The sequence below is a fragment of the Streptomyces sp. NPDC050704 genome (genome assembly GCF_040654355.1).
Taxonomy (GTDB): domain Bacteria; phylum Actinomycetota; class Actinomycetes; order Streptomycetales; family Streptomycetaceae; genus Streptomyces.
Window position 1 is genome coordinate 1 of record NZ_JBFAHW010000074.1, and the last position, 50,002, is coordinate 50,002.

Genomic DNA, 50,002 nt, shown 5'->3' on the forward strand with positions numbered 1-50,002 from the left:
CCGGCCTCGGGCCCGTCTTCACGTCCGGCCCCGGGTCCGTCTTCACGTTCGGCCCCGGGCCCGTCTCCACGTTCGGCCTCGGGCCCGTCTCCGTGTCCGGCCCCGGGCTCGCCTTCGTGTTCGGCCACGGGCCCGTCTCCACGTCCGGCCCGTGGCCAGCCTTCGTGTCCGGCCTCGCGTCCCGCTCCGGGTTCACGATCGGGAGCGGGTCCACCTCGAACCGCCGCTCCTCCGCCACGCCCAGCGGCTGCCGGCTGGTGGCCAGGATGCGCAGTCCCGGGGCGGCGGCCAGGAAGGTCTCCGCCATCCGGGCGCACGCCCCGACCAGGTGCTCGCACGAGTCGAGGACCAGCAGCAGCTCCTTGTCGGCGAGCCATTCGGCGACCACTTCCTCGGCGGACCGGGTGGTCCGGTCGGCGAGGCACAGTTCCTCGAGCACGGCGATCCCGAGGAGCGTGGGTTCCCGGAGCGGCGCCAGCGGCACCACCCACACCCCGTGGGGGAACGCCCGTCTCATCCGATCGGCGGCCCGCAGCGCCAGGCGGGACTTGCCCACTCCGCCGACCCCGGTCAGCGTGACCAGCCGGGAGGTTTCCAACAGGCTTTCGACGCCCCGGAGTTCGGACCTCCGCCCCACGAAGCTCGTCGACTCGGCCGGCAGGTTCCCCGTCCGCTGCCCGTGTCCGGTTCCGGCCACGACGCACCTCCGGTCCTCGTGCGGTCCTCCCGCGACCGCCCCAGTCTGTTCCCGGAACCGACTGGGACGGTGCTATTGCCGCAAAGGGCCATCAGGGCCGCGAAGAGTGCGATACCGGCGCCCGCCCAACAGGCCCGGCGGACCGATTCGGCGAAGCCGCGCCGGTCGGCCGAGCCGCGCGGCCTGAACGAGGACACGTTCGCGGCCCTTCAGTCGAGCAGCCGAGTCAGTCGAGACAGAACTCGTTGCCCTCGATGTCCTGCATCGGGATGCAGGACTCGTCCACGCCATCGGCATACAGCGTTTGCACGTGCACCGCGCCGAGCGCGACCAGCCGTGCGCACTCGGCCTCGAGTGCGGCCAGGCGCTCTTCGCCCACGAGCCCGGTGCCGATCCGCACGTCAAGATGCACCCGGTTCTTGACGACCTTGCCTTCGGGGACGCGCTGGAAGAACAGTCGCGGGCCCACACCTGAGGGGTCACCGCACGCGAACGCCGCACCCTGACGCTCGGGCGGCAACGAGCGATCGTAATCGCCCCAAGTAGCAAACCCCTCCGGCGGAGGCGGTACGACATATCCCAACACCTCGCACCAGAAGCGAGCGACGCGCTCAGGATCCGCACAGTCGAAGGTGACCTGGAACTGCTTGACCGATGCCATCGGGCCACCGTAGTAGCGCGTGCTGTTCACCGAGCCCCCGGGGTGTCACCGCCGCGCGAGTCGAGGTCTCGCGGCCGCGGTGACGGCCAGGCCCGTGCCGGAGCAGAAGCGGCGTCGCGCCGGACAGCTCCGGCGCCGGTGACGCCCGTTGTGCAAGCCCGGGACCTTCAGCCCCGGGTCGTTGGCAGGAGATCCGCGGCCGTGACGCGATGGAGGTGTATCAGCACGTCGAACTGGCGCCCGAGCGAGGTTTGGTAGGGATCTTCCGGCCAGGCGTTCCCGATGGAGCGGGTCAGCCGCTTCGCCGTCAGCCAGTCTCGCGTCGGCTCGGGCACGGCCCGCAGATCGAAGTAGTAGTCCCGGCGTGAGACGCGCTCCAGCACCTCCTCATTGCTGCCCGCGCCCAGTGGCTCCACGGAGAAGCGGCGGTAGGGCTCGTCCGGATCCGTCAGATCCATCGCGTTGAACGAGCCCTGCCCGAAGGTGTACCCGATGTTCACGTAATCGGCCCCGACCGCCTGGCGTATGAACTCGCCCTGGGTCTTCGGATACTGCTCAGGGTTGTCGGACTCGTAGGAGACATGGCCGTTGTGGGCCGACAGCAGCATCCGGTGGCCGGTGTGCCGCTGCCACCACACGGTGTTCTCCGCCATGATCCGGTCGCGGTAGAGCATGGCCCGAGCGATCTTCTCCGGGTCGGAGAAGTCGTAGTACGCGTAGAGGGTGCCGGTCTGGGAGATGGCCCTGGCGTGCTGGAGGACCCACTCGTACGCCCGCCGGTCCCCGTCCGGCGCCTGCGCCTGAAGCAGCCCGTAGGCGCGCCGCACATCCGCCGCCATCCGCTCGCGCTCGGCGATGGGCTTGGCCATGTGCTCGTTGACGGTCTCCTCCACGCTCCCCGTCGGCCGGAGCTCACGGTAGAGGCGGCGGAACTCCGGCAGCAGCTCGGGGTGGTGCGCGGACACATAGTCCGTGACCTCGTCGAAGAGCTCAGGTCCCGCGTAGCCGTTGTCCTCGCCCATGAACTGCACGGGGTGGCCGGGGTGACGGACGTTGTGGGCGCGCATCCACCTCAGCAGATCGAGGTACTCGCGGGTGTTCCATATCCGGTACGAGCTCTGGAACTCCTCCCGCATGATCTTCTCCGGGTCGCCCTTCCCGTACAACACGTAGTCGTTGAGGACCAGGCCGGTGGACCAGGGCGCCTCCAGTGCGAAGGTGGTGAAGCCCTTCTCCTCGACGAGGTACCGGAAGACGCGGTGCTTCATCGTGAAGAACTGCCGGGAACTGTGCGTGGCCTCACCCAGCCCGACGATCTTCGCCGAGCCGATCATGCGGCCGAGCGGGCGCAGCTGGCCGCCGGGGGCGCCGGGCTCCGTGGAGCGCAGCGGCTCCGCGACGCGCGCCAGTTCGCGCACCGGATCGGTGGTGGTCACCGCGTTCGCGTGCGCCGACCGGGCGGTGACCGTCAGCGTGCCGGCCCCGAGCGTCAGCGCCAGCAGGAGCAGCAGTAACCGATGCAATCGATGTGATCTGTCCAATACAGGCATGGATCAAGGCTGCCGATGGGCGGCAGCTCCCGGACAGCCGGCCATCTTCAGTCTCTTTCCGGGGGATAACCACAGGTCGGCCGTAGAACAGATGCCGCTGAGTGCCCAGAGAAGACCGAGACGGCCTGCCCCGATGGCCACGGAAGAGACTGGGACCGCCCAGGCATGACTGAGACAGCGCAGGGCGGTTGTCCTGTCTCAATCGATCTGAGGCAGATCGACGCGTTGACCAGGGGTGCCCCAGATGGGCTGAGACGGATGGGCTCGATTCGTCTCAGTCCATCTGGGGCAGTTGGTCTGTTTCCGAGTGGCTCATGCTGGAGTAGTTCACCCTGGCAGGGTCATTCGTCTTGGACCCGCATGTTGTTGATGGCCGCTTGAAGCTGGAGCCACGTCGGATCTGTTATGGATGCCGTGTTGATCGTTGCCAGGTCGTCCGAATCCCAGGTGGTGACTCCGTCAGTGAGGACCAGATCGGTCTCCAGGTCGGCATCGTCAGGAATCTCGGAAGTTGCGTCCAAGAATGCCGTGACTGCGGCCTGAGGCGTGGTGTCGTTGGCGCTTTCAGCCTTGGCGGAGACGGTGTCCGCGGACAGAAGCACGAGGTCGCCTGCTTTGCTGGCGATGACGAGTTCACTTGCCGCCGTGCGGCCCAGCGCGGACACCGGGGAGCCTGCCAGCACGTCGTGCTCCATCGCGGCCGGTGCCTCGATGTCGACCTCGATGAGGGCTCCGGTCGGAGTTCCGACCCAGAGCACGCCGTGCCGAGTTCCGAAGGCGATGTTGTGGCGTGACCATGCGCGCATCTGGTCGAGCCACTCTTGCGGATAGGGGTAACCCGGGCTGGGTTCACCGAGAGAGGTTGCGAAGGCGCGGCGGAGGGAGGGGAACTCGAAGACGTCCAGTGAGTTGCCGTATGCGTTGCCACGAATCGCGAGATGGCGTCCATCAGGGCTGAAGATCGGAGTCTCGTAGCCGTCGGCGTCCAAGATCAGCGCGTGTCGCAGCAGGCGCATCGCTGTGGGTGCCGTGTCGAGGCCGGCCCGGGCGAAGAGCGCGAGTGTCGCTCCCTGATCGCTGGCGAGCGTGGCCACGAGGCCACCGCCGGGATGCTCTGTGACGCCTGTGTCCCAACGCGGGCCGGCGCTGACGGCCCCCGAGGTGAGGTCTAGGACATCGGAGCGTTCCCATGCGTCGTCTTCACCGTCCGACGACGGCGACGCCCACAAAGTGTGGCCATCTGGGCTGAACGCCAGGCTGTCGTAGTGGGCAGCGGGCGGCAGGTGGTCCAGTTCGGGCTGTCCGGATGGTTTCCACTGCGCCACTGTGCCCTCGCTGGCCACCATGAGTAGCGGCTGGTGAGGATGCCATGTCACGGCGGGCGTCCGTTGGGATCGCGCCCAACCAAAGGCCTCGCCGTAGACAGCTGAGTCGGCGCCAACTGAACCGAGTTCACGTAGCTGTCCTGCGTCACAGGCCCAGATACCGACCGCAGGGCGTTGCGAATCCAGGTAGGCGAACAGCGGAAGTCGTGGATGGCAAACCAACCGCTCGACAGGGTGCCCGCCATTGATCCGCGCGCGTGCGACGACCTCGACATGAGTCATCCGGACACCGTAGTTCTCGGTGTTCTGGGGTCAGTATCTGGGCTGGGGCAGTGGGCATGTGCGGAGGTCCGTTCGGAGGCGCTTGGTGAGGCGTCTGGTGGTTTCCTCATGGAGGAGAACGGTGAGGATGTCCCACTTATTGAGGTGCTGGGCCATGTTGTAGTGGTTGGCCCGGTCGCGAAGCCACTGGATGAGAGGGTCGTCGAGGCCGTCGGGATCGAAGCCTTTGATGATGTGGCGACGGCTGACTTCACGGACGAAGGGAGCGAGACCTCCCTTGCGTAGACCGGTTCGTTCCCAGTGGTCTGATGCCAGTAGCCCGGACAGGCGGATGATTTCTGGATGGAATCCTGCGGCGAAGGCGAGGTCAGCGGCTACTGGTTCGCCCGAAGGGCGGGTCAAGGAGGTCAGGCGGTGCGTGATGGTCTCCCGAGGGCCGAAGGTGCTCCGCTCTTTCCAGGTGGAGAAGATCTTCGTGGCATCGGCGAATGCGAGGCTGACCCAGCGGCGGCCGTGCCGGTTGATCAGGTTGTGGTGGTGGCGTTGAGCCTGGGCGGTGGCCGGCAGCGGGGAAAGGTCGACCTGATCAGAAGGCTCACTGCAGCCTTCGCCGATCCAGAGCAAGTGGCGGAGACAGATGTTGCGGTCGTGCGTCATCCAGCAGGTCACGCGGGCGTCGATGCCCGCTCGGCGGGTGCAAAATCGGCAGGCGGGCCGCTGCGGGACATGCCCGTCGACCAGCGGTCGGTCTATGAGCCCGGGAGTATCGGTGTAGCGCTGCCCGATGAACTCCGGGAGCGCGAGCGTGAGGTGTTGTTCGGCGTAGCCGGTGATGACGGCCAGCGGGGCTCGGAGCGCGGTAGCCGGGGTCTTCTTGAGCATCCGGACGTCGAGGAGGGCCCGTACTTCCTCGACGGGCAAGTGGTTCGCAACGGCGAGTCGGGTCAGCAGCGACTCGACCGTCTCGTCGCGAAAGAGCGGGACAGTGCGGGGGAGTCGACGGCCGGGTGGCATCAGCTGTCCTGGGCCTTGAGCCGCAGTCGGATGGTGGACTGGCTGACGGTGACGTCGTACTCGTTCATGAGCCGGGTCCAGATCTGCCGCGGGCGGCATCCTTGGTCGGCCATCGAAGCGATCAGTACTTCAACGTGCGGAGGCACTCTGGCCGGTGACTTTGTCGGTGTGCGGCTGGGCGGGACGTCCTGAGTGAGAAGCAGCCGGAGCGTGCGTGAACTGACTCCGTGATGGCGTTGTAGCAGCGGTAGCGGGGTTCCGTGGGCGGCTTCCTCGCGCAGGTTGCGCAGTTGACCGACGCGGGAGCGGGGCCAGGTGATGAGGGCGGGAGCCGGTTTGCGGCGGCCGCGTGGTGAGCTGGCGTCCGCGAGAGCGTGCTGTAGCGCCTCGGAGGTGTGGCCGGTGAGCGCGGCGAGCCGGGGAAGTTGGGGTTTGCCGAACCAGTTGGGTGGACCGCAGAGGAACCCGTGCAGATAGCTGGGGGTGAGGTGGTTCGCGCGGGCGAGCCGCAGGATGTAAGAGTCTGTGCTCTCCCCCAGGCGGGGGCGAAGTGCCATGGGCAGTCGGCGAAGCGGCGGTGTCATGGCTGCTGGACCTTCGCCTGGGACATCCTGAGGTGCCGGTCCGCTTCGGCGGCGACCGGAAGAGGGATGGCCTCGATCCCTGCCCGCGTGATGGTTTCGGTGTTGCTGAGGATGGCTGCCAATGCGGCCCCGCGGATGACGTGGGACAGGACTCCGATCATTCCTCCGGTGTGCGCGTGCAGCCAGTCGCTCAAGTTCAGCAGGGATCCGGGCTTGAGCCGGTGGAGCCAGAGATTGTCCTCGAAGGTCTTGACGAGGCCTTTCCAGACCGGACCACGGGGGAATGCGGTGGTGCGGATCGGCGTGAAGCGTCCGGCGATTTGAGTGCCGCGGGTGCCCTCGAGGAGCCCGCCGTGTTCGAGGTTGATCCCGGCATAGACGAAGGTGGCGGGGATCCGCTCGGCGAAGTACTTGAGTGTGTCGGACACTTCGGCACCCGTGCGGGTGGCCAGCGAGATGTTGTGGACCTCGTCGACCAGTACGAGGGTGCAGCGGGCATCGATGAGGACGCCGACGACCGACTCGATGATGTCGGTCATGTTGAGCCGGGTGCGGACCGGCAGGCCGAGGAACCGGGCGAACTCGGAAGCGATCATGCGGGCGGTCGCGGCCGGGGGGACGGTCACGTAGAGAGCGGGGATGCGGTCGGTGACGCCCGGATGTTGGACTTGGTCATCGAGCTCGTGCGACTTGCCGAGCTGGGCGATGGCGATGGACTTGCCTGTCCCGGCCGGGCCGGACACCAACAGGCCGTGACGGGCTCCGTGTTCATGTCGGTTCATCAAGATCTGGAGGCGTCCCTGGAGCACGGCGTTCCGGATGGTCGGTGTGTCCACCACGTGCGTGCGGGCGTGATAGTCGAGACGTACTGCCTGGTCTTCCTTGCGCTCTGGCTCGGTGAGGCGCTTGAGCTGGGCGGACGTAAGCCGGTGCGGCGGCGCGGGAGCGTCCGCTACGAAGTCGCGCCAGCCCTCCAGAGTTGTCATCTGCAGTTGGATGTCGGCGTCCCGGTCGAACAACATCCGGGAAGGCGCGGGTGTTTGGTGGTCGGTCATGACCTCCCCCAAGGGTCTTTGCGCGGGTCGAACAGGCCGAGTGGAATGACCTCGGCCGTCTCGCTCGTCTCCTCGTCCGCCGCTGATTCCGGGGCAGTGGGTGCGGGTGGGTGGGGCCGTGGGCAGCAGGCGCTGGCAGTGGCCTGGGTGCGGGCGGCGACACGGCGTTCTCGTCGTCGAGCCCCAGCAGACCGCGGCGTGTCACGGACGCAGCCGTCGCCAGGGCCGTCGGAGATCCGGTTCATCAGTGACATCGCTGTGCGGGCGATCTCATTCTCGGCCGGGTGCGGGCGGCCCTGCTCCGCGAGCGTCTTGCGGGCATGGTTCCAGACAAGATCCCCCATCGGGACCGGAGCGGTGTGCAAGTGCCGCCAGAACAAGGTGATCCACTCCCGGGTGCGAGGATCGCGTACCCAGATGCGGGAGATGTCGTATGGGTCGTAGTGGACATCCCATCGGCGGCCTTTCGGGCCGCCACCCAGATGAGCTCGGCGAAGGTCGTCGAGCTCGGGGCCGTCATAGACACGGTGGTTGACCTTGAACCCGTAGGCGTTGAGGGTCCGGTTCCTGCGTGGCAGCAATTCGACGTATTCCTGCGGGGACAACTTCCTGCGGGGACAACGTCACCGGGACGTGCCCGGCCGCCGCGACCAGCTCGGCGTACTTCTCGTTCGGGCTCAGCGGCCGGCCTGGTGCCCATGCATCCCGCAGTCCGTCGTGCGGCCGGGTCTGCCACTTCGCCACGATCCACTCCTCCAGCAGAGCCTGCAGCTGGTGGATCGACCACACCGCCTCCTTCTCCGGCGCCTTGCCGCGGTGTTCGGTGCTGCGGCCGGTGTGCCCCGGCAGGAACTGCACGAACATCGATCCCACTGATCCCAGGGTCCGTTCGATGTGCGGCTTGTCGGTCGGGGTGTCGGGGTGAGCAGGCTGCCACGAGATCCCCAGAGAGGTGCAGGCCTGGCGGAACGTCTGCGACAAGAAGGCCCGGCCGTGGTCGAACACGATCGTCTCGGGGGTGATCACCGGGACCGCGGCAGCCTGAGCCATCCGCTCGTCCACGTCCAGCAGGGCGTCATAAGGCAGTACCGATCGGCTCATCCCCAGGGCATCCGACCAGCCCGGCCGCATCGGCTCCGGCGTCATCGCCCGAGCCAGCAACAGGGCGGCATCCGCCGCCTTCGTCGTTGGCCGCAGCACCGCCGCCGCCAACGTGCGGGTTGCCAGATCCACCAAGCCGGTCAACTCGCAGGTATCCACCGTGCCGTTGTCGTGCACCACCAGCACGTCCAGAGGCGTCGAGTCGATCTCCATCACCTCGCCCGGACGCGCGACCGTCAGCTGCCCGAAAGCACGGTCGGGACGCTGGGTCAGGGAACGGCGTGTCCGGGCCGACTTCAGCGTGTGCCGCCCTTGCGACACCACGGCCAGCAGTCGATAGAACGTGGCCCGCGACGGCAGCGGCACCACCCCCGCGCCGTGCTCGGCTTCCAACATCCGCTCCAGTCGGTAGCGCAGCACCTCGCCGGAGACCGTCGACCGGTTCGCCTGGGCCGACACCACCTCCTCCAACGCGGCCACCACCCGCGGATCCGCGCGGCCCGTGGCCCGGCCGGGCATCTGCGAGCGCCTGTCCACCAGGCCCGCGACTCCCTCGGCTTCGAACCGGGCCCGAAGGCGTTGCAGTCGCGAGCGGGACACCGGCTGTCCGTGTTCACGCAGTTCGGCGAGTTTCGCCAGCTCTCGCTGGCGCAACGACCGTGTCGCCGGGTCGTACTCCGCACGGACTGGACCGCCGGGATCATCGAGGGCACGGCCGGTGAGCACTTCCACGAGGTGCCACTGCCACCACTGGGCCTGGGCCACCACCTTGTCCGGCAGGCCCTCCAGCACGTCCGCGGCGGGCACCATCGGGCGAACCGCAACGGTGCTGAGCACCTCGAAACCCTCCCCACCCAACAGGTGTGGCAGCAGCACCACCTGGGCCGACCCCGCAACGTCCAGGAGCCGGATCCGTGGCCCGGACAACGCGATCACCGTGTGCTCGGTCCCCGCGAACCGGACCCGGTCACCCACCGACAACAGACGCGGACGCATCACCGTGCCCACCTCCATCCCGCCGCATCCGACCCGGCGTCACCCAGGCCGCCCCCGACAGCAGGGACGAGTGCAGATCCACCGCCAGCTCATGGCGCCAGAGCAGGTGATAGAGCACCGGCAGCACCCGCACCGGATCACCACAGACCTCGGCGCCCGCCATCAACCCGGCGCCCCGCGCGAACACCCGCCGCAAGCGCGGCTGTCTCCTCACGCATCACCCGCGCATGCCGGAACCCCGCCAGCCAGTGCAGATTCGCTGCGAACACCGGATCCAGAGCACCCACCCGCTCGTAATCCCAGCCGACCAGCGTGCACGCCGCCCGTGTGCCGGTGAACTTCACCACATCCCGGTCGTCGATCAACTCGTCCGGCCGGACATCGACCACCACAGCGGTCCCGTCCGAGCGGCGCACGAAGAAGTCCGGCGTGTGCTCGACGGGGCCGGCCTGCCCGTCGCTCCACGCCAAAGCGAACGGCTGGGACCCCATGCCGATCACATCCGGGTCGAAGTCGAAGCGCATGAGGTGATTGCGCTCCTGCCACGACTCGAACGCCACGTGCCCGCCGCAGGTCGCTGCCCAGTACCAGCCCGTGAAGTTCCGCTGCCCGCGATATGAAGGAAACGGCCGGACCGGCTTGCCAGCCTCGAACCGCAGCGGCCACATCACACTCAGCGGCCCGTCCCGCCGGACACCATCCGGACCGATCGTGGTCACCCTGTAGCCCGCTGCGTCCATCCCGGCCCCCACAATCCAGCGCCGACGCGGTACAGGAACCATAGAGAAGGCGGAAAGGCCGTCCCCCAGACTGACTGAGATACGGCGCTACTTGCCCAAGAAGGACTGAGACACAAAGCCAGATGCCCCAGAAAGACCGAGACTGCCCCAGATCCGTTGAGACGGGTCAGGGCGGTCCCGGGCATGACCAAACCGCCCCCATGTACTAGAGTTATCTCGACATCGAGATATCTGCCGAGGCGTGCCGCAGCCGCCCGATCAGTAAGGGTTACCTAACTTAGCCTGACCTTAGCGGATCGGCCAAGAGGGCGTGGCGGCAGGATGCGGTGGTACGCGCACATGAATGAAGGAGACTGTCGTGTCGGCGAACAGCTTCGACGCCCGTAGCACGCTCAGCGTGGGCGACGAGTCGTACGAGATCTTCCGGCTGGACAAGGTGGAAGGCTCGGCCCGCCTTCCGTACAGCCTCAAGGTCCTGCTGGAGAACCTGCTCCGTACCGAGGACGGCGCGAACATCACCGCCGACCACATCCGTGCCCTTGGCGGGTGGGACTCGCAGGCCCAGCCCAGCCAGGAGATCCAGTTCACGCCGGCCCGCGTGATCATGCAGGACTTCACCGGCGTGCCCTGTGTCGTGGACCTCGCGACCATGCGTGAGGCCGTGAAGGAGCTGGGCGGCGACCCGGCGAAGGTCAACCCGCTCTCCCCGGCCGAGCTGGTCATCGACCACTCCGTCATCGCCGACAAGTTCGGCACCAACGAGGCCTTCGCGCAGAACGTCGAGCTGGAGTACGGCCGCAACCGCGAGCGCTACCAGTTCCTGCGCTGGGGCCAGACCGCCTTCGACGACTTCAAGGTCGTCCCGCCGGGCACCGGCATCGTCCACCAGGTCAACATCGAGCACCTGGCCCGTACCGTCATGGTCCGTAACGGCCAGGCGTACCCCGACACCCTCGTCGGCACCGACTCGCACACCACGATGGTCAACGGCCTGGGCGTTCTGGGCTGGGGCGTCGGCGGTATCGAGGCCGAGGCCGCGATGCTCGGCCAGCCGGTCTCGATGCTCATCCCGCGCGTCGTCGGCTTCAAGCTGACCGGTGAGCTCACGCCCGGCACCACCGCCACCGACCTGGTGCTGACCATCACCGAGATGCTCCGCAAGCACGGTGTCGTCGGCAAGTTCGTCGAGTTCTACGGCGAGGGCGTGGGCGCCACCTCCCTCGCGAACCGCGCCACCATCGGCAACATGTCGCCGGAGTTCGGCTCGACCGCCGCGATCTTCCCGATCGACGGCGAGACCATCAAGTACCTGAAGCTGACGGGCCGCGACGCCCAGCAGCTCGCGCTCGTCGAGGCGTACGCCAAGGAGCAGGGCCTCTGGCTCGACCCGGCCGCCGAGCCCGACTTCTCCGAGAAGCTGGAGCTCGACCTCTCGACGGTCGTCCCGTCGATCGCCGGACCGAAGCGCCCGCAGGACCGGATCGTCCTGGCGAACGCCGCCGAGCAGTTCAAGCTGGACGTACGCAACTACGTCGACGACGCCGACGAGGCGGGCGAGGAGTCCTTCCCGGCCTCCGACGCCCCGGCCGCCACCAACGGCGTACCGACCCGCCCGACCACGGTCACCGCCCCCGACGGCTCGACCTACGAGATCGACCACGGTGCGGTGACGGTCGCGGCCATCACCTCCTGCACCAACACCTCGAACCCGTACGTCATGGTCGCCGCCGCGCTCGTCGCGAAGAAGGCCGTGGAGAAGGGCCTGACCCGCAAGCCGTGGGTCAAGACCACCCTCGCCCCGGGCTCCAAGGTCGTCACCGACTACTTCGACAAGGCGGGGCTCACCCCCTACCTCGACAAGGTCGGCTTCAACCTCGTCGGCTACGGCTGCACCACCTGCATCGGCAACTCGGGACCGCTGCCCGACGAGGTCTCCAAGGCTGTCAACGACCACGACCTGGCCGTGACCTCGGTGCTTTCCGGCAACCGCAACTTCGAGGGCCGGATCAACCCCGACGTCAAGATGAACTACCTGGCCTCCCCGCCGCTGGTCGTCGCGTACGCGCTCGCCGGCTCCATGAAGGTGGACATCACCAAGGACGCGCTCGGCGTCGACCAGGACGGCAAGCCGGTCTACCTGGAAGACATCTGGCCGACCGAGGCCGAGGTCAACGACGTCGTGGCGAACGCCATCGGCGAGGACATGTTCAACAAGTCCTACCAGGACGTCTTCGCGGGCGACGCCCAGTGGCAGGCGCTGCCGATCCCGACCGGCAACACCTTCGAGTGGGACCCGCAGTCCACCTACGTCCGCAAGCCCCCGTACTTCGAGGGCATGCAGATGGAGACCACCCCGGTCTCGGACATCACCGGCGCCCGCGTGCTGGCCAAGCTGGGCGACTCGGTCACCACCGACCACATCTCCCCGGCCGGCGCCATCAAGGCCGACACCCCGGCCGGCAAGTACCTCAACGAGCACGGTGTGGAGCGTCGTGACTTCAACAGCTACGGCTCGCGCCGCGGCAACCACGAGGTCATGATCCGCGGCACGTTCGCCAACATCCGCCTGCGCAACCAGATCGCGCCGGGTACGGAAGGCGGCTACACCCGCGACTTCACGCAGTCGGACGCGCCCGTGTCGTTCATCTACGACGCCTCGCGCAACTACATCGAGCAGGGCGTCCCGCTGGCCATCCTGGCCGGCAAGGAGTACGGCTCCGGCTCGTCCCGCGACTGGGCCGCCAAGGGCACCGCGCTGCTCGGCGTCAAGGCCGTCATCGCCGAGTCGTACGAGCGCATCCACCGCTCGAACCTCATCGGCATGGGCGTGCTGCCGCTCCAGTTCCCGGAGGGCCAGACCGCCGAGACCCTGGGTCTCACCGGCGAGGAGGCCTTCTCCTTCACCGGCGTCACCGAGCTGAACAACGGCACCACGCCGCGCACGGTCAAGGTCACCACCGACACGGGTGTCGAGTTCGACGCGGTCGTCCGCATCGACACCCCCGGCGAGGCGGACTACTACCGCAACGGCGGCATCATGCAGTACGTGCTGCGCTCGCTGATCCGCAAGTAGGGGATCTCGTACGACAGTTGGGCCGCGCTCCCGTCCGGGGCGCGGCCCTTCGCGTTCCACCCGGCCACAGCACATCGAAGGCGGGGCCTCGCCGACCGCGGCATCCGCAGCGCGTCGAGCGAGCAGCAGGAGCCGCGCTCCGGACAGCGCCGCTCCGGCTCGGCGAACCATCGCATCGCTCGATCTGGTTGATCCACGACGAGTACGTCGGAGTGAAGTGCAGTGCGAACCGGGGTGCGCGAGCAGCCACTTGTGCACCACCGGTGCCTTGCGCGCGGCGAGGTTGTCGCAGGTGACGTGGACGGCGAGGCAGGGCCCGACCTGGCCGTCGATCAGGTCGAGGAAGTCCCGGAAGTCGGCCGCCGCGTGGCGGGGCGACCACGCGGCGATGACCGTGCCGGTGGCGGTGTCGAGCGCCGCGAACAGATCCACGGTGCCGCGACGGAGCCGCCGGCGTGACCCACCGGACCGTCGCCAAAGAGGCGGGGATCACCACCAGCCTGACTCTCTATTACTTCGCCACACTCGACGACTTGCTGGTCGCCGCCTTGACCAGCGTCACCGACACCTACACGCGCCGCATCCGCCAACTCATCGATACCGAGGACGACCCTCTCGACGGGCTCGCCCGGCTCGTCGCTGAATCTGCGGGACCGGGCCGCGAGCGCGCACTCGCCGAACGTGAGCTGTCGACCCTGGCGGCTCGCCGCCCCGCCCTACGCCCCGCAGCGCGAGGCTGGCGCGACAACGTCGCCGAACTCGCCCGAACGCGGACGGACGACCCGGATGCCGTTGAAGCGTCTCTGATCAGCTTAGGGAAACGTGGTCAGGTGTAGTGCCTGGCACGGGTTCCCACCGGGGAGGGGAGGCGTGGACGTGCAGGTGGAAACCCGCACCCAGGACTGCCCCTCGCGGACGGTGTGTGCTGATCGTCGTCACGCCCTGGTTCCGGAGGGCTGCACGAGGCAGCCGGGTCCGGTCCGTGTGAGTGTGTCCCTCCGGACGCTGGCCCGTCAGTTGCCTGACAGGGGAGGGTGTCCGGCGTCGCCTGGGCGTCGGACATGCTGCTTTCGTCGGGCCGGTTTTGGACCTGTCCCGACTGGTCTGAGTGGCAGGCGGTGTGATGACTGCCTTGGGTTCGAGTTTGTCGGCCACCGAGCGGATCACCGTGGCGCCGCCGGCGCGGTCGGTGACCGTCTTGGTCTGGTGGGTGAGGCCGCGCGCGGCGATCCGCCGCCAGGCGCCCTGGTCGCGGTCGCCCTGCCAGTCGCATGACGGGCAGATCGCCCACTTCCAGCCGGGGACCGTCGGCCGGTCGGGGGCTTTACGGTGCCGCAGTGGCACCAGGCACTGCGGGCAGTGCCTGGAGGTGTTGCGGGACGGGACGGTCACCACGGCGATGCCGGTCTCGGCGGCCAGGTGGCGCATCCGCTCCACGATCTGTCCGCGCACCGTCTGCGACAGGCGGGTGTTGTGGTTGCGGCCCATACCGCGGGCCTCCATCGAGCGCAGATCCTCGACGTAGATGACGGTGGCCCCGGCGCTGATTGCCTGGTCCACGGCCCACCGGGCGGCCGACCACGCCAGAGCGCCGTTCAGGTTCGACCGGCGAGCCGAGACGTGCCGGATCTCGTCGGTGAGAATCTGACGCCTGCCCGTCAGGGCGTGGTACTCCGCGTTGCTGATGACGCGGTCGTAGTGGTCGGCCTTCGCGTGCAGGGCCTCGCCCTGGCGGCGCAGACGGTGCTGCTTCGCCAGGACGCCGGACGCACGGAACATCCCGCCACTGCCGAGAGCGGTGATCGTTGCGTCGTCGTGGAGCCGGACGGCACCGGCACTGAGCAGGGTGTTCAGGCCCCAGTCCACCCCCAGGGCGACCGTGTGGCCGGTGCGCCGCGTCTTCGGGACGCCATGCGTGTAGGCGAGGTCGGCATGTACGGCGCCCCGATGGAGGCGCAGGGTGGGCAGGTGCAGCACCGCACCGGAGGGAACGGTCGGCGCGAGTGTGACCGGGCAGGCCACCCACGTCCAGTGCGCATACGACTGCGGATCGGGGCGGGTGGGCAGCTGCAGGCGCAGTAGTGCCCGGCCCGGCTCATCGGCGCGGGCGATGGCGGCCTGCTGGCCGTCACAGGCGGACAGCAGCAGCATGCGGGCCATCCGGGGGGTGCCTTCCAGCTCGAAGACGTCGGCCGGGAGCCGGTCGTGCTGGTGCTGGAAAGCGGCGATCTGCCGGGTGCGGGACGTGATGATGCCGGACGGCAGGTGCTGCCCGCCGGGCACTGCCGCACGGACGGCATCCCACTCATTGGCGGTGCGCTTCTTCGGATCGGCGGGCCACGTCCTGAGGACACCGGCGGTCAGATCGGCCCGCCACTTCGCCGAGCGCAGGGTGCGTCCGGCCTGCTCCTGAGCCATGCGGATGATGCGGTCGTTGACCTTGGCGTCGGAGCCGACGGTCCACCCCAGGCGGCGCAGCGCCATCCAGGCGTTCGACGGCAGTGCGCGGCCCTGGGCGTCCTCACCGGCGGCCAGCACGTCCACATCGGCGGTGTTCCCGTGCCCGGCCAGCAGGGTGGCGACCATCCCGGACACCAGATCGGCAGCCCAGCCCACCCGCTCCGCCAGCACCGCAGCGGGCAGGACTTCACCCGTCTTCTCCTCCACGCCCCTGTGTAGCAGACCACGGGCGCAGGCGGTGCGGGCACTCTCGCCCTCAGCGAGCGGCAGTTTCCGGCTCACCCGCGCCCCCTCCCCGTCCGCGATGCTGTCATCCGATCAACGACACACTCCATGGAAGGTCACCCATTCGATCCAGGCACTCACACACGACACCGAGCACACCGCATGACGCCGGCGGATGACGAATCACCACGGATACCTAAGGAAAAGCGGGAGCCTCTGCTGGTCACGCCCGTGCACGTCACCGACGTTCAGCCCCGCAACGACCAGGTGACATCGACAAGGGCCGGGTCGAGAACGGCCCGCCCGGAGCAGCGGGATCGTGTCGTCCGGTGTGACGCTGTCCTCGTCCTTCCGCTCGCTCAACGGGAAGGCGGCGAACTCGCGGCCCTGACTGCGTCAGGCCTCCAAGGCGGACTTGCCGTCGGCGCCGGCGATCGCGGAAGCACACTGAGTTCTCCGCTGAGTCGTACGACGAGTTCGCCAGTCGTCGCAAGGGCCGCACCCACCCGGGCCCGGCCCTTGCGCGTCAGACGTTTACAGCTGTTCCGGTCCGCGCTAGCTTCAAAGCCACGTGGGGTGGGAGCGCTCCCACATCTGGTGGACCGGAACCTGCCCGAAGGATCGCTCCCACCCCGCGTATCCGCACACCAACCCCCACGCGGCGTACGAGCGACGAGTGAAGGGACGGACGGATCTGTCATGATCCTGACAACTTCAGCGCCACCTCCCCGACCCGCACGGCGATTACGGCTTCCCGTACGGCTTCCCGCCCGAGGCAGAGCCTTCTTCCTCATCCTGCTCGCCCTGATCGTCACAGTCCCGGCCCTCGGCCTGGTCGTCACGGCCGGCGGCGAGGCGGAAGCCCACGGCACGCCCATGAAGCCCGGCAGCCGCACCTTCCTGTGCTGGCAGGACGGGCTGACCGACACCGGTGAGATCAAGCCGGTCAACCCGGCCTGCAAGGGAGCCCAACAGGTCAGCGGCACCACGCCGTTCTACAACTGGTTCTCCGTACTCCGCTCCGACGGCGCGGGGCGCACCCGTGGCTTTGTGCCCGACGGTGAACTGTGCAGCGGCGGCAACACCAACTTCACCGGCTTCAACAAGCCGAGCAACGACTGGCCGTTGACCCACCTGACCTCGGGCGCGACCGTCGACTTCTCGTACAACGCCTGGGCCGCGCACCCGGGTTGGTTCTACGTCTACATCACCAAGGACGGCTTCGACCCGACGAAGACGCTCACCTGGAACGACATGGAGGAGCAGCCTTTCCTGAGTGTCGACCACCCGCCGCTCAACGGCTCCCCGGGCACGGTCGACGCCAACTACTCCTGGTCCGGCAAGCTCCCTGACGGTAAGTCAGGACGCCACATCGTCTACATGGTCTGGCAGCGCTCGGACAGCGCGGAGACCTTCTACTCCTGCTCCGACGTCGTCTTCGACGGCGGCAACGGAGAGGTGACGGGCATCAAGGACCCCGGCAACCCGCCCACCGATCCGCCGCCGGGCGCGTGCTCCGCGACCCGCAAGACCACGGGCAGCTGGAACGGCGGTCACCAGTCCGAGGTGACCGTCACCAACACCGGCGCGGTGCCGATGCTCGGCTGGATGGTCGACTGGACGCTGCCGGGCGGGCAGTCCGTGGCCAGCCTCTGGAGCGGCAACGCCACGTACACCGGTCAGAACGTGATGGTGCACAACGCCAACTGGAACGGGTCGTTGGATCCGGGCAAGAGCACGACGTTCGGGTACGTCGTCGAGGGGTCCGGGGGTGATGCGGCGACCGCCCTCGCCTGCCGGCCGGGCTGATCGTCGGGCCTGAGCCGTCGAGTGTGAGTCGTCGAGCCTGAGCCGTCGAGCCTGCGGCACGAGCCGCTCAGGGCGGACCCGGTGGCCGCAATCACCGGGTCCGCGAGCCGGGCGGCCGGGGGAGCACCGACCCGGAGGGTGCGTGACCTGTGCCGCCGGCGGAAGCGGTAGCGTGTGCGATTCCGACGATCTCCGACCGACCTCCAATCGACCTCCGACCGACTTCCGAACGATGTCCGACGGTCTTCAGCGGCGGTCTTCTGTGGCGGTCTTCTCCGGGAGGGGCCATCCGCGAACGAGGGACAGTGCTGCGGCCCGTGGCCGTCTGCCTGGCGCTGGTGACGCTGCTGGGCGGGCTCGCCGGGTGCGGCGCCGACGCAGGCGCCGGCGTCGGGAAGAAGTCGTGGATCGCGGTGCCGGACCTGTTCTATCTCCGGCCGCCCGGGGACAGGTCCGGTCCGACGGACAAGGTGCCCTTCCATGTCGAGGCCGAGGACGTGAAAGCCAGGAGCCGCTTCGGAACGCAGGACCACCGGCTCACGGTAGACGTCGTCGGGTCCGAGCGGACGGTACGGCTCAAGATCTCGGACATCCGCAAGAAGAACCCCAGGTGCGCCGGGATCGCCACGCGAGTCGTCTGCCGGGTGAGCGGCGCCTACAACAGCTGGTCCGACATCGACCGGGTCTACCCGTTCGCGGCTCCGGGCAGCAAGCCCGGCGACAGCGGAACGGTCCGCTTCCGTTTCACGACCCAGCAGGGGAAGACCCTCAGCGCCCGCACCCGGGTCGTGGTCGGTGAGCCCGTGGTGAAGGTGCGGACGACGAAGGTGTTCGAGGACGTCGGGCCCGGCTCCGTCCTCCGCACGCCCCTCGTGGTCCGCAATACCGGGGAGGTGCCTGTGCGGGGCGTCGGCCTGAAACTCGCGGTCGGCACGGGCCTGCGCTTCGAGCACCGGTACGCCAACTGCCGCTACCCGAAGGCCCAGAAGGACTCCGTCGCCGTGTGCGAGTTCCCCGGCCTGCGCATACCGCCGGGGCAGGCGGTCATCCTCCGGCCGGACCTGGCGCTGAACGTCTCCAGGACCCAGATGTACACCTCGTTCAACCAGCAGGCGTGGGCCCTGGACCTGGGCCCCGCCAAGAACAGTGTCGTACCCGAGGGCGGCGACCACGGCGACGGCCCACGGCTGACGACCGGGACCGCGAAGGGGGACGACCTGAAGGGGACGTTCGCCGGCGGCGACCTGTGGAGCGAGGTGCGGGTGGACACCTACGCCGACTTCGAGGTCTTCGCCGCCGAGGTGAGCGGCGAGCGCGGCACCGAGCACACCGTGCGTCTGAAGGTCCGCAACAACGGGCCCGCCGATCCGGGAAGCACGACACTGCTGTTCACCCCGCCGGAGAGCGCCACCGTGCTGAAGCAGCCCATGGAGGCCATCGACGAGGACGTGTACGAGCCCTACTGCGACCTGGACCAGGGCACGTACTCCTGCTCCGTGGGGAGCGGGCTCGAAGCGGGCAGGACGCGCACCTTCGAGTTCACGCTCCGCCTCGGCGGGCCGGGCGAGGGCAGTGTGCGGGTGACGGACACCGCCGGGACCGACCGCCGGGACCCCGACCCCGCCAACGACACGGCACCGGTTACCGTCCTGCCGTAACCGGTGCCGTGTGTCGTGCGCGTGCGTGCCGATCCGTGCGCGTGCGTGCCGAACCGTGCGTCAGCTCAGCAGCTCCACCTCCGCCAGCGTCGCCTCACCGTCGAGCACCAGCCGGTACTTCTCGTACGTCCCGGGTGCCGCGACCGAGAACGCCCGCGTCTGCTTGTCCCACGCGAAGGACTGCCCGGACCGCTTGTCGAGGTCCTGCCACGTGCTGCCGTCGGACGAGCCCTGCAACACCCAGCCCTGCGGAGCCTTCGCACGGTCGGACGACGACGTCAGCGTGTACTGAACCGCCTTGGCCGCCTTGCCCACGGGTAGCTCCACGGCACCCGAAGCGGCCGCGTCCGTCGCCGACGTGTTGTCGAACAACGGCCCTTCGCCCGCCAGGACATCACCCCGCGGCGAGGGCACCTCGTCGTCCTGCGTGATCGAGACGGGCGCCGCGTTCTTCCCGGTGCCCCACGAGGACGGCTTCGGTCCCATGTCGAACTCCAGTACCGCGCCACGGGAGATCAGCGAGTGGGGGAGTGAAGTCGACGTCCAGTTACGGCCGTTGACCTTCAAGCCTTGTACGTACACGTTCTTCGCGCTGTTCTTCGGGGCCTTGACGACGAGCCTCTTGCCGTTCTCCAGATGCACGGTCGCCTTGGTGAACAGCGGTGAGCCGACGGCGTATTCGCCGCTGCCCATCACCAGGGGATAGAAGCCGAGCGAGGAGAAGAGGTACCAGGCCGACTGCTCGCCGTTGTCCTCGTCGCCGTGGTAACCCTGTCCGATCTCGCTGCCGGTGTAGAGGCGGGAGAGGACCTCGCGGACGTTCTTCTGCGTCTTCCAGGGCTGACCTGCCGCGTCGTACATGTAGTTGACGTGGTGGGCCACCTGGTTGGAGTGCCCGTACATGCCCATCCGTACGTCACGGGCCTCGGTCATCTCGTGGATGACGCCGCTGTACGAGCCCTTGAACTCGGGGGAAGCGGTCTCCGGCGTCGCGAAGTACGTGTCGAGCTTCTCCGCGAGCCCGGACCGGCCGCCGTACAGGTTCGCCAGGCCGCGCGAGTCCTGGGGCGCGGTGAAGGCGTACCCCCAGCCGTTCGTCTCGGTGTAGTCGTAACCCCACACCCGTGGGTCGTACTTGGACGACTCGACCCGCCAGTCGCCCTTCTCGTTCCTGCCCTGGAAGAAGCCGGCCTTGTCGTCGAACAACTTCACATAGTCCTGGGCGCGGTTGAGGAAGTAGTCCGACTCCTCCTTGTAGCGCTTCTCGCCGGTCTTCTTGTAGAGCGCCTGGCCCATCTTCGCGATGCCGTAGTCGTTGAGGTAGCCCTCAAGCGCCCACGACAGGCCTTCGTGCGTGTCGGTGCTCGTGTAGCCGAGGAACGGGGAGGTCGTCATGCCCTTGCGGCCGACGCCCGAGGACGGCGGGACGACGGAGGCGTTCTTCAGTGCCGCGTCGTACGCCGACTTCGCGTCGAAGTCGACGCCCTTCACGTACGCGTCCGCGAACGCCACGTCCGACGAGGTGCCGGTCATCAGGTCCGCGTAACCGGGTGAGGACCAGCGCGAGGTCCAGCCGCCGTCCTTGTACTGCTGCACGAACCCGTCGACCATCTCACCCGCCTGACCGGGTGTCAGGAGTGAGTAGGCCGGCCAGGTCGTCCGATACGTGTCCCAGAAGCCGTTGTTGACGTACACCTTGCCGTCGACGATCTTCGCGCCGGTGTGCGTCGGCGTGTCCGGGCCCGGCATGGGGGAGAACGGGGACGCGTACTGGTACTTCGAACCGACCTTCTCGAAGCCGGAGTTGGGGTAGAGGTACAGCCGGTACAGGCTGGAGTACAGCGTCGTCAGCTGGTCCGGTGTCGTGCCCTCGACCTCGACCTTGCCGAGGATCCGGTCCCACTGCTGCTGGGCGCGCGACTTGACCCTCTCGAACGACGTGCCCTCCGGGATCTCCTGACGGAGGTTGTCCTTCGCCTGGTCGACGCTGATCAGGGAGGTGGCCAGGCGGAGCGTGACCGTGCGGTCCTCGCCCGCCTTGAAGCGCAGATAGCCCTTCACCCCGGAGGAGTCGCCCTCGACGACCGGCGCGTCGAAGACCCCGTACACGAAGAGCCGGGTCGCGCCCGTCGACAGCCCGGACTTCACGTCCGAGTAGCCGGTGACGATCCCGTTCTCCTTGTCGAGCGTCAGCCCCGCCTGGTCGGTGACGTTGTCGAAGAGCACGCTCGCGTCGTCACCGGGGTAGGTGAACCGCAGGGCCGCCGCGTGGTCCGTCGGCGCCATCTCCGCCTTCAGCCCGTTCTCGAACCGGACCCCGTAGTAGTACGGGCGGGCCGTCTCGTTCTCGTGCTTGAAGGCCAGCGCGCGGGCGGTGCGGCCCGTCTCCGGAGTCCCGGACGCGGCCGACGGCATCACCTGGAAGGTCTGCCGGTCGCCCATCCAGGGGCTCGGCTCATGGCTCGCGCTGAACGCCTGGATGGTGGGCAGGTTGTCGTCGTTGTTGGCGCGGGCGTAGTCGTAGAGCCAGCTGAGCGAACCCGCGTTCGTCACCGGCGTCCAGAAGTTGAAGCCGTGCGGCACGGCCGTCGCGGGGAAGTTGTTGCCGCGCGAGAAGCCGCCACTGGAGTTCGTGCCGCGCGTGGTGGACGCGTACTCCGACAGCCGCGCCTTGGGCTTCTCCGGCTTCGCGACCTTCAACGTCACGTCGTCCAGCCAGCCGCGGAACTTCGCCGGACCCTTCGGGGAGTCGTACGCGACCAGAATCCGGTCGACCGTCTTGCCGGCCGCGACCGAGCCGATCCGCGATTCGACGTTGTTCCACTGGTTGACGTACAGCACCTTGGCCGCGCCCTGCCCCTGCGGCGTCAGCGGGAACCCGTGCCGGTCGGTCGCGCGCAGGTCGCTCAGCGAGGTGCCGTCCGTGAAGACCAGGTCCACCGAGACGTTCGTGGCGTCGTAGTCCCGGTCGCCGTCCGCCATCGACGGGAAGATCCGGTACCCCAGCTCGGTGTCCCGGCCGACGGCGACGTTCACGTCGAAGATCTTGTTGTACGAGTAGGCGCGGCCGTCCGCCTTGTGCGAGCCCGCGTACCGCAGGGCCCGCTTGCCGGTGAAGCCCGCGCGCGCCTTCGCGGTCGGGGAGCCGTTCGGGCCGCGGTCCACCAGCGAGAGCATGTCCTTGGGCACGGGGTCCTCGTGGCCGCCCGTCGAGAACTGCACGTCGGCGAGTTGCAGCACGTCCGAGGCGCCGTTGTTCTTGGTGACGTCCAGCCGGAAGTGCCGGTACTCGGCCGGTTCGGCGAGGTCGTACGACTTCGTCTGGAACCGCTTGTCGAAGGCCTGGCCCGTGCGGCTGTCGAGGGTCTTCCAGTCCTTGCCGTCGGTGGAGCCCTGGAGGGTCCAGTCGACCGGGTCGCGCTCCTCGTGGTCGTTGGCCGACGTGAGCGCGTACGTCACCAGCCTGACCGGGGCGTCCAGGTCGAACTCGACCCAGCCGGTGGGCGCGAAGGTCAGCCACTTGGTGCTCGGCTCGACGTCGACGAGGTTCTCCTTCACCTCGCCCGCGCCGGTGTTCTCGCCGCTCGCGCGGACGTCCGTGACGTGGTCGGTCACATTGCCGGGGATGCCGGTGCTGAAGCCGCCGTCCACGCCCGAGGAACGTTTCGTACCGTCAGGCGAGGTATCGACCGTATTGAGCCAGTCGGGTGCGGGATCATCCGTCTCGAAGGAGGAACCGAACTCCCGGGCCGCGGCCGCCGCTTCACCCGGCCGGGCTACGGCGGCGCCCTGCGAGGCCACCACCAGCGCGAAGGCGGCCGCTCCGAGGACCGCCGTGGAAACCCGTCCGTGCCGTGCGATGTGCCAAGATCTGGGCCGAGATCTGTGATGCATGCGCGAGCACCCTCCTGTCGCATGGCGCGTGGACAACGTTGTCAACTTCGCTGCGCAAGGTCCAGTAGGGCGCCAAGTGACCAGTGATGTCAAGGGTGTTGGCTGTGGCGTATGGGGGTGATGCTGTCGTTCATCTGTCGGGTTGCCCGTCGGTCCACCTATCGGGTGACCTGTCGGCTTCCTGTGTGCTTCCCGATCGCTTCCTGTGAGGAGTCCGCGCGGGCAGTTGATATTTCCGCGAGGTCTCACTTAGGGAAAGAACGTCGGCGAACCCTGCATTCGATCTTGCTCCCCCGATGGGAAGTGGACTATACCTGTCGGCGTCTGCCCCAGTTGTCCAACTGGTCGCGGGCAGGCGATGGCCACGGGGACGAGGGGGTGCGGCACACACCGAATGCCGCGCATTCCCGCTGCTCCCGGTGTTGAAAGTGCACGACCCCAGCTTCACCAACCGCGGTGCCGGGGAGGGTCCGGTTCACCGCCTGAGTCCTGATGAAGGCGAGGACTTGAGCATGGGATCCACTTCCGCCCACAACAACCGTGAGGGCGTCGGCCGCCGCGATCTGATCAAGCGGTCCGCTGCGCTCGGCCTGATTTCCGTACCCACGATGAGTTTTCTGTCGGCGTGTGCCACCGGCGGTGGTGGCGACGACGAGGAGACCAAGGCTCCCGGCGCCGAGAAGTCCGCGAAGAACCCCCTGGGGGTGAAGAAGGGCGCCGCGATGGAGGCGTTCATCTTCAAGGGCGGTCTGGGCGACCAGTACGCCAAGGACGCCGAGGCCGACTACAACAAGACCTACGGCGTCACGGTCAAGCACACCGGCACCCAGCAGGTCGGCCCCAAGCTGACCCCGCGTTTCGCGGGCGGCAACCCGCCGGACGTCATCGACAACTCCGGCGCCGACCACCTCGACATGAACAAGCTGTCCTCGCAGGGACAGTTGCAGGACCTCCAGGCCCTGCTCGACGCCCCCTCCATGGACGACGCCGCCAAGAAGATCTCGGACGTCATCCACCCGAGCACCATCGAGAAGGGCAAGCACGGCGACGTCTTCGACGTGCTCTACTACGCCTTCACGATCTACGGCACCTGGTACTCGCAGAAGGCCCTGGACGACAACGGCTGGGAGTACCCGAAGACCCTCGACGAGATGGTCAAGCTCTCCGGAGAGATCAAGAAGAAGGGCATCGCGCCCTGGACGTACCCGGGCAAGTATCCGTATTACGTCCACTTCAACCTGTTCGGCCAGATCGCCAAGATCGGCGGCATGGACGGCTGGATCGACATCGACAACCTGGAGCCGAACGCCTGGACCAACAGCGACGCGGTCAAGCAGGTCGTCGAGTTCTACGAGGAACTGGCCGCCAAGAAGTACTTCCTGGAGGGCAGCCAGGGCCTGACCCACATCCAGTCGCAGACCGCCTGGAACAAGGGCAAGGCCATCTTCATCCCCAACGGCTCCTGGGTGGAGAACGAGTCCGCCCCGACCACGCCGAAGGACTTCCAAATGGCGGTCGGCGCCCTCTTCGACGGCGGCGCCGGCGACAAGATGCCGCACGGCACACTGCGCGGCGAGCCGAGCGAGCCGTACATCGTCGCCAGCAAGGGCAAGAACCCGGCCGGCGGCATGGAGCTGCTGCGCATCATGCTCTCCAAGAAGCACGCGCAGAACTTCGCGACCAAGGTCAAGTCGCTGACCTGTGTGGTCGACGCCACCGAGGGCATGACTCTCTCGCCGGGTCTCGCCTCCGCCAGCAGCGTGTTCAAGGAGGCCGGCGACAACCTCATCAGCCTCCAGCTCCAGGAGTGGTACCCCGCGCTCACCGACGAGAAGATCGGCGGTCTCACCGGCCAGCTCCTGACCGGTGACCTGAAGGCCGCCGACTGGATCAAGAAGACGCAGGCGTACGCCGACGCGGTTGCCAAGGACGACTCCGTCAAGAAGTTCACGCGCGAGAAGTAGACCGCCGGTCAGGTAACGCGGCGGACGGCAACGCGGCAGACAAAGGGGAAGGGCCGGGAAGCGTCATGCAACACGGCAAGTACCGATTCATCGTGGGCTTCCTGGCCCTACCCGTGATCATTTACGCGGTCTTCGTGATCTCGCCGTTCGTCCAGGCGTTCCAGATCTCGATGACCGACTGGTCGGGCCTGGTGGGAACGGCGAAGTTCGTCGGTCTCGAGAATTTCGAAAAGCTGTGGGACAGCGAGGAGTTCTGGAACGCGCTGCGCCACAACGTCTATATGCTCATCGCCGTCCCGATCGTGACTCTCGGGCTCGGTCTGTTCTTCGCCTTCATGCTCAATGTCGGCGGAAAGCGCAAGAAGAACGAAGTGATCACCGGCGTCACCGGTTCGAGTGTCTACCGGTTCGTCTTCTTCTTCCCGCAGGTCATCTCGATCACGATCATCGCCGTCATCTGGTTCAACATCTACAACCCCGACCCGGCCGACGGCATGCTCAACTCGCTGCTCGGCTCGGTGGGTCTGGACGCCTGGCAGAACTCCTGGCTGGGCGAGAAGAGCCTCGCCCTGCTCTGCATCATGGCGGTGATGATCTGGTCCCACGTCGGGTTTTATGTAGTGCTGTTCTCGGCGGCGATGGCGTCCATTCCCCGCGACATCTACGAGGCGGCGCTCCTCGACGGGGCGAACCGCTTCCACACCTTCTTCCGCATCACCCTGCCGCTCCTGTGGGACACGGTGCAGACCGGCTGGGTCTACATGGGCATCATCGCCCTCGACGGCTTCGCCCTGGTCCAGATCATGTCGGTGAACATGGGAGGCCCCGACGGAGCCACGGACGTCATGCCGCTGCGCCTCTACCTCACGGCGTTCCGCGACAGCCAGTTCGGCTACGCGTCCGCGATGGGCGTCGCGATGCTCATCGTCACCATGACGTTCGCAGTGCTCACGTTGCGCTTCGCGCGCCGTGAGCGGATCGAGTTCTAGGGATACGGCGGATGACGACCGAAATCGACAAGGTGGCCACGGCGGACGAGCCCCAACCCCGCCCGGGCGTCACCAAGAAGCTCGGCCCGACCGACGGCCGCAGCTCCGAGGGCGGAGTACTCCACGTCTTCTCGCACGGCATGCTCATCGTGTGGGCGCTCATGGTGGGCGTCCCGCTGCTGTGGGTGCTGTGGAGCTCCTTCAAGACCAGCAACGGCATCCTCTCCGACCCGTGGGGCCTGCCCACCTCGTTCCACTTCGAGAACTGGGCCAACGCCTGGAACAAGGCGAACATGGGCCAGTACTTCATCAACACGATCATCGTCGTGGGCGGTTCGGTGGTCGGCACGATGGTCCTCGGCTCCATGGCCGCGTACGTGCTGGCCCGGTTCACCTTCCCGGGCAACCGGCTCATCTACTACATGTTCGTGGCCGGCATGTCATTCCCGGTCTTCATGCTGGTCATCCCGCTCTTCTTCGTGCTGCGGGACTTCCCGGGCTCCTCGCTGCTCGCGACGTACCAAGGCCTGATCCTCGTCTACATCGCGTACTCGCTGCCGTTCACGATCTTCTTCATGACGGCGTTCTTCCGCACCCTGCCGACCTCCATCGCCGAGGCGGCGATGATCGACGGGGCCTCGCACAGCCGGACCTTCTTCCAGGTGATGCTGCCGATGGCCAAGCCGGGCCTGATCAGCATCGGGATCTTCAACTTCCTGGGGCAGTGGAACCAGTACCTGCTGCCGATGGTGCTCAACCAGCAGGAGGACAAGTACGTCCTCACGCAGGGCCTCGCCATGATCGCCCTGCAGCAGGGCTACGAGAACGACTGGGGCGCCCTGATGGCAGGCATGATGATCGCGATGCTGCCCGTGCTGATCGTGTACGTCATCTTCCAGCGCCAGGTGCAGGCGGGCCTCACCGCGGGCGCCCTCAAGTAACGGTTGGGCCGTTGGTTCGGTTTGTGTGGGTGGTCCCGGATTGACTTCGGGGCCACCCTGGTGTTTACGGGCGCGAGTACGTGCCCGCTTGCTCAACCTCTTGACGGGAGGCGACCCAAACGGCTCAGCTTAGGGTTCACTAGTTGGACATAGACGGGGTCTCACCGAGGCGGCCCCGTACGCAGGAGGTCGTCGTGGAGACACCCGGGTCGCAGTCGTCGCTGCACCGAGCCAATCTCGAACGGGTCGTACGTGCGGTGCGCCTGGCCGGGTCGCTCACGCAGGCCGAGATCGCGAGGACCACGGGCCTGTCCGCGGCCACGGTCTCCAACATCGTCCGGGAGCTCAAGGAGGGTGGGACCGTCGAGGTCACCCCCACCTCGGCGGGCGGCCGCCGGGCCCGCAGCGTCAGCCTGAGCGGTGACGCCGGCATCGTGATCGGTGTCGACTTCGGGCATACGCATCTGCGCGTGGCGGTCGGAAACCTCGCCCACCAGGTGCTGGCCGAGGAGTCCGAGCCGCTGGACGTCGACGCCTCCGCGGCACAGGGCTTCGACCGGGCGGAACAGCTGGTCAGCCGCCTGATCGCGGCCACCGGAGTCGACCGTACCAAGATCGCGGGCGTGGGTCTCGGCGTGCCGGGACCGATCGACGTGGAGTCCGGGACGCTCGGTTCGACCGCGATCCTGCCGGGCTGGACGGGCACCAAACCGGCCGAGGAGCTGCGCGGGCGTCTCGGTGTGCCGGTGCACGTGGACAACGACGCCAACCTCGGCGCCCTCGGCGAACTCGTCTGGGGGAGCGGCCGCGGAGTCAGGGACCTGGCATACATCAAGGTCGCGAGCGGTGTCGGCGCCGGACTCGTCATCAGCGGCAAGATCTATCGCGGCCCGGGTGGCACAGCGGGAGAAATCGGGCATATTACTCTTGATGAGTCCGGTCCTGTCTGCCGCTGCGGTAACCGGGGCTGCCTGGAGACCTTCACGGCGGCGCGCTATGTGCTGCCGCTGCTCCAGTCCAGTCACGGCACCGGTCTGACCATGGAAGGTGTCGTGCGGCTGGCTAGGGACGGAGACCCTGGCTGTCGTCGGGTGATCGCCGACGTCGGCCGACACATCGGCAGTGGAGTCGCCAATCTCTGCAACCTGCTCAACCCGAGCCGAGTGGTCCTCGGAGGTGATCTCGCCGAGGCCGGAGAGCTGGTTCTCGGGCCCATAAGGGAGTCTGTCGGCCGCTATGCGATCCCCAGTGCGGCACGTCAACTATCCGTTCTGCCAGGGGCACTTGGCGGTCGGGCGGAGGTCCTCGGGGCACTCGCTCTCGCGCTCAGCGAGATGGGTGATTCAACCCTTTTGGACGGCACCCTCCCCGCGGCCACTCCTGCCTTCACTTAGAGAACGGATGGCACCGTTGCCATCTCGTTAAGGATTTACTTCTTGACGTCGCACGTGTGGCCGAGTTGACTTCCAGCCACCTCGGTCGCAACGTCGCGGCCTCGTCAGGGAGGTTTCTGAAGTGAACACGCGTATGCGTCGTGCCGCCTTTGCCATTGCCGCAGGTGCGATGGCCGTCTCGCTGGCTGCCTGTGGCAGCGCCGAGGAGTCCGGCGACGACAACGACTCCACCGGTGGTGCCGCCAAGGGCGACGACATCAAGGTCGGCCTGCTCCTGCCGGAGAACGAAACCGCGCGGTACGAGAAGTTCGACAAGCCCTTGATCGAGAAGAAGGTCAAGGAGCTCACGAACAACAAGGGCGAGATCGTCTACGCCAACGCCAAGCAGGACGCCACCACCCAGTCCCAGCAGGTCGACACGATGATCACCAACAAGGTGGACGTGCTGATCGTGGACGCGGTGGACTCCAAGGCCATCGCCAACGGCGTGAAGAAGGCCAAGGACGCCGGCATCCCCGTCGTCGCGTACGACCGCCTCGCCGAGGGCCCGATCGACGCCTACACCTCCTTCGACAACGAAGAGGTCGGCCGCGTCCAGGGCAAGGCACTCCTGGAGGCACTGGGCGACAAGGCCACGCCCTCCGCGAAGATCGTCATGATGAACGGCGCGATCACCGACCCGAACGCCGCCTTCTTCAAGAAGGGCGCGCTGTCCGAGCTCGAGGGCAAGGTCGACATCGCGAAGTCGTACGACACCAAGGAGTGGAAGCCGGCGAACGCCAACGCCAACATGGAAGGCGCGATCTCGGCGGTCGGCAAGAACAACATCGTCGGCGTCTACTCCGCCAACGACGGCATGGCGGGCGGCATCATCACCGCCCTGAAGGCCGCGGGCATCTCCCCGCTCCCGCCGGTCACCGGCCAGGACGCCGAACTCGCCGGTGTGCAGCGCATCGTCACGGGTGACCAGTTCATGAGCGTCTACAAGCCGTACCCGCAGGAGGCGGACGTCGCCGCGGAGATGGCCGTCGCGCTCGCCCAGGGCAAGTCGCTCGACTCCATCGCCAAGACCAAGGTCGACAGCCCGACCACCAAGGGCGTCCCGTCGGTGCTCGTCCCGGTCATCTCGCTGACCAAGGACAACATCAACGAAACCGTCATCAAGGACGGTATCTACACGGTCAACGAGATCTGCACGGCCAAGTACAAGGCCGCCTGCGGCAAGGTCGGCCTGAACTAGGTACCGGCAAGTCCCCTACCACGTACGGGAATTCGCTCACCGAATTCCCGTACGGGGCTTGATGCCCGTACGGGACCTGCGCACCCGAAGCCCCTCCGGCGCCCCGCAACCACCAGCCCCGCAAGCTAGGGCGGGGCGCCGGACGGAACACTTCACTTCCCTCCACATTCTTCTGCACAACCTCCCGCCGGGTCAGGCGGCGAAGGAGATGGTTAACGTGTCCGCTACGCCTGTTCTGGCGTTGCGCGGGGTCTCGAAGCGGTTCGGTGCCGTCCAGGCGCTCACCGACGTAGAGCTCGAGGTCCACGCCGGCGAGGTGGTCGCCCTCGTCGGCGACAACGGCGCCGGAAAGTCCACGCTGGTCAAGACGATCGCCGGCGTGCACCCCATCGATGAGGGTGTCATCGAATGGGACGGCAGGACCGTCCAGATCAACAAGCCGCACGACGCCCAGCACCTGGGCATCGCGACCGTCTACCAGGACCTCGCGCTGTGCGACAACATCGACGTCGTCGGCAACCTCTACCTGGGCCGCGAGGTCAAGAAGCGCGGCGTCCTGGACGAGGTCGAGATGGAGCGCCGCTCCCTCGAACTGCTCCAGACGCTGTCGATCCGCATCCCCAGTGTGCGCATCCCGATCGCCTCGCTCTCCGGCGGTCAGCGCCAGACCGTGGCCATCGCCCGCTCCATGCTGGGCGAGCCCAAGCTGGTCATCCTCGACGAGCCCACCGCGGCCCTCGGTGTCGAGCAGACCGCCCAGGTCCTCGACCTGGTCGAGCGGCTGCGCGAGCGCGGCCACGCGGTCCTGCTCATCAGCCACAACATGGCCGACGTGAAGGCCGTCGCCGACAAGGTGGCCGTGCTCAGGCTCGGCCGCAACAACGGCGTCTTCGAGGTCAAGACCACCTCGCAGGAAGAGATCATCTCCGCCATCACCGGTGCCACGGACAACGCCGTGACCCGTCGTGCGGCGCGCGGCAACGGGGAGGTTCAGAAGTGAGCATCGACAAGACCTCTGCGACGCCGGAGGACGAGCACGTCGTCGAGAATCCCGAGGCCGCCGCGGGCGCCGACGTCGCCGTCGACCCCCGGCTGCTGGTGCGCGAGCGCGGCTTCGCCGGCTACCTGGACGAGTTCAAGCGCAAGATGCGCGCCGGTGACCTGGGTTCCCTCCCGGTCGTCGTCGGCCTCATCGTCATCTGCGTCATCTTCCAGAGCCTCAACTCGGCCTTCCTCTCGGCCGAGAACCTCAACAACATCGCCGTCGCGATGGTCGCCACCGGCATGATGTCCGTCGGCATCATCTTCGTGCTGCTGCTCGGCGAGATCGACCTGTCGGTCGGCTCGGTCAGCGGTGTCGCGGGCGCCATCATGGCCGTCCTCAGCGTCACCCACGGCGTGAACGAGTGGCTGGCCGTACTCATCGCCCTCGCCGGCGGTGCGGCCATCGGCGCGCTGCACGGCTTCTTCTTCGCCAGGATCGGGGCGCCCGCGTTCGCGGTCACCCTGGCCGGACTGCTGTTCTGGCTCGGCTTCATGCTGCAGATCCTGGGCGAGAACGGCACCATCAACATCGACGGCGACGGCGTGGTCGGCAAGCTGACCACGTACTACTTCTCGGACGTCGCCGCCGCCTACGGGCTCGCCGTCGTCGCGGTCGCGCTGTTCTTCGTCAGCTCCTTCCTGGACAGTCGTCGCCGCGAGGCCGCGGGCATCCCGGCCCGGCCGCTCGTCGACCTTCTGGTGCGCACCGCGGTGCTGGCGATCATCGCCTTCGCGGCGGCGATCATGTTCAACCAGTACAAGGGCCTGCCGCTGGCGCTGCTGCTGTTCATCGTGGTCCTGGTCATCACGGACTTCGTGCTGCGTCGCACGGGCTACGGCCGCAAGATCTTCGCGCTCGGCGGCAGCGTCGAGGCGTCCCGGCGTGCGGGTATCAACGTGACGGCGGTACGGATCTCCGTGTTCGGCGTCGCGGGCTTCTTCGCCGCGGTCGGTGGTCTGTTCTGGGCCTCGAAGATCGCCGCGGCGAACCAGAGTGCCGGTGCGGGTGACCTTCTGATGAACGTCATCGCGGCGGCGGTCATCGGTGGTACCAGCCTCTTCGGTGGGCGCGGGCGTACGTGGAACGCGTTGCTCGGTGTCATGGTGATCACCTCGATCCAGTACGGGCTGGCGCTTGAGGGGATCGCTACGCCGGTCGTGTACATGGTTACCGGTGGGGTGCTGCTTGCCACGGTGGTGATCGACTCGATCACGCGCAAGACGCAGAAGACTGCCGGGCGCGCGTAGCGGTTGGCAGGGGGGCGCCGTGGGAGTTGGGTGCCTGTTGTGAGCTGCGGGTTCGTCGTGGCTGGTCGCGCAGTTCCTCGCGCCCCTTAGGGGGTGCGCCCCTGCGGGCCGCGTCCCCTAAGGGGCGCGGCCCGTTCTGTGTTGTCAGGCTGCTCGGTGTACTGCTCGGACCTCGCCGGGGCCGCTGCTGTAGATGGCGCAGTGGGCTACGGACTGGTTGCTCTGGCCGGGCTCCAGGCGGACCCAGTCACCTGTCACGTCCGGTGCCAAGCCGCAGACGATCTCCACCCGGAACTCGATGGGACCGGCCGTGTTGTTGGTGCACCCCGCGTAGCCCTCGAGGTCGTCGGACTCGCTGACGCCGGTGTCGCACGACACGTCCTGGGCCGCGGCGTGGACCGGTGCCGTGGCCAGGCCCAGCGCGAGTGTGACGGAGGCGAGTGCCGTGCCGACGGCAAGGCTCCTGTGCATGGTGATTCTCCCCGTGTGTCGAGAACGCTTACACGCGGCACACGAGTTCCGGCACGCTCCCGTATGACCGGGCGGACTGTGACGTCCGTCACGCTTGGTGCCCCCGGGTTCTTACACGTTTGGTGGACGGGTCAATGGGCGAGATGTTTTACGGCCGATCGCGTGACGTACGACGCACAGCCCGGACTCCGCCGGAAAAGGCGGAACATTAGACTCGACAGACCCGGCAAAGCTCGAACAGCTCTACTGCAAGGAGGCACGGGTGCCGCTGCTGACCCGCATCAGGGGACCGCGCGATCTGGACCGGCTCAGCCTGGAGCAGCTGGACCAGCTGGCCGACGAGATCCGGACCTTCCTCGTCGACGCGGTCTCCAAGACCGGCGGCCACCTCGGCCCCAATCTGGGTGTCGTCGAGCTGACCATCGCCCTGCACCGCGTCTTCGAGTCACCGAAGGACCGGATCCTGTGGGACACGGGACACCAGTCCTACGTCCACAAGCTGCTCACGGGCCGTCAGGACTTCTCGAAGCTGAAGATGAAGGGCGGCCTGTCCGGCTACCCCTCGCAGGCCGAGTCGGAGCACGACGTCATCGAGAACTCGCACGCCTCCACGGTCCTCGGCTGGGCCGACGGCCTGGCGAAGGCCAACGAGGTCCGCCGCAAGGACGACCACGTGGTCGCGGTCATCGGCGACGGAGCCCTCACCGGCGGCATGGCCTGGGAGGCGCTCAACAACATCGCCGACGCCAAGGACCGCCCTCTCGTCATCGTCGTCAACGACAACGAGCGCTCGTACGCACCCACCATCGGCGGCCTCGCCAACCACCTGGCGACCCTGCGCACCACCGACGGCTACGAGCGCTTCCTGGCCCGCGGCAAGGACCTCCTGGAGCGCACGCCCGTCGTCGGCAAGCCGCTCTACGAGACCCTGCACGGTGCCAAGAAGGGCCTCAAGGACTTCATCGCCCCCCAGGGCATGTTCGAGGACCTCGGCCTGAAGTACGTCGGCCCGATCGACGGCCACGACCTGGAGGCCCTGGAGTCGGCGCTCGCCCGCGCCAAGCGCTTCGGCGGCCCGGTCATCGTGCACTGCCTCACCGAGAAGGGCCGCGGCTACCAGCCCGCCCTCCAGGACGAGGCCGACCGCTTCCACGGCATCGGCCCGATCCACCCCGACACGGGCCTGCCGATCAAGGCCTCGGGCGCCGACTGGACCTCCGTCTTCGGCGAGGAGATGGTCAAGCTCGGCAAGGAGCGCGAGGACATCGTCGCGATCACCGCGGCGATGCTGCAGCCGGTCGGCCTGAAGAAGTTCGCGGACGCCTTCCCGGACCGCATCTACGACGTCGGCATCGCCGAGCAGCACGGCGCGGTCTCCGCGGCCGGCCTCGCGGCCGGCGGACTGCACCCCGTCTTCGCCGTCTACGCGACCTTCCTCAACCGCGCCTTCGACCAGGTCCTGATGGACGTGGCCCTGCACAAGTGCGGTGTGACGTTCGTGCTGGACCGGGCGGGTATCACCGGCACCGACGGCGCCTCCCACAACGGTATGTGGGACATGTCGATCCTCCAGGTCGTCCCCGGCCTGCGGCTGGCCGCCCCGCGCGACGCCGACCAGGTCCGCGCCCAGCTGCGCGAGGCCGTCGAGGTCGACGACGCGCCGACCGTGGTCCGCTTCTCCAAGGGCGCGGTCGGCCCCGCCGTACCCGCGGTGGGCCGCGTCGGCGGCATGGACGTGCTGCGCGCGCCCGGCACCGACGCGCCGGACGTGCTCCTCGTCTCCGTCGGCGCCCTCGCGCCCATGTGCCTGGAGATCGCCGGCCTGCTCGACAAGCAGGGCATCACCACCACTGTCGTCGACCCGCGCTGGGTCAAGCCCGTCGACGAGGCCATGGCCCCGCTCGCCGAGCAGCACCGGGTGGTCGTCACCGTCGAGGACAACTCCCGGGTCGGCGGCGTCGGTTCGGCGGTCGCGCAAGCTCTGCGCGACGCGGGTGTCGACGTACCGCTGCGGGACTTCGGCATCCCGCCGCGGTTCCTCGACCACGCCTCCCGCAAGGAGGTCATGGCCGAGATCGGACTGACCGCGCCGGACATCGCCCGCCAGGTCACCGGCCTCGTCTCCAAGCTCGACGGCCGGTTCGAGCACGCCACCGTGGATGCCGTCGACACTGCCGATGCCGTCGACGCGGTGGAGCCCGCACGCGACTGACGCCTGGCGACCGGGCCGGTTTCCACACCCTTTACGGTGGTGAAACCGGCCCGTTCGCGTGAATTCCCACGCTCCCGGGGCATACGGACTACGCCCCCTCTCGATCATGTCGAGGACGCCAAGCGTGGGAGGTAAGCCCGTGAGCAGCACCCTCTTCCGGACGAAGAAGGTCGAGCAGTCCATCCTCGATACCGAGGAGCCGGAGCACGCGCTCAAGAAATCACTGTCCGCGCTCGATCTGACGGTCTTCGGCGTCGGTGTCATCATCGGCACCGGCATCTTCGTCCTCACCGGCACGGTCGCCAAGAACAACGCCGGTCCCTCCGTCGCCCTGGCCTTCGTCGTGGCCGGGGTCGTCTGCGCGCTCGCCGCGCTCTGCTACGCCGAGTTCGCGTCCACGGTCCCGGTGGCCGGATCGGCGTACACCTTCTCGTACGCCTCCCTCGGTGAACTGCCCGCCTGGATCATCGGCTGGGACCTCGTCCTGGAGTTCGCACTCGGCACGGCGGTGGTCGCCGTCGGCTGGTCCGGCTACATCGCCTCGCTGATGGACAACGCGGGGTGGCAGCTGCCGGAGGCGCTCAGCGGGAGAGAGGGCGCCGACGGCTTCGGCTTCGACATCCTCGCCGCCGCCCTCGTACTGGTGCTCACCGGCATCCTCGTACTCGGCATGAAGCTCTCCGCGCGGGTCACCTCGGTCGTCGTCGCCATCAAGGTGACCGTCGTCCTCGTCGTGATCATCGCCGGCGCCTTCTTCATCAAGGCCGACAACTACGACCCGTACATCCCCAAGGCGCAGGACGTGCCGGCGGGCAGCGACCTTCAGTCCCCGCTCATCCAGCTGATCTTCGGCTGGGCGCCCTCCAACTTCGGCGTGCTGGGCATCTTCACCGCCGCCTCCGTCGTCTTCTTCGCCTTCATCGGCTTCGACGTCGTGGCCACGGCCGCCGAGGAGACCAGGAACCCGCAACGGGACATGCCGCGCGGCATCCTCGGCTCGCTGGTCATCTGCACCACCCTGTACGTCGCGGTGGCGACGGTCGTGACCGGTATGCAGCACTACACCAAGCTGTCCGTGGACGCCCCGCTCGCCGACGCGTTCAAGGCCACCGGACACCCCTGGTACGCGGGCTTCATCAGCTTCGGCGCCGCCGTCGGCCTGACGACGGTCTGCATGATCCTGCTCCTCGGCCAGACCCGGGTCTTCTTCGCGATGAGCCGCGACGGACTGCTGCCGCGCTTCTTCTCCCGCGTCCACCCGCGCTTCAAGACCCCGCACCGGCCGACGATCCTGCTCGGTGGCCTCATCGCGCTCCTCGCGGGCTTCACCAGCCTCAGCGAACTCGCCGAGCTGGTGAACATCGGCACGCTGTTCGCCTTCGTCGTCGTCGCGCTCGGCGTGATCATCCTGCGCCGCAGCCGTCCCGAACTGCACCGCTCCTTCCGCACCCCGCTGGTGCCCCTCCTGCCGATCGTGTCCGTCCTGGCCTCGCTGTGGCTGATGCTCAACCTGCCCGCCGAGACCTGGCTGCGGTTCGGCATCTGGATGGCGATCGGCTTCCTCGTCTACTTCGTGTACGGCCGCTCCCACAGCCGCCTCGGACGCCAGGAGGAGACCACGGTCGGCCAGGTGCTGAAGCCGCCGGGCGGAGACGCCGAGTAGTCGGAGTTCTACGGTCGGACGGTTCGCGGGCCCGTGACCTCGGCGCCCAACTCGGCTACTCTGCGCCGCAGTTCACGGTCGGCCGTGACCACAAGGCAGCGGCGCCCGGCGGCCTCGGCGGCCAGCTCCACGATGCTGTCGTCGCCGCTGCCGGGCGCCGAGTGCACCCGTACGCCCGGGACGGACGTCACTTCACGGGCGGACCCCTCGACCACGAGGACGACGTCCAGCGGACCCGGGAACTCCGCGAGCCCCTCGGTGGCGTACGGGACGAGCAGGTCCCGCAGACGCTCCGCGGCTCCCCGCCGGTCGCGCCACCAGCCGTCGGGCACGGACCCCACCACATTGGCGGCGTCGACGATCACGAGCAGCGGCACGTCCATGAGACCAGGGTCCCACGGAGGCGGATCACGGGGCCCAGGCCCTGCCGTCGGAGTGCCGCCTGCCGCGCGGCGTCTGGCACGCACGCTCGCGGCGTTGCCGAAAAGCCCTGGTAGCTCCGCTACAAGGACCTTCCGGCGCCTTGCGATCGCACGCACCAGACGCCGCGCGGCCCGCCCTCCGGGCGGACGACGGCACTCCGACGGCAGGGCCTAGAGTAGAGGCGTGTCAATGGTCCGCACAGTGAACGGCGACTGGCTCATACGCGGCCGGGACGGCCGGCTCAGCGCCTACGCTCCGCGGGAGGAAGCGGTGTGGTGCTATGCCGAGCACCTCCCGGGCGGCCCGTGGGCGGCACCCCGCCCGGTCGGCGGCAACCAGCGCGTGCACCCGGTGCTCGCCGTGGGACAGGGCGCCGACGGCTACGCCCATCTGGTCTCCTGGCGTCCCACCGGCGGGCAGGAGGCGGGGCTCGTGCACTCCACCCACTTCCGGCCGCAGCTCGCCGCGCTCGACTGGAACCCGCTCGGGCACCCCAACCAGAAGGGGGAGCGGACCGGCGTACCGGCCGTCGCGGTCGACGCGCAGGGCCGCGCCCACGTCTTCGTACCCAACCGGGGTGGCGGGGTGAGCATGCGCGGCCAGAAGGAACGCGGCGGCTGGGGGCCGTGGCGCGACCTCAAGGGCCGTGAGGTGGAGGGCGAACTGGCGGCCGTGACCCGCGCGTCCGGCCTCGTCGAGCTGTACGCGGCCTCACCGGCGGGCATTCTGCGCTGGACCCAGGCGGGCCCCGGCCACATCCCCGCGCTAGACGAGGAGCCGCTGAAGGTCGCGGCGCGGCCCGGCACCCTGCGGGCCCTCGTCACCTCCGAGGAGCACGTCACCCTCTTCTTCACCGACGAGACGGACACCGTGTGCGCCTGGCGGGCCGGTTCGGAGCCGGTCGCACTCATCACCTGCGCCGGACCAGGCCCGGTCTCCGCCGTCCGCTGCACGCTCGACGACGTCGACTGCACACTGCTCGCCCAGCGTTCCGCCAGCGGCCGTATCGCCTTCGCCGCCTACCCGACCGAGCAGGAGCCCGCCGGTGCCTGGTGGGCCGAGTCGGGGCCCCAACTGCCCGCGGACGTCCAGGTGTCACTGGGCGAGGACCATGAGGGCCGGGTCGTGGCGGCCACGCTCCAGTACGGCTCCGAGGAGTTCCTGATGACCCGGCGGAAGGCCGAGCCGGGGCTCGCGCTCGAAGCCTGGCACCGGATCGAGCCTCAGTAGCGCCCGGCGCGAGCGGAACCGGCCGCGGCAACGACGATGCCCGGCACACCGGTTGGTGTGCCGGGCATCGGCTTCGTACGGGTCCTGCATACGGCCCTTGCGGGTCCTTACGCGGGGACGCTCGCCACGCCCTGCGTCAGGAACCGCTTCCCGGTCACGCGCTCGGAGACGCCCTCGCGGTCCAGGTACGGCGTGATACCGCCCAGGTGGAAGGGCCAGCCGGCGCCCGTGATCAGGCAGAGGTCGATGTCCTGGGCCTCGGCGACGACGCCCTCGTCGAGCATGAGCCCGATCTCCTGGGCGACGGCGTCCAGGACGCGCTCGCGGACCTGCTCCTCGGTCAGGACGACATCGCCCTGCTTCAGCAGCGCCGCGACCTCCGGGTCGAGTTCCGGCTTCCCGGAGTCGTACACGTAGAAGCCGCGCTTGCCCGCCTTGACGACGGCCGCGAGGTTCGGGGAGACCGTGAAGCGGTCAGGGAAGGCCCGGTTGAGGGTCTCCGAGACGTGCAGACCGATCGCGGGGCCGACCAGTTCGAGGAGGACGAGCGGAGACATCGGCAGGCCCAGGGGCTCCACCGCCTTCTCCGCGACCTCGACCGACGTGCCCTCGTCGATGACGTTCTGGATCTCGCCCATGAAGCGGGTCAGGATGCGGTTGACGACGAACGCCGGGGCGTCCTTCACCAGAACCGCGGTCTTCTTCAGCTTCTTGGCGACACCGAAGGCCGTGGCCAGCGAGGCGTCGTCGGTCTGCTCGCCGCGGACGATCTCCAGGAGCGGGAGGATCGCGACCGGGTTGAAGAAGTGGAAGCCCACGACCCGCTCGGGGTTCTTGAGCTTCGACGCCATCTCGGTGACCGAGAGGGACGAGGTGTTGGTGGCGAGGATCGCGTGTGCCGGGGCGACCGCCTCGACCTCCGCGAACACCTGCTGCTTGACGCCGATCTCCTCGAAGACGGCCTCGATGATGAAGTCCGCGTCGGAGAAGCCCTCGGCCTTGTCCAGCACACCGGTGACCAGGGCCTTCAGGCGGTTGGCCTTGTCCTGGTTGATCCGGCCCTTGCCGAGCAGCTTGTCGATCTCGGCGTGGACGTAGCCCACACCCTTGTCGACGCGCTCCTGGTCGATGTCGGTCAGCACGACCGGCACCTCAAGGCGGCGCAGGAAGAGGAGGGCCAGCTGCGAGGCCATCAGGCCGGCACCGACGACGCCCACCTTCGTCACCGGACGCGCCAGGCTCTTGTCCGGGGCACCCGCCGGGCGCTTGGCGCGCTTCTGGACGAGGTTGAACGCGTAGATGCCGGACCGCAGTTCGCCGCCCATGATCAGGTCGGCGAGGGCCACGTCCTCGGTGTCGTACCCCTGCTGGAGGTCGCCGTTCTTGGCCGCGGCGATGATGTCCAGCGCGCGGTACGCGGCCGGGGCCGCCCCGTGCACCTTGCCGTCCGCGATGAAGCGGCCCTTGGCGACGGCCTGGTCCCAGGCCTCGCCGCGGTCGATCACGGGACGCTCGACCTTGATCTCGCCCTTGAGGACGTTCGCCGTCCAGATCAGCGACTGCTCAAGGAAGTCGGCGCCCTCGAAGATGGCGTCGGCGATGCCCAGGTCGAAGACCTGCTGGCCCTTGAGCTGCTTGTTCTGGTTGAGCGAGTTCTCGATGATCACGCTCACCGCGCGGTCGGCGCCGATCAGGTTCGGGAGCAGCGTGCAGCCGCCCCAGCCCGGGACCAGACCGAGGAAGACCTCGGGGAGCGAGAAGGCCGGCAGCGCCTTGGAGACGGTCCGGTACTCGCAGTGCAGGCCGACCTCGACGCCGCCGCCCATCGCCGCGCCGTTGTAGTAGGCGAAGGTGGGTACGGCGAGGGCGGCGAGGCGCTTGAAGACCTCGTGGCCGCCCTTGCCGATGGCGAGCGCGTCGTCGTGGTTCTTCAGGAGCTCCACGCCCTTGAGGTCCGCGCCGACCGCGAAGATGAACGGCTTGCCGGTGACGCCGGCACCGACGATCTCGCCGGCCGCGGCCTCCTTCTCGATCTGGTCGATCGCGGCGTTGAGGTTCGCCAGCGAGGCCGGGCCGAAGGTGGTCGGCTTGGTGTGGTCGAAGCCGTTGTCCAGCGTGATGAGCGCGAAGCGCCCGGCGCCGAACGGCAGGTCGAGGTGGCGGACGTTCGCGGACGTCACGACCTCGTCGGGGAACAACTCGGCCGCGCCCTTGAGGAGTTCAGCGGTGCTCACTTGTCGCCTCCGGCGTCCTTGTGGTGCGGGTTCTCCCAGATGACCGTGGCGCCCATGCCGAAGCCGACGCACATGGTGGTGAGGCCGTAGCGGACCTCCGGCTGCTCCTCGAACTGGCGGGCCAGCTGCGTCATCAGCCGGACACCGGAGGAGGCCAGCGGGTGGCCGTACGCGATGGCGCCGCCGTACTGGTTGACGCGCGCGTCGTCGTCGGCGATGCCGTAGTGGTCGAGGAAGGCCAGGACCTGGATCGCGAACGCCTCGTTGATCTCGAAGAGGTTGATGTCCTCGATCGACAGACCCGCCTTGGCGAGGGCCTTCTCGGTCGCCGGGATCGGCCCGTAGCCCATGACCTCGGGCTCGACGCCCACGAAGGCGTACGAGACGAGACGCATCTTGACCGGCAGGTTGTTCTCGCGCGCGAAGTCCTCGCTGGCGATGATCGAGGCGGTGGCGCCGTCGTTGAGACCGGCCGCGTTACCGGCGGTGACCCGGCCGTGCACGCGGAACGGCGTCTTGAGGCCGGCCAGGTTCTCCAGGGTCGTGCCGGGGCGCATCGGCTCGTCCGCCGTGACCAGGCCCCAGCCGGTCTCGCCGACCTCGGCGTTGGTGTTCCGTACGGAGATCGGCACCAGGTCCTGCTGGATCTTGCCGTTGGCGTACGCCTTGGCGGCCTTCTCCTGCGAGCGCACCGCGTACTCGTCGGCGCGCTGCTTGGTGATCTGCGGGTAGCGGTCGTGCAGGTTCTCCGCGGTCATGCCCATGAACAGGGCGGACTCGTCGACCAGCTTCTCGCTGACGAACCGCGGGTTCGGGTCCACGCCCTCGCCCATCGGGTGGCGGCCCATGTGCTCGACACCACCGGCGATGACGGCGTCGTACGCGCCGAAGGCGATGGAGCCCGCGGTGGTCGTGACGGCCGTGAGCGCACCGGCACACATGCGGTCGATCGAGTAGCCGGGCACGGACTGCGGCAGCCCGGCCAGGATTCCGGCCGTGCGGCCGAGCGTCAGGCCCTGGTCGCCGATCTGCGTGGTCGCGGCGATGGCGACCTCGTCGATCTTCTTCGGGTCGAGACCGGGGTTGCGGCGCAGCAGCTCCCGGATCGCCTTCACGACGAGGTCGTCGGCGCGGGTCTCGTGGTAGATGCCCTTCGGGCCCGCCTTGCCGAACGGGGTACGGACGCCGTCCACGAAGACGACGTCCCTGACGGTACGAGGCACGATGGCTCTCCTCCAGATGCGGGATGGCACTGCTGCGTAGCGCTGAGCGCGCGCTCAGGTCCCATGCTACTTGTGGGTAACGTGGCTGCCCAGTCCCGGGGCGGGGAGCGGCGAAGGTCACATGGCTCTCTGTGTCTGCGACGGGAGGGTTGTGTGACTGCCGCGGGCCGGTGGGGGCTGGTCGCGCAGTTCCCCGCGCTCCTTCGGGGCGCCCCGAAGGAGCGCGGGGCTGTGACATATGCGGCTCCGCCGCGTGGGCGCGACCAGCCACATCCGACCCGCACCCCGCATACGACACCAGGCCTCACCCCCTGGGCGGCGCAGTGGACCCCCGAGGCGTAAGAACAGGCGTCGGCACCGGATGAGACCCGAGACCGTCCCCGGTGATCACCCCGAACAACGTACGAGCCACCTCCGCCCCGAACCCGTGCACGTCATGACTCATCGCGGACAGAGTCGGATGCGTCAGCCGGCACAGCTGAGAGTCGTCCCAGGCGAGCAGCGAGACATCCCCCGGCACCGACAGCCCCATCTCGGACGCCACCGAAAGCCCCGCCACAGCCATGATGTCGTTGTCGTACACGATCGCGGTCGGCCGATCCGGCGCCGCCGCGGTCAGCAGAGACCGCGTCGCCCGAGCCCCCGCATCCCCGGAGAAGTCGGTGGCGACCTGCCAAGCCCCGGCCAGCTCCAACACCCGAGCCGCCTCGTCGAACGCGGCCGTACGGATGGACGTGTGCCCGAGGGCGGCCGCCCCGCCCACCCGGGCGACCCGCCGATGCCCGAGCGCCGCGAGATAGCTCACGGCCTCGGTGACGGCGGTCGCGTCGTCGGTCCACACCGAGGTGAGGCTGCCGGTGAGCGAGGGGTGCCCGACGGCCACGACGGGCATGCCGAGCCGTTCGACGGCGGGCACGCGCGGGTCGTCCGCCTGGAAGTCCACCAGGATCGACCCGCTGATCTGGTTCCCCCGCCACCAGGCATCCTGGAGCCCGACCTCCTCGTCCACCGTGCGCACCAGCCGCAGCAGCAGCGAGCAGGAGTGCTCGGTCAGGACGCTCTCCAGGCCCGAGATGAACTCCATGTAGAACGGTTCGAGCCCGATCTGTTTCGCCGGCCGGCAGATGGCGAGGCCCACCACGTCCACGCGCCGGCTGGACAGCGACCGCGCGGCGAGGTTCGGCGCCCAGCCCAGTTCGCGGGCCGCTTCGAAGATCCGGTCCCGGGTCGAGTCGGACAGCCCCGGTTTGTGGTTGAAGGCGAGCGACACGGCCCCCTTGGACACACCGGCCCGCGCGGCGACGTCCTTGATCGTGACGCGGGGTGGTGTCGTCATCGTGCGGGCTCCACGCAGTACAGGGCGGATCGTGCGGTCTCGGCATCGGGAGTCTCCCAGCCGCGCACCCCGATGGTCACCCGCTCGCCGGGAAGCAGGGTCACCAGCCCCCGGTCGGCCGACGCCGTGGGCGACAGCCGGTCGGCCTGCAGGAGCAGATCCCGTACGAGCGTGTGGGCCGTGACGGTCACCTCGCCCGGAGCGACGGTCACGTCGAACTGCGGGCGGGCGTACGGGACTTCACGGTCGGGCGCCGGGAAGTGCACGGCCCGCAGCCCGTCCGTGTCCGCGTCCGCGTCCGCGTCCGGGGCAGTGTCCGCCACCAGGAACTCCTTGGGCCCGACCGGTTCCAGGTCCTTCGGTACGCGGATGTCGGCGACCGCCCTCGCCCCGGCCCGCAGCCCCACGCGCGCCTCGGCCACGAGCGCACCCTCGACGGACATCCGACGCAGCGTCAGACTTCCCTCCCACACCTCGGCCGACTGGTTGACGGCGGCCAGCACCAGTCCCCCCGGCCGGAGTTGAAGGGTCAGCAGCCGGTCCGCGTACAGCCGCTTCAGTTCGTGGAAGAGCGGCTTCTCCCGGCCGTCCCCGTCGATCGCCGCCCAAGACGTCACCGGCCAGCAGTCGTTGAGCTGCCAGACGATCGTGCCCGCGCAGACGGGCCAGTGCGAGCGCCAGTGCTCGATCCCGGCGGCGACGGCCCGGGCCTGGTTGACCTGGGTGAGGTAGTGCCAGCGGTCGAAGTCGCCCCCGGAGAAGCCCTCTTCGGGCACGGTGAAGTGACGGGCGAGCCCGCGCTCCAGCTTTCCGTTCCCGTCGTCGGCCTTCTGGTGGTGCAGCATGCCGGGGGAGTCGGGCGTGAGCTCCTCGCCGGGCAGGGCGCGCCGAAGTGTGGCGTACGCGGGCGGCGCCTGCCAGCCGAACTCGGCCACGAAACGCGGGACATCGAGCCGGTAGTCCGCGTAGTCCTCGCGGTTCCACACCTCCCACGAGTGATGGGTGCCGTGCGCCGGGTCGTTGGGGTGGTGGTCCCAGGACCCGGACCAGGGGCTGCCCGCCGTATACGGCCGTGTCGGGTCCAACTCGGCGACGACACGCGGCAGCAGGCCCAGGTAGTACCCCTCGCCCCACGACTCACCGGCCAGCCGCTGCTCCCAGCCCCAGTCCTTGAAGCCCCACAGGTTCTCGTTGTTGCCGTTCCACAGCACGAGCGAGGGATGCGGCATCAGACGTACGACGTTCTCGCGTGCCTCGGCCTCCACCTCGGCGCGCAGCGGCTGCTCCTCGGGGTAGGCGGCGCAGGCGAAGGGGAAGTCCTGCCAGACCATCAACCCCAGCTCGTCGCAGGCCTCGTAGAAGTCCTCGCTCTCGTAGATGCCGCCGCCCCAGACGCGTACGAGATCGACGCCCGCCCCGGCCGCCTGGGTCAGCCGGGTGCGGTACCGCTCGCGGGTGATCCGGGACGGGAAGACGTCGTCCGGGATCCAGTTGACCCCGCGGGCGAAGAGCCGCTCGCCGTTGACGACGAAGGTGAAGGCGGAGCCGTGCTCGTCGGCGCCGCGGTCCAGCTCGACGGTCCGGAAGCCGACCCGGCGCTGCCAGGAGTCGAGCGGCCCTCGCGCGTCGGAGAGCGTCAACTCGACGTCGTACAGCGGCTGTTCGCCGTATCCGCGCGGCCACCAGAGCTCGACGTCCGGCACGTCGAGACGGACGGCTCCGCTCGTGCCGGTGAACTCCGTGCTCGCCTCGACACCGCCGATCCGGGCGCTCAGAGTGAGCCCCGCCTCGACCTGGGTCCGCTCGACCTCCACGTGCAACTCGGCCCGGCCCAGGCCCTGTTCAACACTCAGGAGCGGCCGCACCCGGGCGATCCGGGCCGTCGACCAGTGCTCCAGGCGCACCGGCTTCCAGATCCCGGCCGTCACCAGCGTCGGCCCCCAGTCCCAGCCGAAGGAGCAGGCCATCTTGCGGAGGTACTGGAAGGGCTCGGGATAGGCGTTCGGCCGCTCACCGAGGCGCCCGCGCACCGCTTCGGCCTCGGCGTACGCGGACGTGAAGTGCACCGAGAGGCGGCCGTTCAGCCCCGTGACGTCGAAGCGGTGCGAACGGTGCATGTTCCGTACGGAGCCCAGGAGCCGGCCGTCGAGCCGGACCTCCGCGACGGTGTCCAGACCCTCGAAGACGAGGTCGGTCCGCTCGTGCCCGCCCGGGGCCGGAGCGAGGTCCGTCTCGTACGTCCAGTCGCGCCGCCCCACCCACGCCACCTCGGTCTCGTTCCGCCCGAGGAACGGGTCCGGGCTGATCCCGGCCGTCAGCAGATCCGTGTGCACACAGCCCGGCACCGCGGCGGGGAGCGCGACCGTGTCGTGCCGCAGGATCCATCCCTCGTCGACGGGGGTGACGTCCAGCATGCGCACTCCTAAACCGGTATAGGCCACCGTTGACCAGGGCCGGGACGAACTTCGGCATCGTTGGCGAAATAGAGACTTTACCGGTTTAGTTCAGCCTGCCAGAGTGCGGAACCAGCCATCCCACTCGTGCTCATCCGTCCCTGAACGGAGCTGGTGCAGATGAACCGCCGCAGGACACATCGCACGAACGGTCGCACGAACCACCGCACGACTTTCGCCGGAGCCCTCCTCGCCGCCGCGCTGCTGGCGGCGGGCTGCACCGGGAGCGGAGGCTCGTCCAAGGGCGCGGACGCCAAGGCCCCCGTCGACCCGGACAAGGTGTCCGGCACGATCACGGTCCTCACCCACCGGACGGACCTCGTGCAGAACGGCACGATGAAGAAGTACGCCGCCGAGTTCAACAAGACCTATCCCAAGGTCGAGGTCGAGTTCGACGCCCTCACGGACTACGAGGGCGAGGTCAAGATCCGCATGAACACCGAGAACTACGGCGATGTGCTGATGATCCCCGCCGTGATCAAGAAGGCCGACTACCCCAAGTTCTTCGCCTCGCTCGGCACGCAGGCCGAGCGCAGCAAGGAGTACCTCTTCACCGACTTCACCACGGTCGACGGCAAGGTCTACGGCCAGAGCCCGATGGGCGCGGTCCCCGGCTTCCTCTACAACAAGCGGATCTGGGCGGAGGCCGGCGTCACCGACTGGCCCACCACACCCGCCGAGTTCATCGCCGGTCTCAAGGCCGTCAAGTCCAAGACCGACGCGGTCCCGTACTACACGAACTTCAAGGACATGTGGCCGCTGACCCAGTGGACGTCCGTCAACGGCTCGGTCAGCTGCGACCCGCAGGCCACCACCAGGCTCGCCGACGGCGAACCGTGGGCCGAGGGCGGGGACCTGCGGGTCGGCGACACGCTGCTCCACGACATCGTGCGTGAGGGGCTCATCGAGAAGGACCCCACGACCACCAACTGGGAAGGATCCAAGCCCAAGTTGGCGAAGGGGGACATCGCCACGATGTGGCTGGGCTCCTGGGCGGTCACCCAGTTCCAGGCAGCCGCTAAGCAGGCCGGCGCCAACCCCGACGACATCGGCTTCATGCCCTTCCCGGCCCAGGTTGACGGAAAGTTCTGCGCGACCATGTCGCCCGACTACAACCAGGCCGTCAACGTCAACTCCGACCACAAGGACGCGGCCCGCGCCTGGATCGACTGGTTCACCGACAAGTCCGGCTACGCGGCCGACAACCTGACCCTCTCGCCGGTCAAGGGCGCCCCGCTGCCCGAGGTGCTGAAGCCGTACGAGGACGCGGGCGTCAAGCTCATCGAGCTCGACGACGCGAAGGGCGCGGCGGTCAAGGAGATCGACAACGCCTCGGAGGTCGGCATCAACAAGCCCGACTACCGCCAGGACCTCGTCGACCTCGCCCGCGGCGCGAGGAAGGGCAGCCTCGACGACTTCCTGGGGGACCTGGGCCAGCGCTGGAGCGAGGCACAGCAGACCTTGGGGTCCTGATGACGGACACGGCCAAGAAGGACATGACCGGGACGGGGACGACCGAGACGGACATGACCGGGCAGGCGGCGCGGCCGAAGGAGGCCGCGCCCGCCGCCCGCCCCGCGGCCCGCGCCCCGCGCCGGATACGCCTCAGGCGGGGCCTCACCCCGTGGCTCTTCCTCGCCGCCCCGCTGGTCCTCCTGATCACGTTCACCTACGCGCCGGTCGCCAACATGGTCGCGTACAGCTTCACCGACTGGGACGGGGTCAGCCCCGAGCTCAGTTACACGGGCGGCGAGAACTACGTCGAACTCCTCACCCGCCCCGAGCTGTTCGAGGTCTTCTTCGTCAGCGGCTACTACCTCGCCGCCTCGGTGATCCAGATCGCCGCCGCGCTCTACTTCGCGACGGTCCTGAGCTTCAACGTGCGCTTCCGGAACTTCTTCAAGGGCGTGCTCTTCTTCCCGTATCTGATCAACGGGGTCGCGATCGGTTTCGTCTTCCTCTACTTCTTCCAGGACGGCGGCACCCTCGACTCGGTGCTGAGCCTCTTCGGCATCGGCACGGACCACGCCTGGCTGGGCACACCGGTGTCCGCGAACACGTCACTGGCGGGCGTCTCCGTCTGGCGCTACATGGGCCTGAACTTCGTCCTCTTCCTCGGCGCGATCCAGTCGATCCCGGGGGAGTTGTACGAGGCCGCCGAGCTGGACGGCGCCAACCGCTGGCAGCAGTTCCGGCACATCATCGCGCCCGGCATCAGGCCCGTACTCAGCCTGAGCGTGATCCTCTCGATCTCCGGCTCGCTCTCGGTCTTCGAGATCCCGTACATCATGACGGGCGGGGCGACCGGCACCGAGACCTTCGTGATCCAGACGGTGAAGCTGGCCTTCCAGTTCAACAAGACGGGGCTCGCCTCGGCGGCGGCGGTCGTGCTGCTGCTGATCATCCTGGCGGTGACCTGGGTGCAGCGGCGCCTGGTCCCGGACGACAAGGTGGATCTCGTATGAGCGCGAACGGTCTAACGAGTACGCGGGGGATGAGCGCCCCGACCCGTCGGAGTATCGCCCGCACACTCACGTATCTGTCGCTGGTCGTCGCCTCCGTCGTCGTCCTGCTCCCGCTCCTCGTGGTCCTGCTGACCTCCCTCAAGTCCGAGAAGGAGATGGCGAACGACAGTGGAGCGCTCCAACTGCCCGACAACCCGCTGAACTTCGACAACTACGTGACGGCGTTCCAGGACGGCCGGATGCTCTCGGCGTTCGGGAACACCGCGTTCATCCTGCTCATCTCCGTCACCGGCACGGTGATCATCGGGTCGATGGCGGCCTACGCGATCGACCGCTTCACGTTCAGGTTCAGGAAGCTGGTCGTCGCGCTCTTCCTGGTCGCCACGCTCGTACCGGGAGTGACCACCCAGGTGGCCACCTTCCAGATCGTCGACAGCTTCGGCATGTTCGACAGCCGCTGGGCGCCGATCGTGCTCTACATGGGCACGGACATCGTCTCGATCTACATCTTCCTGCAGTTCGTGCGGTCCATCCCGGTCTCCCTGGACGAGTCCGCGCGGCTCGACGGCGCCAACGCCTTCACGATCTACCGGAAGATCATTTTCCCGCTGCTGAAGCCCGCGATCGCGACGGTGGTCATCGTCAAGGGGATCACGGTCTACAACGACTTCTACATCCCGTTCCTCTACATGCCGTCCGAGGATCTTGGCGTGATCTCTACGTCGCTGTTCCGCTTCAAGGGGCCCTTCGGAGCGCACTGGGAGACGATCTCGGCCGGCGCGGTGCTAGTCATCCTCCCCACCCTGGTCATCTTCCTGTTCCTCCAGCGCTTCATCTACAACGGCTTCACGCGGGGCGCGACGAAGTAGCGCCCCTCTAGGGGCGCGGGGAACTGCGCGATCAGCCACAACAAACCCGCAGTCGCCGTGAGTCCGAACCACTCACGGCGACTGGGCGACCCTCATTCAATCCTTGGCCTCGACAGACAGCGCCGCCACCAACACCGGCGTAACCTGCTCCACCTGCCACGGCCGAGCCCCGTAGGAGGCGAGCGCCGCCCCCACAGACTCGGCGTCAGCCGAAGCAGGCGGCTCCCAGCACACCCGCCGAACCGTGTCCGGCGTGATCAGATTCTCCTGCGGCATGTTCAACGTCTCCGCCAGCGCCGACACGGCGGCCCGCGCGGCGGACAGCCGGGCCGCGGCCGCCGGGTCCTTCTCGGCCCAGGCGCGCGGCGGCGGCGGCCCCGTCACCGGCTGGCCGGGCTGCGGCAGCTCGGCGTCCGGCAGCTCCTTCGCGCGGTCCACGGCGGACTGCCACTGCTCCAGCTGACGCCTGCCCATGCGGTGCCCGAAGCCGGTCAGCGCGGCGAGCGCGTGCACATTGGCCGGCACGGCCAGCGCGGCCTCGACGATCGCCGCGTCGCCGAGGACCTTGCCCGGCGAGATGTCCCGGCGCTGCGCCACCTGGTCCCGGGTCTGCCACAGCTCCCGTACGACCGCCATCTGCCGGCGGCGGCGCACCTTGTGCATACCGGAGGTGCGGCGCCACGGATCCTTGCGCGGCTCGGCCGGCGGCGCCGAGGCGATCGCGTCGAACTCCTCCCGGGCCCACTCCAGCTTGCCCTGCCGGTCGAGTTCCTTCTCCAGCGCGTCCCGCAGGTCCACGAGCAGTTCCACGTCGAGCGCGGCGTAGCGCAGCCACGGCTCGGGCAGCGGACGCGTCGACCAGTCGACCGCGGAGTGCCCCTTCTCCAGTACGAAGCCCAGGACGCCCTCGACCATCGCGCCGAGGCCGACCCGCGGGAACCCCGCGAGCCGCCCGGCCAGCTCGGTGTCGAAGATCCGGTCGGGAACCATGCCTATCTCGCGCAGACACGGCAGATCCTGGGTGGCCGCGTGCAGCACCCACTCCACACCGGAGAGCGCCTCGCCGAGGCCCGAAAGATCGGGGCAGGCGACGGGATCGATCAGCGCGCTGCCCGCGCCCTCGCGGCGCAGCTGCACCAGATAGGCGCGTTGGCCGTAGCGATAGCCGGACGCCCGTTCGGCGTCCACGGCGACGGGGCCGCTGCCGGCCTCGAACGCCGCGATCATCTCGGCGAGCGCGGTCTCGTCCGTGATCACGGGCGGAATTCCGTCGCGGGGCTCCAGCAAGGGGATCGGCGCCGGTTCGACGTCGTCCGGAGGAGCGCCTCCGGTGGTTCGCAGTGAACTGTCTGCTGCGGTCTCTTGGGCGTCGGTCACCTGTCAAGGGTATCTGTGTACCACAGTGTCTCCACGGTGTTCGCCGGCCGTTCCTTTCTGGTCCCGCTCAGCGGCCGGGGATCAAGGGCCCAGGTGCACGAC

General features: G+C 68.3%; 37 protein-coding genes. 18 read left to right on the plus strand and 19 right to left on the minus strand.

Translation table 11 applies throughout. The features are described 5' to 3' along the window. From AB0I18_RS34045 to AB0I18_RS34090, 10 genes are all read right to left on the minus strand, one after another. On the minus strand, positions 1–697 hold a 697-nt coding region (locus tag AB0I18_RS34045), incomplete at its 3' end, for an NB-ARC domain-containing protein (RefSeq protein WP_363109524.1). Between the two features lie 226 nt (positions 698–923). Beyond that, positions 924–1,358 carry a VOC family protein gene (locus AB0I18_RS34050; protein ID WP_363109525.1) on the minus strand — a complete coding sequence of 145 codons (435 nt, stop codon included), beginning with the start codon at positions 1,356–1,358 and terminating at the stop codon, positions 924–926. Positions 1,359–1,525: 167 nt separating this feature from the next. Then, positions 1,526–2,908 carry an erythromycin esterase family protein gene (locus AB0I18_RS34055; RefSeq protein WP_363109526.1) on the minus strand — a complete coding sequence of 461 codons (1,383 nt, stop codon included), beginning with the start codon at positions 2,906–2,908 and terminating at the stop codon, positions 1,526–1,528. Positions 2,909–3,249: 341 nt separating this feature from the next. After that, positions 3,250–4,515 carry a hypothetical protein gene (locus AB0I18_RS34060; RefSeq protein WP_363109527.1) on the minus strand — a complete coding sequence of 422 codons (1,266 nt, stop codon included), beginning with the start codon at positions 4,513–4,515 and terminating at the stop codon, positions 3,250–3,252. Positions 4,516–4,545: 30 nt separating this feature from the next. After that, entirely contained in the window at positions 4,546–5,397 is an 852-nt protein-coding gene (locus AB0I18_RS34065; protein ID WP_363109528.1) for a hypothetical protein, read from the minus strand. A 131-nt stretch (positions 5,398–5,528) separates the two neighbouring features. Then, positions 5,529–6,113 carry a TniQ family protein gene (locus AB0I18_RS34070; RefSeq protein WP_363109529.1) on the minus strand — a complete coding sequence of 195 codons (585 nt, stop codon included), beginning with the start codon at positions 6,111–6,113 and terminating at the stop codon, positions 5,529–5,531. Beyond that, positions 6,110–7,168, minus strand: coding sequence for an ATP-binding protein (locus AB0I18_RS34075; protein WP_363109530.1), 1,059 nt, complete (start codon positions 7,166–7,168; stop codon positions 6,110–6,112). The genes AB0I18_RS34070 and AB0I18_RS34075 overlap by 4 nt, the downstream gene beginning before the upstream one ends. After that, positions 7,165–7,773, minus strand: coding sequence for a Mu transposase C-terminal domain-containing protein (locus AB0I18_RS34080; protein ID WP_363109531.1), 609 nt, complete (start codon positions 7,771–7,773; stop codon positions 7,165–7,167). Before AB0I18_RS34080 ends, AB0I18_RS34075 begins: the two co-directional genes overlap by 4 nt. After that, a complete protein-coding gene (locus AB0I18_RS34085; RefSeq protein WP_363109532.1) occupies positions 7,685–9,268 on the minus strand; it encodes an integrase in 1,584 nt (527 codons plus the stop codon). Before AB0I18_RS34085 ends, AB0I18_RS34080 begins: the two co-directional genes overlap by 89 nt. Before the next feature lie 134 nt (positions 9,269–9,402). Continuing rightward, positions 9,403–10,005, minus strand: a complete 603-nt coding sequence (locus AB0I18_RS34090; RefSeq protein ID WP_363109533.1) for a TnsA-like heteromeric transposase endonuclease subunit — start codon at positions 10,003–10,005, stop codon at positions 9,403–9,405. Positions 10,006–10,363: 358 nt separating this feature from the next. On the opposite strand from AB0I18_RS34090, the gene acnA reads away from it, so the two are divergent. The 3 genes from acnA (at position 10,364) to AB0I18_RS34105 (ending at position 13,914) form a co-directional block, all read left to right on the plus strand. Beyond that, positions 10,364–13,078 (plus strand): aconitate hydratase AcnA, encoded by a 2,715-nt coding sequence (gene acnA, locus AB0I18_RS34095; protein ID WP_363109534.1) that lies wholly within the window; start codon positions 10,364–10,366, stop codon positions 13,076–13,078. A gap of 297 nt (positions 13,079–13,375) precedes the next feature. Continuing rightward, the gene (locus AB0I18_RS34100; RefSeq protein WP_363109535.1) at positions 13,376–13,537 is read left to right on the plus strand and encodes a hypothetical protein; all 162 of its coding nucleotides are present in this window, start codon (positions 13,376–13,378) and stop codon (positions 13,535–13,537) included. Continuing rightward, positions 13,534–13,914 (plus strand): hypothetical protein, encoded by a 381-nt coding sequence (locus AB0I18_RS34105; protein ID WP_363109536.1) that lies wholly within the window; start codon positions 13,534–13,536, stop codon positions 13,912–13,914. Before AB0I18_RS34100 ends, AB0I18_RS34105 begins: the two co-directional genes overlap by 4 nt. Here AB0I18_RS34105 and AB0I18_RS34110 read toward each other — a convergent pair. Further along, the gene (locus tag AB0I18_RS34110) at positions 13,886–15,820 is read right to left on the minus strand and encodes a zinc ribbon domain-containing protein (protein WP_363109537.1); all 1,935 of its coding nucleotides are present in this window, start codon (positions 15,818–15,820) and stop codon (positions 13,886–13,888) included. The two genes, AB0I18_RS34105 and AB0I18_RS34110, sit on opposite strands and share 29 nt — an antisense overlap. Positions 15,821–16,462: 642 nt before the next feature. Between AB0I18_RS34110 and AB0I18_RS34115 the strand changes: the two genes are divergently transcribed. Together AB0I18_RS34115 and AB0I18_RS34120 are read left to right on the plus strand one after the other, a co-directional pair. Further along, a complete protein-coding gene (locus AB0I18_RS34115; RefSeq protein WP_363109538.1) occupies positions 16,463–17,572 on the plus strand; it encodes a lytic polysaccharide monooxygenase in 1,110 nt (369 codons plus the stop codon). Between the two features lie 305 nt (positions 17,573–17,877). Continuing rightward, positions 17,878–19,230 (plus strand): hypothetical protein, encoded by a 1,353-nt coding sequence (locus tag AB0I18_RS34120; RefSeq protein ID WP_363109539.1) that lies wholly within the window; start codon positions 17,878–17,880, stop codon positions 19,228–19,230. Positions 19,231–19,290: 60 nt separating this feature from the next. On the opposite strand, the gene AB0I18_RS34125 is transcribed toward AB0I18_RS34120, so the two are convergent. After that, the gene (locus tag AB0I18_RS34125; protein ID WP_363109540.1) at positions 19,291–23,124 is read right to left on the minus strand and encodes a GH92 family glycosyl hydrolase; all 3,834 of its coding nucleotides are present in this window, start codon (positions 23,122–23,124) and stop codon (positions 19,291–19,293) included. Between the two features lie 512 nt (positions 23,125–23,636). Between AB0I18_RS34125 and ngcE the strand changes: the two genes are divergently transcribed. The 7 genes from ngcE to AB0I18_RS34160 all read left to right on the plus strand — a co-directional run bounded on the left by ngcE (position 23,637) and on the right by AB0I18_RS34160 (position 31,944). Beyond that, on the plus strand, positions 23,637–25,088 hold the full coding sequence (ngcE, locus tag AB0I18_RS34130; RefSeq protein WP_363109541.1) for an N-acetylglucosamine/diacetylchitobiose ABC transporter substrate-binding protein: 1,452 nt from the start codon (positions 23,637–23,639) through the stop codon (positions 25,086–25,088). Between the two features lie 65 nt (positions 25,089–25,153). After that, positions 25,154–26,077, plus strand: a complete 924-nt coding sequence (locus AB0I18_RS34135) for a sugar ABC transporter permease (protein WP_363109542.1) — start codon at positions 25,154–25,156, stop codon at positions 26,075–26,077. A gap of 11 nt (positions 26,078–26,088) precedes the next feature. After that, the gene (locus AB0I18_RS34140) at positions 26,089–27,018 is read left to right on the plus strand and encodes a carbohydrate ABC transporter permease (protein WP_363109543.1); all 930 of its coding nucleotides are present in this window, start codon (positions 26,089–26,091) and stop codon (positions 27,016–27,018) included. 194 nt (positions 27,019–27,212) lie between these two features. Continuing rightward, a complete protein-coding gene (locus AB0I18_RS34145) occupies positions 27,213–28,412 on the plus strand; it encodes an ROK family transcriptional regulator (protein ID WP_363109544.1) in 1,200 nt (399 codons plus the stop codon). Between the two features lie 133 nt (positions 28,413–28,545). Further along, positions 28,546–29,652, plus strand: a complete 1,107-nt coding sequence (locus tag AB0I18_RS34150) for a sugar ABC transporter substrate-binding protein (RefSeq protein ID WP_363109558.1) — start codon at positions 28,546–28,548, stop codon at positions 29,650–29,652. Between the two features lie 208 nt (positions 29,653–29,860). After that, positions 29,861–30,652, plus strand: coding sequence for an ATP-binding cassette domain-containing protein (locus tag AB0I18_RS34155; RefSeq protein WP_363109545.1), 792 nt, complete (start codon positions 29,861–29,863; stop codon positions 30,650–30,652). Continuing rightward, positions 30,649–31,944 (plus strand): sugar ABC transporter permease, encoded by a 1,296-nt coding sequence (locus tag AB0I18_RS34160; protein WP_363109546.1) that lies wholly within the window; start codon positions 30,649–30,651, stop codon positions 31,942–31,944. Before AB0I18_RS34155 ends, AB0I18_RS34160 begins: the two co-directional genes overlap by 4 nt. Positions 31,945–32,088: 144 nt before the next feature. Here AB0I18_RS34160 and AB0I18_RS34165 read toward each other — a convergent pair whose 3' ends face one another. Next, a complete protein-coding gene (locus AB0I18_RS34165; RefSeq protein ID WP_363109547.1) occupies positions 32,089–32,415 on the minus strand; it encodes a hypothetical protein in 327 nt (108 codons plus the stop codon). Positions 32,416–32,677: 262 nt separating this feature from the next. On the opposite strand from AB0I18_RS34165, the gene dxs reads away from it, so the two are divergent. Together dxs and AB0I18_RS34175 are read left to right on the plus strand one after the other, a co-directional pair. Beyond that, complete coding sequence (gene dxs / locus AB0I18_RS34170) at positions 32,678–34,627, plus strand: 1-deoxy-D-xylulose-5-phosphate synthase (protein WP_363109548.1); 1,950 nt, start codon at positions 32,678–32,680, stop codon at positions 34,625–34,627. 139 nt (positions 34,628–34,766) lie between these two features. Then, positions 34,767–36,290 carry an amino acid permease gene (locus AB0I18_RS34175; protein WP_363109549.1) on the plus strand — a complete coding sequence of 508 codons (1,524 nt, stop codon included), beginning with the start codon at positions 34,767–34,769 and terminating at the stop codon, positions 36,288–36,290. 8 nt (positions 36,291–36,298) lie between these two features. On the opposite strand, the gene AB0I18_RS34180 is transcribed toward AB0I18_RS34175, so the two are convergent. Next, on the minus strand, positions 36,299–36,673 hold the full coding sequence (locus AB0I18_RS34180) for an NTP pyrophosphohydrolase (protein WP_363109550.1): 375 nt from the start codon (positions 36,671–36,673) through the stop codon (positions 36,299–36,301). Positions 36,674–36,914: 241 nt separating this feature from the next. On the opposite strand from AB0I18_RS34180, the gene AB0I18_RS34185 reads away from it, so the two are divergent. After that, positions 36,915–37,943, plus strand: coding sequence for a hypothetical protein (locus tag AB0I18_RS34185; protein ID WP_363109559.1), 1,029 nt, complete (start codon positions 36,915–36,917; stop codon positions 37,941–37,943). A 107-nt stretch (positions 37,944–38,050) separates the two neighbouring features. On the opposite strand, the gene AB0I18_RS34190 is transcribed toward AB0I18_RS34185, so the two are convergent. The 4 genes from AB0I18_RS34190 to AB0I18_RS34205 all read right to left on the minus strand — a co-directional run bounded on the left by AB0I18_RS34190 (position 38,051) and on the right by AB0I18_RS34205 (position 45,150). Further along, positions 38,051–40,177: a 3-hydroxyacyl-CoA dehydrogenase NAD-binding domain-containing protein gene (locus AB0I18_RS34190; protein WP_363109551.1), complete on the minus strand. Its 2,127-nt coding sequence runs from the start codon at positions 40,175–40,177 to the stop codon at positions 38,051–38,053. Continuing rightward, positions 40,174–41,400, minus strand: coding sequence for an acetyl-CoA C-acyltransferase (locus AB0I18_RS34195; RefSeq protein ID WP_363109552.1), 1,227 nt, complete (start codon positions 41,398–41,400; stop codon positions 40,174–40,176). Before AB0I18_RS34195 ends, AB0I18_RS34190 begins: the two co-directional genes overlap by 4 nt. A 304-nt stretch (positions 41,401–41,704) precedes the next feature. Then, positions 41,705–42,736 carry a LacI family DNA-binding transcriptional regulator gene (locus AB0I18_RS34200; protein ID WP_363109553.1) on the minus strand — a complete coding sequence of 344 codons (1,032 nt, stop codon included), beginning with the start codon at positions 42,734–42,736 and terminating at the stop codon, positions 41,705–41,707. Beyond that, a complete protein-coding gene (locus AB0I18_RS34205; protein ID WP_363109554.1) occupies positions 42,733–45,150 on the minus strand; it encodes a glycoside hydrolase family 2 protein in 2,418 nt (805 codons plus the stop codon). The genes AB0I18_RS34200 and AB0I18_RS34205 overlap by 4 nt, the downstream gene beginning before the upstream one ends. Positions 45,151–45,309: 159 nt before the next feature. On the opposite strand from AB0I18_RS34205, the gene AB0I18_RS34210 reads away from it, so the two are divergent. From AB0I18_RS34210 to AB0I18_RS34220, 3 genes are read left to right on the plus strand one after another with little or no spacing between them, the layout of a single operon-like run. Further along, on the plus strand, positions 45,310–46,662 hold the full coding sequence (locus AB0I18_RS34210) for an ABC transporter substrate-binding protein (protein WP_363109555.1): 1,353 nt from the start codon (positions 45,310–45,312) through the stop codon (positions 46,660–46,662). Positions 46,663–46,715: 53 nt separating this feature from the next. Continuing rightward, positions 46,716–47,654 carry a sugar ABC transporter permease gene (locus AB0I18_RS34215; RefSeq protein ID WP_363109560.1) on the plus strand — a complete coding sequence of 313 codons (939 nt, stop codon included), beginning with the start codon at positions 46,716–46,718 and terminating at the stop codon, positions 47,652–47,654. Positions 47,655–47,683: 29 nt separating this feature from the next. Further along, entirely contained in the window at positions 47,684–48,523 is an 840-nt protein-coding gene (locus AB0I18_RS34220; RefSeq protein WP_363109556.1) for a carbohydrate ABC transporter permease, read from the plus strand. A gap of 96 nt (positions 48,524–48,619) precedes the next feature. On the opposite strand, the gene AB0I18_RS34225 is transcribed toward AB0I18_RS34220, so the two are convergent. After that, positions 48,620–49,900 (minus strand): ribonuclease D, encoded by a 1,281-nt coding sequence (locus AB0I18_RS34225; protein WP_363109557.1) that lies wholly within the window; start codon positions 49,898–49,900, stop codon positions 48,620–48,622. Between the last annotated feature and the right edge of the window lie 102 nt (positions 49,901–50,002).

Bases quoted from the DNA above. Each gene is read 5' to 3' on its own strand.
- AB0I18_RS34050 (WP_363109525.1), bottom strand. From the start codon at position 1,358: ATGGCATCGGTCAAGCAGTTCCAGGTCACCTTCGACTGTGCGGATCCT.
- AB0I18_RS34055 (WP_363109526.1), bottom strand. From the start codon at position 2,908: ATGCCTGTATTGGACAGATCACATCGATTGCATCGGTTACTGCTGCTC.
- AB0I18_RS34060 (WP_363109527.1), bottom strand. From the start codon at position 4,515: ATGACTCATGTCGAGGTCGTCGCACGCGCGCGGATCAATGGCGGGCAC.
- AB0I18_RS34065 (WP_363109528.1), bottom strand. From the start codon at position 5,397: ATGCTCAAGAAGACCCCGGCTACCGCGCTCCGAGCCCCGCTGGCCGTC.
- AB0I18_RS34070 (WP_363109529.1), bottom strand. From the start codon at position 6,113: ATGACACCGCCGCTTCGCCGACTGCCCATGGCACTTCGCCCCCGCCTG.
- AB0I18_RS34075 (WP_363109530.1), bottom strand. From the start codon at position 7,168: ATGACCGACCACCAAACACCCGCGCCTTCCCGGATGTTGTTCGACCGG.
- AB0I18_RS34090 (WP_363109533.1), bottom strand. From the start codon at position 10,005: ATGGACGCAGCGGGCTACAGGGTGACCACGATCGGTCCGGATGGTGTC.
- AB0I18_RS34115 (WP_363109538.1), top strand. From the start codon at position 16,463: ATGATCCTGACAACTTCAGCGCCACCTCCCCGACCCGCACGGCGATTA.
- AB0I18_RS34125 (WP_363109540.1), bottom strand. From the start codon at position 23,124: ATGCATCACAGATCTCGGCCCAGATCTTGGCACATCGCACGGCACGGA.
- ngcE (WP_363109541.1), top strand. From the start codon at position 23,637: ATGGGATCCACTTCCGCCCACAACAACCGTGAGGGCGTCGGCCGCCGC.
- AB0I18_RS34135 (WP_363109542.1), top strand. From the start codon at position 25,154: ATGCAACACGGCAAGTACCGATTCATCGTGGGCTTCCTGGCCCTACCC.
- AB0I18_RS34140 (WP_363109543.1), top strand. From the start codon at position 26,089: ATGACGACCGAAATCGACAAGGTGGCCACGGCGGACGAGCCCCAACCC.
- AB0I18_RS34150 (WP_363109558.1), top strand. From the start codon at position 28,546: ATGCGTCGTGCCGCCTTTGCCATTGCCGCAGGTGCGATGGCCGTCTCG.
- AB0I18_RS34155 (WP_363109545.1), top strand. From the start codon at position 29,861: ATGGTTAACGTGTCCGCTACGCCTGTTCTGGCGTTGCGCGGGGTCTCG.
- AB0I18_RS34165 (WP_363109547.1), bottom strand. From the start codon at position 32,415: ATGCACAGGAGCCTTGCCGTCGGCACGGCACTCGCCTCCGTCACACTC.
- AB0I18_RS34180 (WP_363109550.1), bottom strand. From the start codon at position 36,673: ATGGACGTGCCGCTGCTCGTGATCGTCGACGCCGCCAATGTGGTGGGG.
- AB0I18_RS34200 (WP_363109553.1), bottom strand. From the start codon at position 42,736: ATGACGACACCACCCCGCGTCACGATCAAGGACGTCGCCGCGCGGGCC.
- AB0I18_RS34205 (WP_363109554.1), bottom strand. From the start codon at position 45,150: ATGCTGGACGTCACCCCCGTCGACGAGGGATGGATCCTGCGGCACGAC.
- AB0I18_RS34210 (WP_363109555.1), top strand. From the start codon at position 45,310: ATGAACCGCCGCAGGACACATCGCACGAACGGTCGCACGAACCACCGC.
- AB0I18_RS34215 (WP_363109560.1), top strand. From the start codon at position 46,716: ATGACCGGGCAGGCGGCGCGGCCGAAGGAGGCCGCGCCCGCCGCCCGC.
- AB0I18_RS34220 (WP_363109556.1), top strand. From the start codon at position 47,684: ATGAGCGCCCCGACCCGTCGGAGTATCGCCCGCACACTCACGTATCTG.